The sequence below is a fragment of the Streptomyces lunalinharesii genome (genome assembly GCF_039532155.1).
GTDB lineage: Bacteria > Actinomycetota > Actinomycetes > Streptomycetales > Streptomycetaceae > Streptomyces > Streptomyces lunalinharesii.
The window spans coordinates 114,155-171,825 of sequence record NZ_BAAARK010000003.1; the positions used below are offsets into that span (position 1 = coordinate 114,155).

At 73.8% G+C, this 57,671-nt stretch carries 45 protein-coding genes and 1 riboswitch (2 of these 46 running past the window's edge); of the genes, 21 read left to right on the top strand and 24 right to left on the bottom strand.

The window, feature by feature from the left end:
• The 5 genes from ABD385_RS06495 to ABD385_RS06515 form a co-directional block, all read right to left on the bottom strand.
• Nucleotides 1-2,481: the 5' portion of an ABC transporter permease gene (locus tag ABD385_RS06495; RefSeq protein ID WP_344574023.1), read on the bottom strand. Its footprint begins 93 nt before the window's first position; only the first 2,481 of its 2,574 coding nucleotides appear in the window; the start codon lies at nt 2,479-2,481; its stop codon lies off the left edge, out of view.
• Between the two features lie 112 nt (nt 2,482-2,593).
• Complete coding sequence (locus ABD385_RS06500) at nt 2,594-3,382, bottom strand: ABC transporter ATP-binding protein (protein ID WP_344574024.1); 789 nt, start codon at nt 3,380-3,382, stop codon at nt 2,594-2,596.
• A gap of 210 nt (nt 3,383-3,592) precedes the next feature.
• Nucleotides 3,593-4,303, bottom strand: a complete 711-nt coding sequence (locus ABD385_RS06505) for an XRE family transcriptional regulator (protein WP_344574025.1) — start codon at nt 4,301-4,303, stop codon at nt 3,593-3,595.
• A 466-nt stretch (nt 4,304-4,769) separates the two neighbouring features.
• The gene (locus ABD385_RS06510) at nt 4,770-5,450 is read right to left on the bottom strand and encodes a response regulator (RefSeq protein WP_344574026.1); all 681 of its coding nucleotides are present in this window, start codon (nt 5,448-5,450) and stop codon (nt 4,770-4,772) included.
• Nucleotides 5,447-7,105, bottom strand: coding sequence for a sensor histidine kinase (locus ABD385_RS06515; RefSeq protein WP_344574027.1), 1,659 nt, complete (start codon nt 7,103-7,105; stop codon nt 5,447-5,449). The genes ABD385_RS06510 and ABD385_RS06515 overlap by 4 nt, the downstream gene beginning before the upstream one ends.
• A 152-nt stretch (nt 7,106-7,257) precedes the next feature.
• On the opposite strand from ABD385_RS06515, the gene ABD385_RS06520 reads away from it, so the two are divergent.
• Nucleotides 7,258-8,658 (top strand): cation:dicarboxylate symporter family transporter, encoded by a 1,401-nt coding sequence (locus ABD385_RS06520; RefSeq protein WP_344574028.1) that lies wholly within the window; start codon nt 7,258-7,260, stop codon nt 8,656-8,658.
• 119 nt (nt 8,659-8,777) lie between these two features.
• Here ABD385_RS06520 and glgB read toward each other — a convergent pair whose 3' ends face one another.
• The 9 genes from glgB to glgX form a co-directional block, all read right to left on the bottom strand.
• Entirely contained in the window at nt 8,778-11,096 is a 2,319-nt protein-coding gene (gene glgB, locus ABD385_RS06525) for a 1,4-alpha-glucan branching enzyme (RefSeq protein ID WP_425585357.1), read from the bottom strand.
• Nucleotides 11,097-11,202: 106 nt separating this feature from the next.
• A complete protein-coding gene (locus tag ABD385_RS06530; RefSeq protein ID WP_344574029.1) occupies nt 11,203-12,660 on the bottom strand; it encodes a maltokinase N-terminal cap-like domain-containing protein in 1,458 nt (485 codons plus the stop codon).
• A gap of 372 nt (nt 12,661-13,032) precedes the next feature.
• Nucleotides 13,033-14,760, bottom strand: a complete 1,728-nt coding sequence (gene treS, locus ABD385_RS06535) for a maltose alpha-D-glucosyltransferase (protein ID WP_344574030.1) — start codon at nt 14,758-14,760, stop codon at nt 13,033-13,035.
• Entirely contained in the window at nt 14,757-16,748 is a 1,992-nt protein-coding gene (locus ABD385_RS06540; RefSeq protein WP_344574031.1) for an alpha-1,4-glucan--maltose-1-phosphate maltosyltransferase, read from the bottom strand. Before ABD385_RS06540 ends, treS begins: the two co-directional genes overlap by 4 nt.
• Nucleotides 16,749-17,500: 752 nt before the next feature.
• Nucleotides 17,501-19,135 carry a M4 family metallopeptidase gene (locus ABD385_RS06545; protein ID WP_344574032.1) on the bottom strand — a complete coding sequence of 545 codons (1,635 nt, stop codon included), beginning with the start codon at nt 19,133-19,135 and terminating at the stop codon, nt 17,501-17,503.
• A 296-nt stretch (nt 19,136-19,431) separates the two neighbouring features.
• On the bottom strand, nt 19,432-21,696 hold the full coding sequence (locus ABD385_RS06550; protein ID WP_344574033.1) for a M4 family metallopeptidase: 2,265 nt from the start codon (nt 21,694-21,696) through the stop codon (nt 19,432-19,434).
• Between the two features lie 436 nt (nt 21,697-22,132).
• Nucleotides 22,133-24,043: an ABC transporter ATP-binding protein gene (locus tag ABD385_RS06555; protein WP_344574034.1), complete on the bottom strand. Its 1,911-nt coding sequence runs from the start codon at nt 24,041-24,043 to the stop codon at nt 22,133-22,135.
• A complete protein-coding gene (locus tag ABD385_RS06560; protein WP_344574035.1) occupies nt 24,040-25,893 on the bottom strand; it encodes an ABC transporter ATP-binding protein in 1,854 nt (617 codons plus the stop codon). The genes ABD385_RS06555 and ABD385_RS06560 overlap by 4 nt, the downstream gene beginning before the upstream one ends.
• A gap of 147 nt (nt 25,894-26,040) precedes the next feature.
• Nucleotides 26,041-28,305: a glycogen debranching protein GlgX gene (gene glgX / locus ABD385_RS06565; RefSeq protein ID WP_344574036.1), complete on the bottom strand. Its 2,265-nt coding sequence runs from the start codon at nt 28,303-28,305 to the stop codon at nt 26,041-26,043.
• A 323-nt stretch (nt 28,306-28,628) separates the two neighbouring features.
• Between glgX and ABD385_RS06570 the strand changes: the two genes are divergently transcribed.
• From ABD385_RS06570 to ABD385_RS06600, 7 genes are all read left to right on the top strand, one after another.
• Entirely contained in the window at nt 28,629-29,930 is a 1,302-nt protein-coding gene (locus ABD385_RS06570) for a L,D-transpeptidase (RefSeq protein ID WP_344574037.1), read from the top strand.
• Nucleotides 29,931-30,144: 214 nt separating this feature from the next.
• The gene (locus tag ABD385_RS06575; RefSeq protein ID WP_344574290.1) at nt 30,145-31,356 is read left to right on the top strand and encodes a L,D-transpeptidase; all 1,212 of its coding nucleotides are present in this window, start codon (nt 30,145-30,147) and stop codon (nt 31,354-31,356) included.
• A 72-nt stretch (nt 31,357-31,428) separates the two neighbouring features.
• On the top strand, nt 31,429-32,196 hold the full coding sequence (locus tag ABD385_RS06580) for an enoyl-CoA hydratase/isomerase family protein (protein WP_344574038.1): 768 nt from the start codon (nt 31,429-31,431) through the stop codon (nt 32,194-32,196).
• A 296-nt stretch (nt 32,197-32,492) separates the two neighbouring features.
• Nucleotides 32,493-33,020 carry an ATP-binding protein gene (locus ABD385_RS06585; RefSeq protein WP_344574039.1) on the top strand — a complete coding sequence of 176 codons (528 nt, stop codon included), beginning with the start codon at nt 32,493-32,495 and terminating at the stop codon, nt 33,018-33,020.
• Nucleotides 33,021-33,329: 309 nt separating this feature from the next.
• Nucleotides 33,330-33,752, top strand: coding sequence for a hypothetical protein (locus ABD385_RS06590; protein ID WP_344574040.1), 423 nt, complete (start codon nt 33,330-33,332; stop codon nt 33,750-33,752).
• A 66-nt stretch (nt 33,753-33,818) separates the two neighbouring features.
• Nucleotides 33,819-34,607, top strand: a complete 789-nt coding sequence (locus ABD385_RS06595) for a DsbA family protein (protein ID WP_344574041.1) — start codon at nt 33,819-33,821, stop codon at nt 34,605-34,607.
• A complete protein-coding gene (locus ABD385_RS06600) occupies nt 34,604-35,515 on the top strand; it encodes a cytochrome c biogenesis CcdA family protein (protein ID WP_344574042.1) in 912 nt (303 codons plus the stop codon). Before ABD385_RS06595 ends, ABD385_RS06600 begins: the two co-directional genes overlap by 4 nt.
• On the opposite strand, the gene ABD385_RS06605 is transcribed toward ABD385_RS06600, so the two are convergent.
• From ABD385_RS06605 to ABD385_RS06620, 4 genes are all read right to left on the bottom strand, one after another.
• Nucleotides 35,512-35,880 carry a hypothetical protein gene (locus ABD385_RS06605; RefSeq protein WP_344574043.1) on the bottom strand — a complete coding sequence of 123 codons (369 nt, stop codon included), beginning with the start codon at nt 35,878-35,880 and terminating at the stop codon, nt 35,512-35,514. The two genes, ABD385_RS06600 and ABD385_RS06605, sit on opposite strands and share 4 nt — an antisense overlap.
• A gap of 174 nt (nt 35,881-36,054) precedes the next feature.
• Nucleotides 36,055-36,885 (bottom strand): ammonia-dependent NAD(+) synthetase, encoded by an 831-nt coding sequence (nadE, locus tag ABD385_RS06610; protein WP_344574044.1) that lies wholly within the window; start codon nt 36,883-36,885, stop codon nt 36,055-36,057.
• A gap of 99 nt (nt 36,886-36,984) precedes the next feature.
• Nucleotides 36,985-37,539 (bottom strand): GH25 family lysozyme, encoded by a 555-nt coding sequence (locus ABD385_RS06615; protein WP_344574045.1) that lies wholly within the window; start codon nt 37,537-37,539, stop codon nt 36,985-36,987.
• Nucleotides 37,540-37,757: 218 nt separating this feature from the next.
• On the bottom strand, nt 37,758-39,068 hold the full coding sequence (locus tag ABD385_RS06620; protein ID WP_344574046.1) for a glycosyltransferase: 1,311 nt from the start codon (nt 39,066-39,068) through the stop codon (nt 37,758-37,760).
• 246 nt (nt 39,069-39,314) lie between these two features.
• On the opposite strand from ABD385_RS06620, the gene ABD385_RS06625 reads away from it, so the two are divergent.
• Together ABD385_RS06625 and ABD385_RS06630 are read left to right on the top strand one after the other, a co-directional pair.
• Nucleotides 39,315-40,049 carry a response regulator transcription factor gene (locus ABD385_RS06625; RefSeq protein WP_344574047.1) on the top strand — a complete coding sequence of 245 codons (735 nt, stop codon included), beginning with the start codon at nt 39,315-39,317 and terminating at the stop codon, nt 40,047-40,049.
• Nucleotides 40,050-41,555 carry a sensor histidine kinase gene (locus ABD385_RS06630; RefSeq protein WP_344574048.1) on the top strand — a complete coding sequence of 502 codons (1,506 nt, stop codon included), beginning with the start codon at nt 40,050-40,052 and terminating at the stop codon, nt 41,553-41,555.
• Between the two features lie 37 nt (nt 41,556-41,592).
• Here ABD385_RS06630 and ABD385_RS06635 read toward each other — a convergent pair whose 3' ends face one another.
• Both ABD385_RS06635 and ABD385_RS06640 read right to left on the bottom strand, forming a co-directional pair.
• Entirely contained in the window at nt 41,593-42,555 is a 963-nt protein-coding gene (locus ABD385_RS06635; protein WP_344574049.1) for a M56 family metallopeptidase, read from the bottom strand.
• On the bottom strand, nt 42,552-42,971 hold the full coding sequence (locus ABD385_RS06640; protein WP_344574050.1) for a BlaI/MecI/CopY family transcriptional regulator: 420 nt from the start codon (nt 42,969-42,971) through the stop codon (nt 42,552-42,554). The genes ABD385_RS06635 and ABD385_RS06640 overlap by 4 nt, the downstream gene beginning before the upstream one ends.
• A 126-nt stretch (nt 42,972-43,097) precedes the next feature.
• On the opposite strand from ABD385_RS06640, the gene ABD385_RS06645 reads away from it, so the two are divergent.
• The 6 genes from ABD385_RS06645 to ABD385_RS06670 all read left to right on the top strand — a co-directional run bounded on the left by ABD385_RS06645 (nt 43,098) and on the right by ABD385_RS06670 (nt 47,474).
• Nucleotides 43,098-43,814, top strand: coding sequence for a DedA family protein (locus tag ABD385_RS06645; protein ID WP_344574291.1), 717 nt, complete (start codon nt 43,098-43,100; stop codon nt 43,812-43,814).
• A gap of 106 nt (nt 43,815-43,920) precedes the next feature.
• On the top strand, nt 43,921-44,577 hold the full coding sequence (locus ABD385_RS06650; protein ID WP_344574051.1) for a phosphatase PAP2 family protein: 657 nt from the start codon (nt 43,921-43,923) through the stop codon (nt 44,575-44,577).
• Complete coding sequence (locus ABD385_RS06655; protein WP_344574052.1) at nt 44,574-45,311, top strand: phosphatase PAP2 family protein; 738 nt, start codon at nt 44,574-44,576, stop codon at nt 45,309-45,311. The genes ABD385_RS06650 and ABD385_RS06655 overlap by 4 nt, the downstream gene beginning before the upstream one ends.
• 136 nt (nt 45,312-45,447) lie before the next feature.
• Entirely contained in the window at nt 45,448-45,744 is a 297-nt protein-coding gene (locus ABD385_RS06660; protein ID WP_344574053.1) for a hypothetical protein, read from the top strand.
• A 57-nt stretch (nt 45,745-45,801) separates the two neighbouring features.
• Nucleotides 45,802-46,449 carry a class I SAM-dependent methyltransferase gene (locus tag ABD385_RS06665; RefSeq protein WP_344574055.1) on the top strand — a complete coding sequence of 216 codons (648 nt, stop codon included), beginning with the start codon at nt 45,802-45,804 and terminating at the stop codon, nt 46,447-46,449.
• Nucleotides 46,446-47,474, top strand: coding sequence for an HNH endonuclease (locus ABD385_RS06670; RefSeq protein ID WP_344574056.1), 1,029 nt, complete (start codon nt 46,446-46,448; stop codon nt 47,472-47,474). The genes ABD385_RS06665 and ABD385_RS06670 overlap by 4 nt, the downstream gene beginning before the upstream one ends.
• A gap of 87 nt (nt 47,475-47,561) precedes the next feature.
• On the opposite strand, the gene ABD385_RS06675 is transcribed toward ABD385_RS06670, so the two are convergent.
• From ABD385_RS06675 to gcvT, 4 genes are all read right to left on the bottom strand, one after another.
• Entirely contained in the window at nt 47,562-48,944 is a 1,383-nt protein-coding gene (locus ABD385_RS06675; RefSeq protein ID WP_344574057.1) for an L-serine ammonia-lyase, read from the bottom strand.
• Between the two features lie 308 nt (nt 48,945-49,252).
• The gene (gene glyA, locus ABD385_RS06680) at nt 49,253-50,512 is read right to left on the bottom strand and encodes a serine hydroxymethyltransferase (protein WP_344574059.1); all 1,260 of its coding nucleotides are present in this window, start codon (nt 50,510-50,512) and stop codon (nt 49,253-49,255) included.
• Nucleotides 50,513-50,611: 99 nt separating this feature from the next.
• Nucleotides 50,612-50,989, bottom strand: coding sequence for a glycine cleavage system protein GcvH (gene gcvH, locus ABD385_RS06685; protein WP_344574060.1), 378 nt, complete (start codon nt 50,987-50,989; stop codon nt 50,612-50,614).
• 151 nt (nt 50,990-51,140) lie between these two features.
• The gene (gene gcvT / locus ABD385_RS06690; protein WP_344574061.1) at nt 51,141-52,268 is read right to left on the bottom strand and encodes a glycine cleavage system aminomethyltransferase GcvT; all 1,128 of its coding nucleotides are present in this window, start codon (nt 52,266-52,268) and stop codon (nt 51,141-51,143) included.
• Between the two features lie 153 nt (nt 52,269-52,421).
• A riboswitch (glycine riboswitch) is annotated at nt 52,422-52,517 on the bottom strand.
• Between the two features lie 290 nt (nt 52,518-52,807).
• On the opposite strand from gcvT, the gene ABD385_RS06695 reads away from it, so the two are divergent.
• From ABD385_RS06695 to ABD385_RS06715, 5 genes are all read left to right on the top strand, one after another.
• On the top strand, nt 52,808-53,521 hold the full coding sequence (locus ABD385_RS06695) for an AAA family ATPase (RefSeq protein ID WP_344574292.1): 714 nt from the start codon (nt 52,808-52,810) through the stop codon (nt 53,519-53,521).
• 167 nt (nt 53,522-53,688) lie between these two features.
• On the top strand, nt 53,689-54,534 hold the full coding sequence (locus tag ABD385_RS06700) for an enhanced serine sensitivity protein SseB C-terminal domain-containing protein (RefSeq protein WP_344574062.1): 846 nt from the start codon (nt 53,689-53,691) through the stop codon (nt 54,532-54,534).
• 53 nt (nt 54,535-54,587) lie between these two features.
• On the top strand, nt 54,588-55,379 hold the full coding sequence (locus ABD385_RS06705) for an enhanced serine sensitivity protein SseB C-terminal domain-containing protein (RefSeq protein WP_344574063.1): 792 nt from the start codon (nt 54,588-54,590) through the stop codon (nt 55,377-55,379).
• Between the two features lie 408 nt (nt 55,380-55,787).
• On the top strand, nt 55,788-56,786 hold the full coding sequence (locus ABD385_RS06710; RefSeq protein ID WP_344574064.1) for an ABC transporter permease: 999 nt from the start codon (nt 55,788-55,790) through the stop codon (nt 56,784-56,786).
• A gap of 80 nt (nt 56,787-56,866) precedes the next feature.
• Nucleotides 56,867-57,671 carry the start of an ABC transporter substrate-binding protein gene (locus ABD385_RS06715; RefSeq protein ID WP_344574065.1) on the top strand. Its footprint extends 944 nt past the window's final position, so 805 of the gene's 1,749 nt are visible here — the first part of the coding sequence; the start codon lies at nt 56,867-56,869; its stop codon lies beyond the right edge, outside the window.

The following is a 57,671-nucleotide window of genomic DNA, read 5'->3' on the forward strand; positions in this document are numbered from 1 at the left end:
CAGGAACAGGCCGAGCCGGCCCCAGGGCAGCAGCATCTCGTAGTTCGGGAAGGACGAGCCGACCAGGCTGCCGCCGGCCCACGCCAGGAAGACGCCCAGGACCATGCCGAGGACCGCGCCGAAGAGCGAGATCACCACCGACTCCAGCCGGACCATCTGCTTGATGCCGCTGCGGGCCAGCCCGATGGCGCGCAGCATCCCGATCTCCCGGGTGCGCTCGAAGACCGACATGGCCAGGGTGTTCACCACGCCGACCACCGCGATGATCACGGCCATCCCGAGCAGCCCGTAGACCATGTTCACGATGGTGTCGATCTGCCCGGCGGTCTCCTTGCGCAGGTCGTCGCGGTCCTGGATCTTCAGCAGCGGGCTGTCGCCGAGCGCCTTGCGGATCTCCTTGACCAGCGCGGGGGACGTGCCGTTCGCCGTCTTCACCAGGAGTCGGTCGTTGCGGAGCCGGTCCAGGTGCGGGTCGACCACGGAGGTGGGCGCGAAGGACGCGCCGAGGACCTCGTTGTCGGCGTAGACGGCGCCGACCTTCAGTTCGGCCTTCTTCTTGTCGTAGAACTCGACCTTCACGGTGTCGCCGGCGTGCCAGCCGTGGTCCTTGGCGCCGCTCTCCGACACGGCGATCCCGCCGGCCTTGACCGCGTCCAACGACCCCTGGACAACGGTCAGTTTGGTGACCTTGCCGATCTGGTCCATGTCGGTGCCGCGCAGGAAACCGAACCCGCTGTCCGGTCCGGGGCCGGCGGCGGTGGAGAAGCCCGTGCCGCGGAGCGGAGCCATGGCCGCGACGCCGGGTATCTCGGCCACCTTCGCCGACAGCTTCGGGTCCAGGCCGACGTAGGTGGTGGTCTGGACCTGGTAGTCGGCGGTCAGCCCGCTCCCGGCCATCTTGTCCATCGCCGCCTGGGCGGAGTGCCCCGCCACCGTCATTCCGGTGATCAGGGTCAGGCCGATCATCAGCGCCGAGCCGGTCGCCGCCGTCCGCCGCGGATTGCGCAGCGCGTTCTCCTTGGCGAGCTTGCCGCTCACGCCGAAGAACCGGGAGGTGACCAGGCCGGCCAGCGAGACCAGCGGCCGGGACAGCAGCGGGGCCAGGATGATCGCGCCGGTCAGGGTCAGCATCGACCCGACCATGGCGATCGGCAGGTCGTCGCCGGAGGTGAGGGTGGAGACCCACAGCATCACCGCGACGCCGGCGCCGCCGACCAGCGCACCGAGGACGTTGCGCAGGACCAGGCTGCGCGGGGTCGGCGGCGCCTCGACGGTGCTCAGCGCCTCCACCGGAGCGATCCGCGCCGCCTTGCGGGACGGCAGCCAGGCGGCCAGGACGGTCACCAGCACGCCCACGGCCAAGGAGGCGAGCACCGTGGTCGGGCTGATCACCACGGGGCCGTCCGGGAAGCCCGCGCCGTTCGCGTCCAGCGCGGCCCGCAGCCCCACCGCGATCCCGGCGCCCAGCGCGAAGCCGACGACGGAGGAGACCAGCCCCAGCAGCGCGGCCTCGACGAGCACCGAACGCACCACCTGCCGGCGGGAGGCGCCCACCGCGCGCAGCAGCGCGATCTCGCGGCTGCGCTGGGAGATCAGCATGGTGAAGGTGTTGGCGATGATGAAGACGCCGACGAACAGCGCGATCCCGGCGAAGGTCAACAGGGTCTTGCTGAGCGCGCTGTTCTGCTCGGCGATCCGCCGGGCCTGCTCGGCCGCCAGCGCGCTCCCGCTCTTCGCCTCCGCACGCTCGGCGGGCAGCAGCGCGCGGACCTTGGCGGTCAGCGCCTGCTGATCGGTGCCGGGCGCGGCCGCGACCACCAACTCGTCGAACTGGCCCGGGTGCAGGTACAGCTTCTGCGCGGTGGCGGTGTCGAACAGCGCCAGGCTGCCGCCCGCGGTCACCGCCGGATCGTCGGTCGCCACGATGCCGACCAGCTTCTTCGTCAGCACCGGGCCGTCGGTGGCGAACCGCACGGTGTCGCCGACGTGCACCCCCGCGGCCTTCGCGGTGGTCTCGGCCAGCGCGATCTCGCCGCCGGAGGCCGGGCCGCGGCCCTGCGCCAGCGGATAGCGGCGGTCCTTGCCGTCCGCGTCCGGCTGGTAGTTGACGGCGAGGTTCTGCCAACCGTTGCCGATCGGCTCACCGTCCCGGCCGGCCAGCGTGGCCTCGCCGGTGACGTCGGAGCGCACCCACGTCACGCCCGGCAGGGCGCGGATCCGGTCGGCCAACCGCTGGTCGAGGGCGGTGGCCCGCTTGCCGTCCTTGGCCGGCTCCGGGCCGGCGCCGGGGGGTGACGTGGCCTGGACGGAGACGGCCACGTCCTTGAGGTTCTTGGCCGAGGCGTTCTTGATCGCCTCGCCGACGCTGTCGCTGAAGATCAGGGTGCCGGCGACGAAGGCGACGCCGAGCAGCACCGCGAGTGCGGTCATCAAGAGGCGGGCTTTGTGCGCGAGGACGTTGCGCAAGGCGGTGGTGAACATGATGGTGTGTCAGTCCTGGGTACGGGGCCGGTACGGGGCCGGGGCCGGGGCTCGGATGCGGGGCGGTCGCCGATCGACGCGGCGGCCGGCGGTGGGTGGGTCCGGCCGGCGGCTAGCTGGTCCGGCCGGCGGCCTCGAAGCGCCGCATCCGGTCCAGCACGGTGTCCGCGGTCGGGCCGGCCAGTTCGTCCACGATCCGGCCGTCCGCGAGGAAGACCACCCGGTCCGCGAAGGCGGCGGCGACCGGGTCGTGGGTGACCATCACCACCGTCTGGTCCATCGCCCGCACCGACTCCCGCAGGAAGCCCAACACCTCGGCGCCCGAGCGGGAGTCGAGGTTCCCGGTCGGCTCGTCCGCGAAGATGATCTCCGGCTGGGCGGCCAACGCCCGTGCCACCGCGACCCGTTGCTGCTGCCCTCCAGAGAGCTGCGCCGGCCGGTGCGAGAGTCGACCCGACAGGCCGACCGTCTCCACCACCCGGCCGACCCACTCCCGGTCCACGCGGCGGCCGGCTATGTCCATCGGCAGCGTGATGTTCTCCTGCGCGGTCAGCGTGGGCAGCAGGTTGAACGCCTGGAAGATGAAGCCGATCTTGTCGCGGCGCAGCCGGGTCAGCTGCTTGTCGTTGAGCGCGGCCAGTTCCACGTCGCCGATCCGCGCCGAGCCGGAGGTGACCGAGTCCAGTCCGGCCATGCAGTGCATCAGGGTGGACTTGCCCGAGCCGGACGGGCCCATGATCGCGGTGAAGCGGGCCCGGCCGAACTCCACGTCGACGGAGTCCAGCGCGACCACCCGGGTCTCGCCCTGGCCGTAGACCTTGCTCAGGCCCGTGGCGCGGGCGGCGACGGACGCGGTGGTGCTGGAGGGGAAGGCGGGGTGGGGGACGGCGGTGTGCGGCACCACAACTCCTGGGGCGACGGAAAGGACGGCGGACAGCGTGAAATCGCTCCGTCCATCCTCGACGCGGGAGACCGGCCCGGTCTTCGCCCGCAGGGACCGAAAGCCGGACCGGCCGGAAGTGCCACGCCCACCGCCCGCGTCATCCTCTGGACGGACGGCCGTCCGCCCGCAGGCCGACGTGAACGCGTCAGGGTCGGGTCCGGGCGGGCGTCAGGACGTCGGCTCGCCGACCCGCCGCCAGAACTCCGCCACGATGCTGTCGAGGAAGTCCCGGCCCGCCTTGCCGGCCTCGTCCGACGCGTCCCCGCCGGTCCAGCTGAGCGACGCCGTCATCGTCGCGTGGTACTCCTCGTGCAGTTCCTGGAGCGTCTGCTGCAACCGCTCCTTGGGCAGCGGCGCGAGCTTGCCGACCGGACGGACGTAGCCCTGCCAGCGCGTGGTGGCCGCACTGGTCAGCAGCTCCGTCAGCCGCTCCTCCTGGCCGGTGAAGCGGATCAGCGCCGGCAGCGGCAGCCGCAACTCCGCCGCCAGCGCCGCCGCCTGCCGGTCGGTGCCGCTCCACCGGCCGCCGGCCTCCAACCGCTCGTAGCCCGCCTGGTCCATGCCGACCCGCAGCGCGAGGTCGGCCGCGGCCAGGCCGAGCGCCAGCCGGAATTCGCGCAGCGTGCCGGGGGTGCCCAGGAGTTCGGCGGGCGCGCACCACAGGGCGCCGGCCAGCGCGGTCAGCTCGGCCTCGGTGGGGGCGCTTTCCCCCAATTCCCAGGACGCCACGACGGCCGGCTCCAGCCGCATTCCGTAGGCGGCCCAGATTCCGTAGGCGACATGCGCGTGGGTCATGCCCAGGGCCTCGCGCAGCCGGCGGGCGGCGGCAGCGTTGAAAGGGGGCCTGCGTGCATCCCCGTCGTGCGTGTCCACCGGCACACGGTAAGTGACGTGGTGGCTTCGCACCTATCGTACGGATGTCCAAGTTTGCTGGTTGGAGGAAGATACGGAGGTGTCGGTCACCCCCGGCCAGCTTTCGGCGCTTTCTCGCCAATCGGCGCCCGATCATGCCGCTGGTCAGGCACTTTGCTCCAACGAAGCGGTTCCCCGCGGCACCGCGCGGCGGGCCGCAGCCGGCCTGCCGTTTGGAGATAAGGATGGGCAATCGGACTGCCGGTGTCGAGTGCCGGATCGGAAATCCGGGGAGTTCGCCCGAAGCCGCCCGCACCGGAATTCCCCGGAAAAGCGAATTCGCCGCCCCCCGCCCGGAAGCCGCTCCGAGGAGAACTGCGCGAGGAACGGGCCGGCGGAATTCCGCCGCGCCACGGCGACGGGGACGCTGCCGCCGGATCTCCGCGGCGTCGCCGGAGAGCCGTCGGAAGCGCCCCGGCGGGCGCGCCGCCGGCTACCGCCCCGACCAGCGGTACCGCAGCTCCGGCCGGCCCACCTGCCCGTACTGCGGGGCCCGGGCGGCGCGGCCGCCGGTCACCAGGTGTTCCAGGTACCGGCGGGCCGTGATCCGGGAGATGCCCACGTCCGTGGCGGCCTCGGTCGCGGTGAGGCCGTCGGCGGCGGCCCGCAGCACCTCGGTCACCGCCCGCAGGGTCGCCGGGGTCAGCCCCTTGGGCAGTGCGGCCGGCTGCGGGGCGCGCAGCGCCGCCAGCGCCCGGTCCACCTCGTCCTGGCCGCTGGCCTCCCCGCTGGTGGCCCGGAACTCGGCGTAGCGCAGCAGCCGGTCCCGCAGGGTGGCGAAGGTGAACGGCTTCAGCACGTACTGCACGACGCCCAGGGAGACGCCCTCGCGGACCATCGCCAGGTCGCGGGCGGAGGTGACCGCGATGATGTCCGCGCTCTGCCCGGCCGCGCGCAGCGTCCGCAGCAGTTGCAGGCCGTGGCCGTCCGGCAGGAAGAGGTCCAACAGCACCAGGTCGACCGCGTGCTGGTCGAGGTGGCGGCGGGCGCCGGCCCCCGAGTGCACGGTGCCGGACACCGCGAAGCCCGGCACCCGCCCCACGTACAGGGCGTGCGCGGCCGCGGCGACCGGATCGTCCTCGACGACCAGCACCCGGATGGCCTCGGCGCTCATCGGACCCCCGTCCCTTCCGCCGCCCGCAGCGGCAACCGCACGGTGAACCGCGCACCGCCCTCCGGCCCCCGGGCGAGCCCGACCGTACCGCCGTGCCGGTGCACCGCCTGCCGCACGAGCGCCAGGCCCAGCCCCCGGGCCCCGCCGCCGGCGTGCTCCTTGGTGCTCCAGCCGCGCCGGAAGACCTCCTCGGTGGTGTCCGCGGCGACCCCCGGCCCGTTGTCCGTGACGCACAGCAGCAGTTCGCCGCCGTCGGCCCGCGCGGTGACCCGCACCTGGGGCGGGGCGTCGTGCTCCTGCGGCGGCGCGGCGGCGTCCAGGGCGTTGTCGATGAGGTTGCCCAGCACCGTCACCAGGTCGCGGGCGGGCAGGTCCGGCGGGATCACCCCGTCGTCGATCCGGCTGTCCTCGGTCAACACCAGCTCCACGCCGTGCTCGTTGGCCTGCGCGGCCTTGCCCAGCAGCAGGGCGGCCAGCACCGGCTCGGCGACCGCGCCCACCACCCGGTCGGTCAGCGCCTGCGCCAGCTCCAACTCGGCGGTGGCGAACTCCACCGCCTCCTCGGCCCGGCCCAGTTCGATCAGCGAGACCACCGCGTGCAGCCGGTTGGCCGCCTCGTGCGCCTGCGAGCGCAACGCCTCGGCGAAGCCCCGTACGGAGTCCAACTCACCCGACAGCGCCTGGAGTTCGGTGTGATCGCGCAGGGTGACGACGCTGCCGCGGTGCTGACCTCCGGAGATCGGCGAGGAGTTGACGACCAGCACCCGCTCGCCGGTCAGGTGCAGTTCGTCGACCCGGGGGCCGGCCGCCAGCAGCGCCCCGGTCAGCGGCTCCGGCAGCCCCAACCCGTCCACCGGCCGCCCCACCGCGTCCCCGGTCAGGCCCAGCAGCTCCCGCCCGCCGTCGTTGATCAGCGCGACCCGGCCGGCCCCGTCCAGCATCAGCAGCCCCTCGCGGACGGCGTGCAGCGCCGCCTCGTGGTAGTCGTACATCCGGGCCAGCTCGGCGGTGTTCATCCCGTGCGTGTGCCGGCGCAGCCGGGCGTTGAGCACGTACGTGCCCAGGCCGCCCAGCGCCAGCGCCGCCGCGGCCACCCCCACCAGCGCCAGGACCTGGTCCCGCAGCTGCTCGCTGATCGTGGCGATGGTGATGCCGGAACTCACCAGCGCGGTGATCGTGCCGCCCCGCTCGGGGTCGCGGACCGGGGCGACGACCCGCACGGACGGGCCGAGCACCCCCATGTGCGTCTCCGGGAAGACCTCGCCGCGCAGCGCCGGGCCGATGTGGCCGAGGTACTTCCCGCCGATCGCGGACGGCTCCGGGTGCGTCCAGCGCGTCCCGTCCGGCGCCATCACCACGACGAAGTCCACCCCGGCGTCCCGCCGCAGCCGCTCGCTGTACGGCTGGAGGGCGGCGGTCGGGTCCTTCGTGCGGGCCGCGGCCACCACGGCCGGGGAGTCGGCGACGGCGGTGGCCGCGGCGGTGGCCTGCCGGCGCGCGGTCTCCTCCGCCTGCCGTTCGGCACTCACGTACGCGAAGACCGCGCAGCCCAGGACCACGACCGCCACCAGGACCACCTGCATGGCGAAGAGCTGCCCGGCGAGACTGCGGGGGCCGCGCAGCCGCCGCGGCGGACGGGAACGGGGGAGGCGCATGCAGAACAGTCTGCACGGTCACTTTTACGTGAACGAAATGTACGCAAGGGTGACGGGCGCCACAGCGCCGTGCATAGTCGCCGGGACCTGTTGTGCGCCGTGAGCCGCTTCACCGGCGCAGAACCGTGGCCCCCGTCAGAAAGGTGGCAGCCGTGGCTGCACAGACCCCGTCGTCCCGGGGCACCGCCGAGGACGCTCCGCCGGCCAAGCGGGACCGGACGCACTTCCTCTACCTCGCCGTGATCGGTGCGGTCCTGCTCGGCATCGTCGTGGGCTTCGCCGCGCCCGGCGTCGCCGTCGAGCTCAAACCGCTCGGCACCGGGTTCGTCAACCTCATCAAGATGATGATCTCGCCGGTGATCTTCTGCACGATCGTGCTGGGCGTCGGCTCGGTCCGCAAGGCGGCCAAGGTCGGTGCGGTCGGCGGGCTGGCGCTCGGCTATTTCATGGTGATGTCCACGGTGGCGCTGGCCATCGGCCTGCTCGTCGGCAACCTCCTGGACCCCGGCGCCGGCCTGCACCTGACCGACGCGCTGCGGCACGCCGGCCAGGCCCAGACCGCCGGCGGCCACGAGTCCACCACCGACTTCCTCCTCGGCATCATCCCGACCACCCTGGTCTCCGCGTTCACCCAGGGCGAGGTCCTCCAGACGCTGCTGGTGGCCCTGTTGGTGGGCTTCGGGCTCCAGGCGCTCGGCCCGGCGGGCGAGCCGGTGCTGCGCGGCATCGGCCACGTGCAGAAGCTGGTCTTCCGGGTGCTGTCGATGATCATGTGGGCGGCGCCGGTGGGGGCCTTCGGCGCGATGGCCGCGGTCGTCGGCGCCACCGGGCTCGCCGCCCTGAAGTCGCTGGCCGTCATCATGGTCGGCTTCTACCTGACCTGCCTGCTCTTCGTCGTGGTCGTGCTCGGCGCGCTGCTCCGGCTGGTCGCCGGGGTGAACGTGCTGGCGCTGCTGAAGTACCTCGGCCGGGAGTTCCTGCTGATCCTGTCGACCTCCTCCTCGGAGTCGGCGCTGCCGCGGCTGATCGCGAAGATGGAGCACCTCGGCGTCAGCCGCCCGGTCGTCGGCATCACCGTCCCGACCGGCTACAGCTTCAACCTCGACGGCACCGCCATCTACCTGACCATGGCCTCGCTGTTCGTCGCCGAGGCGATGGACAAGCCGCTCTCCCTGGGCCAGCAGGTCTCGCTCCTCGTCTTCATGATCATCGCGTCGAAGGGGGCGGCCGGGGTCACCGGCGCGGGCCTGGCGACGCTGGCCGGCGGCCTCCAGTCGCACCGGCCCGAACTCGTCGACGGCGTCGGCCTGATCGTCGGCATCGACCGCTTCATGAGCGAGGCCCGGGCGATGACCAACTTCGCCGGCAACGCGGTGGCCACCGTCCTGATCGGCACCTGGACCAAGGAGATCGACAAGGCCCGGGTCACCGAAGTGCTGGCCGGCCGGCTGCCGTTCGACGAACGGACGCTGACCGCCGACGGCCACGGCGCCCCGACCGACGCCGGGGTCCCGGCACCGGCCGACGGCGGCAAGGCACCCGCTGCGGTCTGACGCTCCGCCGGCCGCCGCCGGCCGAGCGCCTCGGGGGCGCAGGAGGGGAGAAGGGGCGGGCGCCCGTGGCGCCCGCCCCTTCCGCGTACCGCCCGCCCGACCTGGCCCGCCCCGCCCCGCTAGGCGGGCACCAGCCAGACGGTGGCCAGCGGGGGCAGCACCACCGCGATCGAGGTGCGACGGCCGTTGCAGGCGACCGGCTCGGTCTTCAACGGATCGGGGTTGGTGACGCCGCCGCCGCCGAAGCGCGGATCGTCGGTGTTGAGGACCTCGCGCCAGACCGGTACGTCACCGGGCACCCCCAGCCGGTAGGCGTGCCGCACGACGGGCGAGAAGTTGCTGAGCGCGATCAGCGGGCTGCCGTCGGCGGCGTACCGCAGGAAGGAGAAGACGTTGTCCTCGCTGGCGTCGCCGTCGATCCAGTCGAAGCCGGCCGGATCGGTGTCGCGCTCCCACAGTGCGGGGGTCGCCGCGTAGCGGTGGTTCAGCTCCCGGACGAGGTCCCGCACGCCCCGGTGGTCCGGCTCCGCCTCGTAGGACGGGTCCAGCAGCCACCAGTCCGGGCCGTGCTGCTCCGCCCACTCCGCGCCCTGGGCGAACTCCTGCCCCATGAAGAGCAGTTGCTTGCCCGGATGGGCCCACATGAAGCCCAGGTACGCCCGGTGGGTGGCGCGCCGCTGCCACCAGTCGCCGGGCATCTTCGAGACCAGCGCCTGCTTGCCGTGCACCACCTCGTCGTGCGAGATCGGCAGCACGTAGTTCTCCGAATAGGCGTAGACCATGGAGAACGTCATCTCGCCGTGGTGGTACTTGCGGTGCACCGGCTCCTTCTCGACGTAGCCGAGCGAATCGTGCATCCAGCCCATGTTCCACTTCAGCCCGAAGCCCAGCCCGCCGAAGCCGCCCGGCCCGACGTGGTGCGTGGCGCGGGTGACGCCGTCCCAGGCGGTGGACTCCTCGGCGATCGTGACGACGCCGGGACAGCGGCGGTAGACCGTCGCGTTCATCTCCTGGAGGAAGGCCACCGCGTCGAGGTTCTCCCGACCGCCGTGGACGTTCGGCGTCCAGCCGCCCTCCTGGCGCGAGTAGTCGAGGTAGAGCATCGAGGCCACCGCGTCCACCCGCAGCCCGTCGATGTGGAACTCCTCGCACCAGTACACCGCGTTGGCGACCAGGAAGTTCCGCACCTCGGTCCGGCCGTAGTCGAACTCCAGCGTCCCCCAGTCCGGGTGGGCGGCCCGCGCCGGGTCCCCCGGCTCGTACAGCGGCCGTCCGTCGAACTCCGCCAGCGCCCACGCATCCCGCGGGAAGTGCGCCGGCACCCAGTCCATCAGCACCCCGATCCCGGCCCGGTGCAGGGCGTCGACGAGGAACTTGAAGTCGTCCGGGGTGCCCATCCGGGCGGTGGGCGCGTAGAAGCCGGTCACCTGGTAGCCCCAGGAGCCGCCGAAGGGGTGCTCGGCCACCGGCATGAACTCGACGTGGGTGAACCCCAGGTCCTTGACGTACGCGGGCAGTTGCGCAGCCAGCTGACGGTACGTCAGGCCAGGGCGCCAGGACGCCAGGTGCACCTCGTAGACGGAGAACGGCGCGGAGTGCACGGGGTGTTCGCCGCGCCGGGCCATCCAGTCGGCGTCCTGCCACGCGTGGTGCGAGGCGTGCACCACCGAGGCGGTGGCCGGCGGGCACTCGGTGCGCCGGGCCATCGGGTCGGCCCGGACCGTGTGCGACCCGTCCGGCCGGGTGATCTCGAACTTGTACAGCTCGCCCTCGCCCAGGCCCGGCAGGAACAGCTCCCACACCCCGGACGAGCCCAACGACCGCATCGGGGAGCCGGTGCCGTCCCAGTGGTTGAAGTTCCCCACCACCCGCACGCCCCGGGCGTTGGGCGCCCACACGGTGAACCGGGTGCCGCTCACCCCCTGGTGCGTCATGACCCGCGCCCCGAGCGCCTGCCACAGCTGCTCGTGCCGGCCCTCGGCGAACAGGTGCAGGTCCAGCTCGCCGACGGCGGGCAGGAAGCGGTAGGCGTCCGGCACGGTCACGGCGTCGTCGTCGTACTCGACCAGCAGCGCGTACGCGGGAACCTTGCCGAGCGGCAGCACGCCCGCGAACAGCCCGTCCCCCTCGGAGTGCAGGGGCGCCCGCAGCCCCGGCGCCACCACGCTGACGGCCCGGGCGAACGGCCGCAGGGTCCGCACCAGCAGCCCGCCGGCCACCGGGCGGGCACCGAGCAGGGCGTGCGGATCATGGTGCGCCCCGGCGAGCAGCCGCCCGCGGTCCTCGGCGGCGAGCGGCGCGGCCCGACCCGTGCCGGCCGGGGGCGTGCCGGCCAGGGTCGGGCGGGTCGTGGCCGGTCGGGTCGGTCGGGCCGGGCCGGGCGGGGCGGCACCCAAAGCGGGCTCGGGGGCGGCGGAACGGGGGCGGCGGGCGGTCACAGGAGGGCCTCCTCGGGGCGGGGGTCGATCGGTCGGTTCCGGCGGACGCGGTGCGACGGACGGCGGAGCGGGCGGGGCCGGCGCCCACCGCCCCGCGGGCACGGGCTCAGCCGGACCCCGGGTCCCCGCAGGACGCCAGCCGCCGGATCGCCGCCATCGGCACCGCCAGCCAGTCCGGCCGGTGCCGGGCCTCGTACAGCACCTCGTAGACGGCCTTGTCGGTCTCGTAGGCCCGCATCAGTTCCGGCGCCGAGCGCGGGTCCAGGCCGCCCGCCTCGGCGTAGCCCAGGCAGTACGCGGCACGGGTGCGGCGGGCCCACTCCAGCGCCCACGGGTCGCTGCCGGCCGGGCCGCTGCGCGCCGCGTAGTCGAACGAGCGGAGCATCGCGGCGACGTCGCGGACCGCCGGCTGCGGACGGCGCCGCTCGGCCAGCGGCCGGGCCGGCTCGCCCTCGAAGTCGATCAGCGCCCAGCGGCCCCCCTCCACGGACCGCAGCGTCTGCCCCAGGTGCAGGTCGCCGTGGATGCGCTGGGCGGCCCAGCTGCGGCCGTCGTGGCCGATCGCGGCGAGCGCGTCGAACGCGGTCCGCAGCCGCCCCCGGTAGGGCTGGAGCACCGGCACCGCGCGGGCGGTGGCCTCCAGGCGCTCGTTCATCTGGGCGGCGATCGCGTCCAGCTGCGGGCGGCGCAGCTCGGTGGTGGGCAGCGCCTGGGCGAGCGCGGTGTGCACCTCGGCGGTGGCGTGGCCGAGGGCGCGTGCCGAACGGGTGAAGTCGGCGCGCACCGCGAGCGCGTTCAGGGCCAGCTGCCAGCCGTCGCCGGAGCCGGCCAGGAAGGGCTGGAGGACGCCCAGCGTCGTCGCCTCGCCCGTCTCGTCGGGGGTCGCGACCTCGAACCACGCGGCGGGCGCCGGTACCCGGGCGCACTGGGCGCCGGCCAGCGCCCGCGGCAGCTCCAGATCCGGGTTGACCCCGGGCTCGATCCGCCGGAAGACCTTCAGGATGAACGTATCTCCATAGACGATCGAGGAGTTGGACTGCTCCACCGCGATCGGCCGGGCGGGCAGTCCGGAGGGGACGTCGACGTCCGGTTCGCGGCAGAAGCGCAGCGCCCCGATCCGGCCGGGCACCCGCAGCCGCTCCAGCAGCAGCCCGCACAACCGGTTGTCCAGCAGCGCGTCGTAGACGGTGCGGCCGCGCAAGGGGCCGCCGGTCGGGCGGCCGACCACCGCGGGCGCCAGGTGGGGCGGCGGCGCGGGGTGGGTGCCCAGCAGCAACTGGTAGCAGTCGCCGCCGGCCGGGGTGCGGCTGGGCGGCGCGCTCTGCTGGGCGCGGACCAGCAACTGGAGCAGGCCCGGCGCGCTGCCCGTGCCGGTGCACGGCAGCAGTTCGGTGGCCGCGACCAGCGTGAAGCCGGTGAGCAGCCGTCCCTTGCCGGCGAACCAGCGCTGGCGCGGCACCCACTCGGCCAGCAGGGGCGCCAGTGAGGAGAGCAGATCGGGTGCGGCGACCAGCGAGCGGTCAGGGGTGTGGCGGGTGGCACGGGTCGAGGCGGTGTCCGACATGGCGTCGCGTCCTTTCCCCGGGCACACGACAGACTGGGCAAAGTGTCCCGGAATGCGGCCTTTACGAGGCGGCCGTGCGGAACGTGTCGGGCGAGATCGTCCGTACGGCGTGGCGTTTTCGGCGTTTCTCGGCGTTCGCTTCGCTGTGCGGCGGTGCCTCCCCGGGCTCTGACGAGCAGGGGGACCCCCACCCGGGTCGGGGGCCGGCGTGGGCCCTCCGGACCGCCCGGCCCGTGAGGTAGTAGGGAGGTTGCCCGAGCGAAAGGTCGAAAAACGCCCGTACGCGCCGGAGGGTCGCGTACGGGCGGGATTTCCCGGGGTCCGGTGGCGGCACGGTCGCGGTGTCCCGTGGGCCGGCCGCGCCGGACGGCCCTAACCGGCGTGGTGCGCGGTCCTGCGCAGCCGGAACCAGTAGAAGCCGTGGCCCGCCAGGGTCAGCAGGTACGGCAGCGTGCCGATCGCGGGGAAGCGGACGCCACCGATGAGTTCCACCGGATGGCGGCCGCTGAACGCCTGGAGGTCCAACTCGGTGGGTTGCGCGAACCGCGAGAAGTTGTTCACGCACAGCACCAGGTCGTCGTCGGCTTCGCCCTTGCCCGGGGATTCCCGGAGGTAGGCGAGCACCGCGGGGTTGGACGACGGCAGCTCGGTGTAGCTGCCGAGTCCGAAGGCCGGGTTCTGCTTGCGGATCTCGATCATCCGGCGGGTCCAGTGCAGCAGCGACGAGGGCGAGCTCATCGCGGCCTCGACGTTGGTGACCTGGTAGCCGTAGACCGGGTCCATGATGGTCGGCAGGAACAGTCGGCCGGGGTCGCACGAGGAGAAGCCGGCGTTGCGGTCCGGGGTCCACTGCATCGGGGTGCGCACGGCGTCCCGGTCGCCGAGCCAGATGTTGTCGCCCATCCCGATCTCGTCGCCGTAGTAGAGGATCGGCGAGCCGGGCAGCGACAGCAGCAGCGCGGTGAACAGCTCGATCTGGTTGCGGTCGTTGTCCAGCAGCGGGGCCAGCCGGCGGCGGATGCCGATGTTGGCGCGCATCCGCGGGTCCTTGGCGTACTCCGCGTACATGTAGTCGCGCTCTTCGTCCGTGACCATTTCGAGGGTCAGCTCGTCGTGGTTGCGCAGGAAGATGCCCCACTGGCAGCCGGACGGGATCTGCGGCGTCTTGGCGAGGATCTCCGAGACCGGGTAGCGCGACTCCCGGCGGACCGCCATGAAGATGCGCGGCATGACCGGGAAGTGGAAGGCCATGTGGCACTCGTCGCCGCCGACCGCGTAGTCGCCGAAGTAGTCGACCACGTCCTCCGGCCACTGGTTGGCCTCGGCCAGCAGCACGGTGTCCGGGTACTGCGCGTCGATCTCGGCGCGCACCCGCTTCAGGAAGGCGTGCGAGGCCGGCAGGTTCTCGCAGTTGGTGCCCTCCTCGGCGTAGAGGTAGGGCACCGCGTCCAGCCGGAAGCCGTCGATGCCCAGGTCGAGCCAGAAGCGCAGGGCGGAGACCATCTCCTCCTGGACCGCCGGGTTCTCGTAGTTGAGGTCCGGCTGGTGGGAGAAGAAGCGGTGCCAGTAGTACTGCTTGCGGACCGGGTCGAAGGTCCAGTTGGAGACCTCGGTGTCGACGAAGATGATCCGGGCGTCGGCGTACTGCTTGTCGTCGTCCGCCCAGACGTAGTAGTCGCCGTACGGGCCGTCCGGATCGGTGCGGGACTCCTGGAACCACGGGTGCTGGTCGCTGGTGTGGTTCATCACCATGTCGATGATGACCCGCATGCCGCGCTGGTGGGCGGCGTCCACGAACTCCACGAAGTCGGCCAGGTCACCGAACTCGGGGAGCACCGCGGTGTAGTCCGCGACGTCGTAGCCGCCGTCCCGCAGCGGGGATTTGAAGAACGGCGGCAACCAGAGGCAGTCCACCCCCAGCCACTGCAGGTAGTCGAGCTTGGCCGTGATGCCCTTGAGGTCCCCGATGCCGTCACCGTTGCTGTCCTGGAAGGAACGGACCAGCACCTCGTAGAAGACCGCCCGTTTGAACCAGTCGGGGTCGCGGTCCTTCGCCGGGGTGTCTTCGAACGTGTCGGGAACGGGCTCATTGACGATCAATTGGGTGACCCTCCGATCGGTGAGGACGGTCGCAGTGACAGCACGTGAGCCGGCGCGAGTGAGCTGCCCGGCTCCAGGCGCACATAGTTGTCCCTGCCCCAGTGGTAGGTGTCGCCGGTGAGCTCGTCGCGCACCGGGAAGGACTCGTGCCGGCCGAGGCCGAGTTCCGGCATGTCCAACGACACCGTCGCCTCGTGGGTGTGGTGCGGGTCGAGGTTGACCACCGTGAGCACCGCGTCGTTGCCCGCGCGCTTGGAGTAGGCGAGGACGGCGTCGTTGTCGACGCGGTGGAAGTGCAGGTTGCGCAGCTGTTGCAGGGCCGGATGGCGGCGGCGGATGCGGTTGAGGGCGGTGATCAGCGGGGCGATGGACCGCCCCTCGCGGGCCGCGGCCTCCCAGTCGCGCGGCCGCAGCTGGTACTTCTCGGAGTCCAGGTATTCCTCGCTGCCGGGCCGCACCGCGGTGGCCTCGCACAGCTCGTAGCCCGCGTACAGGCCCCAGCTGGGGGAGAGGGTGGCGGCCAGGACGGCGCGGGACTCGAAGGCCGGGCGGCCGCCCTCCTGGAGGTGCGCGTGCAGGATGTCGGGCGTGTTCACGAAGAAGTTGGGCCGCAGGTAGGCGGCGCCCTCGCCGGTCAGCTCGGTGAGGTACTCGGTCAGCTCCTGCTTGGTGTTGCGCCAGGTGAAGTACGTGTACGACTGCTGGAACCCGATCTGGGCGAGGGTGTGCAGCATCGCCGGACGGGTGAACGCCTCCGCCAGGAAGAGCACGTCCGGATCGGTGCGGTTGATGTCGCTGAGGACCTTCTCCCAGAACGCCACCGGCTTGGTGTGCGGGTTGTCCACCCGGAAGATCCGGATGCCCTTGGCCATCCAGAAGCGCAACAGGCGCTCGGTCTCCCGGACCAGCCCGCGGAAGTCGGCGTCGAAGGCCACGGGGTAGATGTCCTGGTACTTCTTCGGCGGGTTCTCCGCGTAGGCGACGGAGCCGTCGGCGCGGTGGTGGAACCACTGCGGGTGCAGGGTGACCCAGGGGTGGTCCGGGGAGCACTGCAGGGCGAAGTCCAGCGCCACCTCCATCCGCAGGTCGCGGGCGGTCCGCACGAAGTGGTCGAAGTCCTCGAAGGTGCCCAGGTCCGGGTGGAGCGCGTCGTGGCCGCCGGCCGGCGACCCGATGGCCCAGGGGGAGCCGACGTCGCGGGCCCTGGCGGAGAGCGCGTTGTTGGGGCCCTTGCGGTGGCTGGTGCCGATCGGGTGGACCGGCGGGAGGTAGACCACGTCGAAGCCCATCGCGGCGACCGCGGGCAGCCGCTCGGCGGCGGTGCGCAGGGTGCCGCTGACGAGCGTGCCGTCCGGGCCGGTCGTGGCGCCCTCGGAGCGCGGGAAGAGTTCGTACCAGGAGCCGTACAGGGCCCGGCGGCGCTCGACGACCAGCGGCATCGGGCGGGAGACGGTGAGCAGTTCGCGCAGCGGGTGGCGCTCCAGCGCCTCGGTGACCTGCGGGGCGAGTGCGGTGGCCAGGCGGGTGGCGGCCGGCAGGGTGGCGTCGCGCAGTGCGTCGACGGCGGTCAGCACCGCCTCCCGGCCGTCGCTCTTGGGGACCTCGGTGGCGGCCCGCTCGTGCAGCGCGGCGCCCTCGGTGAGGACCAGCTCGGTGTCGATCCCGGCCGGGATCTTGACCGCCGCGTGCCGGCGCCAGGTGGCGACCGGGTCGGACCACGCCTCCACGGTGAACGTCCAGCGCCCCTCGACGTCGGGGGTGACCTCGCAGACCCACCGATCGGTGCCCGGTGCCCGCTCCCGCATCGGGGTCCACGGGCCGCAGCGGCCCGCCGGGTTGCGCAGCACCACGTTCGCGGCGACCGCGTCGTGGCCTTCTCGGAAGACCGTGGCGGAGACCTCGAAGGTTTCGTCCACCGCGGCCTTGGCCGGGCGGCGACCGCAATCGATCTGCGGGCGGATGTCCAGTACAGGGATGCGACCGATCATGGGCTCACCTGGGTTTGTGGTGCTTTGAGGGGTTTTGTCCTTTCTATCCGCTCCACGGTGAGGGGGCGGGGTGCGGGCATGGGCGCTCCTGTCCGCTTTCACTCTGCTGGCGGATGGCACGGCGGGCCGGATCGGGTCCCGCCGGCCGGTTGCGCGCGACGCCGCCGTCGGTGAGCCTTCCCGCGCGCGGTCGGGCCGCATGCCGCGGGAAGGTGAACCACCGACGCGTAACCGCGCACGCCGTGTGCTCCGGTGGACGAGGGCCGCCGCTCCGGTGGGCGGCTGCGGCTTGGTGCTGACACGGTCGACGTTCGCCTCCTCAACTCGGTGTGATCACAGCGGAGTTGCGGTGTGCGGAAGTCCGTTGCCGCGCCGGGGCCCGTCGGCGCCACCATCGCAGCCTCTCGCCGAGCGGGTATCCGTACAAGAGCGCCTGAGGGGGTGGAATTGGCCATATCGGCGGACCGGGCGGTACGGGGCGACGGCCGCCGGTCAGTGGCGCGCGGCGGGCGGCCCGCCGTCGGCGCGCGGGACCGGTCGACCGGTGACCGCGGCCGACCGGGGGCGGGGGTGCCGCCGGGCGGCGGGTGGCCGGTGCGGTGGGCGGTCCGGGGCGTGGGGCGCCGGGTGGGCGGTGGGTCCGCGGGGGAGGGAGCCGGCCGGGCGGGACTGGCCGAAAAAAGCCGGCGTGGCCGGGGGAGCGTTCCCCCGGCCACGCCGGTGCGGTGCGGCCAACCGGCCGCGGTGGTGCGTTACTTGACGTTCACGCCGGCCCAGGCCGACTCGACGCCCTTGACCTCGGCGCTGTCCGCGCCGTAGAGGTCGGTGGCCGCCTTGACGGTCGCCTCGCGGGCCGCCTTGTAGTCGGTGGTCGAGGTCATGTACGCGGTCAGCGCCTTGAACCAGATCTTCTCGGCCTTGTCGCGGCCGATGCCGGTGACCTTGGAGCCGTCCGCGGTCGGGCTGTCGTAGTGGTCGCCGTTGGCGTCCTTGGCGCCGCTGCCCTCGGACAGCAGGTAGAAGAAGTGGTTGGCGATGCCGGAGGAGTAGTGGACGTCGACGTTGCCGGCGTCGGCGCTCCAGTTGTCCAGGGACTGGCCGTCCTTGGAGGGCTTGTCCATGTAGCGCAGCGGCTTGCCGTCGCCGTTGATGTCGATCTTCTTGCCGATGAAGTAGCTGCCCGGCTCCTCGGGGTTCTTGGCGTAGAACGCGACCGAGGCGCCGAAGATGTCCGACGTGGCCTCGTTCAGGCCGCCGGACTCACCGCTGTACTCCAGGCCGGCGGTGGCCGAGGTGACGCCGTGCGACATCTCGTGGCCCGCGACGTCGAGGGCGGTCAGCGGCTTGTTGTTGCCCTGGCCGTCGCCGTACGTCATGCAGAAGCAGCTGTCGTCCCAGAACGCGTTGACGTAGCTCTGGCCGTAGTGGACGCGGGACGTGGCGCCCTTGCCGTCGCCCTTGATGCCGCTGCGGCCGTGCACGTTCTTGTAGTAGTCCCAGGTCTCCTGGGCGCCGTAGGCGGCGTCGACGGCGGCGGTCTGCGGGTTGCTCGGCTTGCCGTCGCCCCACGTGTCGGTGGAGTTGGTGAACAGCTTGCCGTCGCCGCTCTCGCTGCCGCCCAGGTCGAACGTCGAGTGGCCGCCGCGGGTGTCGTCGGTCAGCTCGTAGCCGTTGGCGCCCTTCTTGGTCGTGAGGTCGACCTTGCCGGCGTACTCGCTGTTGCCGACGCCGTTCTCGATGCCCTGGTACTGGTAGAGCTTCTTGCCGGTGTTGGCGTCGGTGATGACGTGCAGCTGGTTGGGCGTGCCGTCCTTCTGGACGCCGCCGACCACGGTCTCGTAGGCCAGCACCGGGGTGCCCTTGGCGGCCCAGACCACCTTGCGGGGTGCCGGCGCGTCGACCTTCTTGGCGCCGATGGTCTTGGTCGCGGTCGACTCGGCGGCCAGCGCGGCGGCCTTCGGGGCGATCTTCGCGGTGGTGGAGGCGACGGCGACCTTCGCCGTGGTGGCCTTGCTGACGCCCTTCACGGCGCCGCCCTTGGCGGTGTGCACGACCAGGTCGCCGCCGAGCACGGGCAGGCCGGCGTAGGTGCGGTCGTAGCGGGTGTGCACGGTGCCGTCGGTGTCCTTGATGACGTCCTTGACGACCAGCTTCTCCTGCGCGCCCAGGCCCAGTGACGTGGCGGTCTGCGCCGTGGCGGCCTGCGCGTCGTGCACCAGCTCCGCGTGGTGCGAGGTGCTGAGCGCGAGCGCCGCGCCGCCGTGGGGGGCGGCGGGGGCGGGGGCGGCGCCGGCGGTACCGGCGGCGGTGATGCCGGCGACGAGCAGGGCCGCGGCGGCGGCGACCGAACCGGTCACACGGGTCTTACGGGATATGTGGGGGGTCACGCGTGCTCCTTCAACTTTGCCAAGTGGTGGGGGTGCAAAGCGATGCGGGTGTGACATGCGTCGGGAAGACTGCCATTCGAACGCGTGCATGTCAGGGGGGTGTTCGGAGGTTGGCCGAAATTCGTCCGTACAGAGGGGCTCGATGTCCGGATAACGGAGCGGGGCGCCGCTCCCGGAGATCCGGGGGCGACGCCCAACTCGACTGCGTGAGAGATCAGTTGTACCGATCGGCGGGATTTGTCCGGCGGGCTGCCCGCTCTGTCACCTCAAGGTGACGGGCATATTGCCGGTTGCTGTCAGAACGTCAGCTTCCAGCCGTTGAGGGTGCCCGCGTCGCCCGCGTAGACGTCCTGGACGCGCAGCTTCCAGGTGCCGTTCGCGGCCTTCGTCGAGGCGTTGACGGTGTACGTGGCCTTCACGTCGGCCGCCGAGTCCCCGAGGTTGGCGCTCTTCAGGCGGTACGCGGTGCCGTCCGGGGCCAGCAGGTCGATGACCAGGTCACCGCGCCAGCTGTGGGTGATGTCCACCGTCACCTTGAGGCCGCTGGGGGCGTTGCCGCTGCGGCTGACCGGGATCGGCGAGGTGATCGCCGCACCGCCGTCCGGGATGGCGACCTTGGTGTTGTTCTCGAAGACGCTGCCGCCGCCGACCGCGTTGACGGTCCAGGTGAAGGACGTGGTCCCGGTCTTCTTGGCCGCGTCGGTGACCGTCACGGTGACCGTGGTGCTGCCGGCGGTGGTCGGCGTCCCGGAGATCAGGCCGGTGCCGGCGTCCAGGGACAGCCCGGCGGGCAGCCCGGTGGCCGCGTAGGACAGCGCGCCGGTGGTGCCGCTGCTGGCCTTGAGCTGGAGGCTGGCCGCCTGGCCGACGGTGCTGGTCTGGTTGCCCGGGTTGGTGACCGAGACCCCGCCGTCGGAGACCCGGGAGCCGACGTTCACCGCCGCCCAGGTGTTGGCGACCGTGTTGTACGTGGCGCTGCCCTGGCCGAACAGGTCGGCGGCGGCCTGGAGGGTGGCGGTGCGGGCGCCGGCGTAGTTGGTGTTGGCGCTCATGTACTGGCTGAGCGCCTTGAACCAGACCTTCTCGGCGTTGGCCCGGCCGATGCCCGGCACCGGCTGGTTGTCGTAGGTCGGGCTGTCGTAGTGGACGCCGCCGATGTCCTTGGCGCCGCTGCCCTCGGAGAGCAGGTAGAAGAAGTGGTTGGCGACGCCGGAGGAGTAGTGCACGTCCTTGTTGCCGACGGTGCTCGACCAGTAGTCGGCGGAGGCGCCGTCCTTGGAGGGCTTGTCCATGTAGCGCAGCGGGGTGCCGTCGCCGTTGATGTTGATCTTCTCGCCGATGAGGTAGTCACCGGGGTCGGCCGGGTTGTTGGCGTAGAACTCCACGGCGGTGCCGAAGATGTCCGAGGTGGCCTCGTTGAGGCCGCCGGACTCGCCGCTGTAGGTGAGGTTGGCGGTGGCGGCGGTGACGCCGTGCGACATCTCGTGGCCGGCCACGTCCAGGGCGGTCAGCGGGTCGGCGTTGTTGGCGCCGTCGCCGTAGGTCATGCAGAAGCAGCCGTCGTCCCAGAAGGCGTTGACGTAGCTGTTGCCGTAGTGCACACGGGAGTAGGCGCCGACGCCGTCCCCGCGGATGCCGGTGCGGCCGTGCACGTTCTTGTAGTAGTCCCAGGTCTCCTGGGCGCCGTAGGCGGCGTCCACGGCGGCGGTCTGCGCGTTGCCGGTGGTGCCGTCGCCCCAGGTGTCGTCGGCGTCGGTGAACAGCGAACCGGTGCCGGACGAACCGTGGTTGAGGTTGTACGTCTTGTGGCCGCCGCGGGTGCCGTCGGTCATCGTGAAGTTCGGCGCCGAGCCGGAGGTCCCGATGGTGACCTTGCCGCTGTACTCGCTGTTGCCGATGCCGTTCTCGATGCCCTGGTACTGGAAGATCTTCGCGCCGGTGGTGGCGTCCGTGATGACGTGCAACTGGTTGGGCGTGCCGTCGTCCTGGAGGCCGCCGACCACCGTCTCCCAGGCCAGCCGAGGGGTGCCGTCGGCGGCCCAGACGACCTTGCGCGGCGCCTGGTCGGCCGCGGTCTTCGTGGAGCCGAGCGACTTCGCCGCGGTGACCGCCTTGCCCGCGGCGGTGGCCGGGGCGACCTTGGCGGTGGTGGAGGGCACCGCGAGGGCCTTCTTGAGGGCCTTGGTGGTGCTCTTGACCGCGCCGGTCTTCGCGGTGTGCACGACGAGGTCGCCGCCGAGCACCGGCAGGCCCTCGTAGGTGCGCTCGTAGCGGGTGTGCACGCTGCCGTCGACGTCCTTCTCGACGTCCTTGACGACCAGCTTCTCCTTGGCGCCGAGTTGGAGCCGCCGGGCGGTGGCGGCGGTGGTGCCGTTCGCCGTGCGGAGCAGTTCGGCCCGCTGGGAGGGGGAGAGCTTGGCGGGCAGCGCACCGGCGGCGGGGACCGCCTGCGGGCCCGGGCGGGCGGCGGGAGTGCCCTGCGGGCTGGCCGCCGCGCCGGTACCGGCCTGGACGCCGACGGCCAGCAGCGCGGTGACCGCGACCAGCGCGCCGGTCGCCACGGCGCGGCGCTGCGGGGTGGATCTATGGGGGGTGCTTCTCACACTGACTCCTTCTGCGGGGCCGCGACATGAGGGGGGCGGCCGAGCGGGACCGGGCGGCGAAGCGGCCGTCCGGGCAGAGCGAGGCAGAACTCGTGGAGCGTGTGTGGGGGGTGCGGTGCTGGTGGAGCCGGGTCGCTGCCGTCCGGAGCGGTGCCGTGGGGGTCCGGGTGGCGGCTGCCGGGAAGAGTGCCACCACTCACGAGTGGTTGTCAGGTGCCCATCAACTAATTGGCCGGAAAACGTCCGTTGGGCGAAATCCACGTCCGGAAAACGGACGGACGGATGGATGGACAGGCGGATGGGCGGGCGGACGGGCGGACGGATGGCCGGGCGGTCGGATCGGCCGGTCGAGGGTGATCCGGGGCGCACCGGTGCCGCCGGCGCGGCCGACGGGTCAGGCCACGCTCTCCCGCCAGGCCCGGTGCAGCGCCGCGTACCGGCCGTGGCCGGCGGCCAGCGCGGCCGGGGCGCCGTCCTCCACGATCCGGCCGTCCGCCATCACCAGCACCCGGTCGGCGGACTCCACCGTGGACAGCCGGTGCGCGATCACCAGCGCCGTCCGGCCGTGCAGCACCGCGCCCATGGCCCGCTGCACCGCCCGCTCGCCGGGGATGTCCAACGAACTGGTCGCCTCGTCCAGCAGGAGCACCGCCGGATCGGCCAGCAACGCCCGGGCGAACCCGACGAGTTGGCGCTGGCCGGCGGAGAGCCGGCCGCCGCGCTTGCGGACGTCGGTGTCGTAGCCGTCCGGCAGGGCGCCGACGAAGTCGTGGGCGCCGATCGCCCGCGCGGCCGCCTCGACCTCCGCGCGCTCGGCGTCCGGGCGGCCCAGGGCGATGTTGTCGGCGACCGTGCCGGAGAACAGGAACGCCTCCTGGGTGACCATCACCACCGCGCGGCGCAGCTCGGCGCCGGACAGCTCGCGCAGATCGACCCCGTCCACCTCCACCCGGCCCTGGGTGGGGTCGTGGAAGCGGGCCAGCAACCGGGCGAGGGTGGACTTGCCGGCGCCGGTCGCGCCGACCACCGCGACGGTGCTGCCGGCCGCCAGCGTGAGGTCGAACCGCGGCAGCACCTCGCCGCCCGTGCGGTACCCGAAGGACACGCCGCGGAAGGCCACTTCGCGGCCGGGCCGGGCCGGGGGCGCGGGCGGCAGCGCACGGGGCCGCGCCGGCTCGGGCACCGACGGCCGCTGGGCCAGCAACCCGGCGATCTTCTCCAGCGAGGCGGCCGCCGACTCGTAGGCATTCAGGAACACGCCCAGCCGGTCGATGGGGTCGTAGAGCCGGCGCAGGTAGAGCGTCGCGGCGGCCAGCACGCCCAGGGCGAGCGCGTCGGTGGCGACGCGGTAGGCGCCCCACAGGACGAGGGCGGCGATCGCGACGTTGGCCGTCATGCGGGAGCCGACGACGAAGCGCGCCATCGCCAGGATCGCGTCGCCGTTGAACCGCCGGTGGCGGGCGTTGAGGTCGGCGAAGGCCGCGTCGTTGGCCGGCTCGCGGCGGAACGCCTGCACCGGCCGGATCCCGCCCAGCGTCTCGGCGAACCGCACGATGACCGCGGCGATGGCACTGGACTTGGCGCGGTAGGCCCGGTGCGAACGCCGCTGGAAAGCCCGGACGAGGAGCGCCAGCGGCACCGCGGAGAGCAGCGCCGCGACGCCCAGGCCCAGGTCCAGCCAGAGCAGCAGCGCGCTGATGTAGAGCGTCGACAGGACGACCGTGACCAGCTCCTGGAGGCCCTCCTCCAGGAGTTCGCGCAGCGCCTCCACGTCGGTGGTGGCGCGGGATATCAACCGGCCGGAGGTGTAGCGCTCGTGGAAGTCCAGGCCGAGGTCCTGGGCGTGCCGGAAGATCCGGCCGCGCAGGTCCAGCAGCACGTCCTGGCCGGCCCGCGCGGACAGCCGGACGAAGACCCACTGGAGGGCGCCGGCGACCGCCGCGGACAGCGCCGCCGCCACCGCCAGGACCACCAACGGACCGTGGTCGCCCGCCCGGAGGGCCGGCACCACCCGGTCCAGGGCGTAGGCGACCAACAGCGGGCTGGCCTGCGTGGCGGCCTGTTGGAGCAGCAGGGCGACGGTGGCGGCCCACACCCGGCCGCGGTGCGGGGCGAGCAGCGAACCCAGCAGGGTGCGCGAGGCGCCCTTGGGGGTGGGCAGCAGGTCCGCTTCGAAGGCGTCCGGGGCACCGTCCGGCGGGGCCGGCTGCCGGCCGTCCGACGCGGCCGGCGCGGCCGGGGGGCCGGTGCCGCGGCCCTCGCCTCCGGGGCCGTCGACCGGCCGGCCGGTCTCCGTCGTCGTCATCGCCCGTCCTCCCCCTCGTGCCGCTCGGTGGCGCGCGCCGGGCCGCCGGACATCAGCGCCGCGTACTGCGCGTTCTCCCGCAGGAGTTGGTGGTGGGTGCCGACGGCGACGATCCGGCCGCCGGACAGCAGCGCCACCCGGTCGGCCAGCAGCACCGTGGACGGCCGGTGCGCCACCACCAGCGCGGTGGTGGTCGCCAGCACCTCCCGCAGCGCCGCCTCCACCCGGGCCTCGGTGTGCACGTCGAGAGCGGAGAGCGGGTCGTCCAGGATCAGGAAGCGCGGCCGGCCGACCACCGCGCGGGCCAGCGCCAACCGCTGCCGCTGCCCGCCCGACAGCGTCATCCCCTGCTCGCCGACCCCGGTGGCGGCGCCCTGCGGGAGGGCGGCCACGAACTCCTCGGCCTGCGCCACCCGCAGGGCCCGCCGCAGCGCCGCGGCGCGCTCCGCCGCCGGTCCGTCCGCCCCGCCCATCAGGACGTTCTCCGCCACCGTCGTGGAGAACAGGGTCGGCTCCTCGAAGGCCACCGCGACCAGCGTCCGCGCCTCCTCGCGGGTGAGCGTCGCCAGGTCCCGCCCGTCCAGGGTGATCCGGCCCGCTGTCGGGTCGTACAGCCGCGGCACCAGCGCCGTCAGGGTGGTCTTGCCGCTGCCGGTCGCCCCGACCAGCGCCATCGTCTCCCCGGGGCGGACGTGCAGGTCGACGCCGCGCAGCGTCGGCGGGGAGCTGGGGGGCGCGTCGGGGTAGCGGAACTCCACCCCTTCGAAGACCAGCCCCCCGCCGGGCCGTTCGCCGTCCGCCCGCCGGCCGCGGCGGTCGGCGCCGCCCTCGGACACCGGCGGCTCGTCCAGCACCTCGAAGTACCGGTCGGCCGCGGTCGCCGCCGCACTGCTCATCGCCAGCAGGAAGCCGATCGAGTCGACCGGCCAGCGCAGCGCCAGCGCCGTCGACAGGAACGCGACGAGGGTGCCGGTGGAGAGCTGCCCGTCGGCCACCTGGACGGTGCCGAGCACCAGCGCGGCGCCCAGCGCCAGCTCCGGCAGGACGGTGTTGACGCCCCAGATGACGGCCAGCAGACGGGCCTTGCGCAGCTCGGTGGCGCGGACCGCGCCGGCCAGCTCGCCGAACGCCCGGGCCTGGTTGCGGTGCCGCCCGAACCCCTTGACGATCCGGATGCCGAGCAGCGACTCCTCGACCACCGTGGTCAGGTCGCCGACCTGGTCCTGGGCCCGGCGGGCGGCCTGCCCGTACCGGGCCTGGAAGACCGAGCACACCACCATCAGCGGCAGCACCGGCGCCAGCAGCACCAGCCCGAGCGCCCACTGCTGGACCAGCAGGAGCACTCCGCCCACCACGATCGTCGCGCCGTTGACCAGCAGGAACGTCATCGGGAAGACCAGGAACAGGCGTAACAGCTGGAGGTCGGTGGTGGCCCGGGAGAGCAACTGGCCCGTCGCCCAGCGCTCGTGGAAGGCGACCGGCAGCCGCTGCACGTGGCGGTAGAGCGCCTCCCGCATCGCCGCCTCCACCGCGGCCGTCGGCCGGGAGACCAGCCACCGCCGCAGCCCGAAGAGCAGCGCCTCGGCGACCCCGAGCAGCAGCAGGTACCCGCCGCCCCGCCACACCCCGTCGGTGTCCCTGTGCGACACCGGCCCGTCCACCAGCCACTTGAGCACCAGCGGGATGACCACCGAGAGGCAGGACGCCACCACCGCCACCCCGGCGGCGACGAACAGCCGCACCCGCACCGGGCGGACGAAGGGCCACAGGCGGAGCAGCGAGCGCACCGCGGAGCGCCGTACCGCTCCGGTCCGCTCGTCGGGCGAGTTCGAACGCGTGGTCGTGGCCATCACCGCGAGCGTACGACCGGCCACTGACACCGCTCACGTGGTTTTCGCCGCGGCGTCCGGAACGGGGTCGGGGCGGGGCCGGTTCCCGCCCCTTGGCCCAAGGGGCGCTGCCCGGGCGTCAGTTGGTGCGGGTCCGACCGGTGGTGCTCACCCCGGGACCGCCCGGAACAGCAGCACGGCCCGTCCCGGCACGGTGAGTTCGCCGCCGGCCGCGCACGTCGCCCGGCCCGGCGGCGGTTCGGCCGCCCCGTCCGGCGGCGGTTCGGCCGAGGTGTCCACCAGCAGCTCGTAGGCGCCGGCCCACGGCAGGCCGGGCAGGACCACCGTCCGGGGCGCGGCGTCGGCGTGCAGTACGGCGAGGAAGCTGTCGTCGGTGACCCGGACGCCGCGGGCGTCGCGCTGCGGGATGTCGTTGCCGGAGAGGTACATGGTCAACGTGGCGCCGGGCGCGTACCAGTCCGCCTCGGTCATCTCGGCGCCGTCCGCGCCGAACCACGCCAGGTCGCGCAGCCCGCCGCGGTGCTGCGGACGGCCCGAGAAGAACGCCCGGCGGCGCAGCACCGGGTGGGTGCGGCGCAGCGCGATCAACCGGGCGGTGAGCGCGGCCAGGGCGCGCCAGTGGGGGTCGGCCAGCAGCGACCAGTCCACCCAGCCGGTCGGGTTGTCCTGGCAGTAGGCGTTGTTGTTGCCGTGCTGGGTGCGGCCCATCTCGTCGCCGGCCACCAGCATCGGCACGCCGGTGGACAGCAACAAGGTGGTCAGCAGGTTGCGGAGCTGGCGGCGGCGCAGCGCGGTGACGTCCCCGTCGTCGGTCTCGCCCTCGGCGCCGCAGTTGGCGGACCGGTTGTCGTGGGTGCCGTCCCGGTTGTCCTCGCCGTTCGCCTCGTTGTGCTTGTGCTCGTAACTGACCAGGTCGCGCAGGGTGAACCCGTCGTGCGCCGTGATGAAGTTGACCGAGGCGTACGGCCGCCGGCCGCCCCAGGCGTAGAGGTCGCTGGACCCGGAGAGCCGGTAGCCCAGGTCCCGGACGTCCGCGGTGGCGCCGCGCCAGAAGTCCCGGACGGTGTCCCGGTAGCGGTCGTTCCACTCCGTCCACAGCGGGGGGAAGGCGCCGACCTGGTAGCCGCCGGAGCCGACGTCCCACGGCTCGGCGATCAGCTTGACCCGGCGCAGCACCGGGTCCTGGGCGATCACCGCGAGGAACGGGGAGAGCATGTCGACGTCGTGCATGGAGCGGGCCAGCGCGGCCGCCAGGTCGAAGCGGAAGCCGTCCACGCCCATCTCGGTGACCCAGTAGCGCAGCGAGTCGGTGATCAGCCGCAGGACGTGCGGCTGGACGACGTGCAGGGTGTTGCCGCAGCCGGTGTAGTCGGCGTAGCGGCGCGGGTCCCCCTGGAGGCGGTAGTAGCCGCGGTTGTCGATGCCGCGCAGGGAGAGGGTCGGGCCCCGTTCGCCGGCCTCCGCGGTGTGGTTGTAGACGACGTCGAGGATCACCTCGATGCCGGCGTCGTGCAGCGCCCGCACCATCCGCTTGAACTCGCCGACCTGCTGGCCGCGGGTCCCGGTGGCGGCGTAGCCGGCGTGCGGGGCGAAGTAGCCGAGGGAGTTGTAGCCCCAGTAGTTGCGCAGCCCCCGGCGCACCAGGTGGTCCTCGTGCGCGAACTGGTGGACCGGCAGCAGCTCGACGGCGGTCACCCCCAGCCGGGTCAGGTGCGCCAGCGCGGCCGGGTGGGCGAGCCCGGCGTAGGTGCCGCGCAACCGCTCCGGGACGCCCGGGTGGCGCATGGTGAACCCGCGCACGTGCAGCTCGTACAGGACGGAGTCCGGCCACGGCGTCTTCGGGCGCCGGTCGTCCCGCCACTCGTCCGGCCCGTCGTCGTCCTCGCCGACCACCACGCCCTTGGGGACGTACGGCGCCGAGTCGCGGTCGTCCCGCACGGTGTCGGCGACCTGCTGCTCGGGCCAGTCCCGGACGTGCCCGTACAACGGGGCGGGCAGTGCCGGGCCGCCCGGGCCGGTCTCGATCCGGCTGCCGAAGTCCCCGTCCACGGCCCGGGCGTACGGGTCCAGCAGCAGCTTCGCCGGGTTCCAGCGGGCGCCGGTCCAGGGGTCCCAGCGGCCGTGCACCCGGTAGCCGTAGCGCTGCCCGGGGTGCACGCCGGGCAGGAAGCCGTGCCAGATCTCGTGGGTCAGCTCGGTGAGGGGGTGGCGCATCTCCTGCCCCTCGTCGTCGAAGAGGCACAGCTCGACGGCCTCGGCGCCGCCCGCCCACAGGGCGAAGTTGGTGCCCGCCGCCCCGTCCGGTCCGGTGCGGTAGCGGGCCCCCAGGGGCGTCGGGGTGCCGGGGCGGACGTCCGCGGGCGGGGCGAGCGGTTCGTCCGCCACCGCCTCCTGCTCGGGTGCGCTGGACACGTGCCGGCCTCCTGCGGCTCAAGGGCTCGTCGGACGGCGGCGTCCGGGCCCGGGGGAACCTCCCCGCGCGAGCCGGGGGAGCGTCCCGGCCGGGTCCGGGGCCGTCGCCCGCGGTGCGGTGCATGAGGGTGCACCGTTGTTCTGCCCGCAACCGGGCGTTGCCTCACGCTTTCCGTCGTCGCGGACTCCCGTTGCCGCACAGCGGCGCGGGCGGGCCCGGCGTGCGCCCCGCGCGCCCGCCCGGCCCACGGGAAGGCGCAGCCATGACATTCCGTTTCGCGGCATACCGCCCAACTTGCGAATCATCCGTCACAATCCGGCGTATGACCGGCCATCACCAGCACCGACCAGGGGACGACACCGGCGGCCGCACCGCGGACCGCGCACCGGCGGCCGGCCGCGCGCCCCGCGGCACAGGGACGCCCCCGCCGTCCCGCCTCCGCCGCGCCGCCCGCACCCTGCTGGTCGCGCTCACCGGCGTGGCGGCGCTGGCCGGCTGCGGCGAGGGGGACGTCCTCTTCGGTGGCGGGCCGCCCCGTCCCGAGGAGGTGATCCGGATCCTCCCGGGCGACGGCGCGCGCGGCGTACGGGCCAACGGGCGACTGGAGGTCCGGGTCCCGGACGGCACGCTGGAGCGGGTCGAGGTCAGCCGCACCGGCAGCGCCGGCCGGCAGCCGGTCGCCGGCCGGATCTCCCGGGACGGCACGATCTGGCGGCCGATGACCGACTCCCTCGAACTCGCCTCCCAGTACACCGTCGACGCGGTCGCCCGCGACGACACCGGCCGCCGCACCACCCGGCACACCACCTTCAAGACCTTCTCGCCCCCGCACCGGGTCATCGGCTACTACTCCCCGGAGAGCGGCACCACGGTCGGCACCGGCCTGATCTTCTCGCTGGTCTTCAACCGGCCGGTCCTGGACCGCGCGGCCGTGGAGCGCGCCGTCACCGTCAGCGCCCGCCCCGCCGTCGAGATCGCGCCGCACTGGTTCGGCCACCGCAGGCTGGACTTCAGGCCTCGCGAGCGCTGGCGGCCGGGCACCCGCCTCACCGTCGACCTGCGCCTGCGCGAGGTGCGCACCGGACCCGGCGCCTACGGGATCCAGTACAAGACCCTCCACTACCAGGTGGGCCGCGACCAGGTCAGCACCGTCGACGCGGCCCGGCACACGCTGACCGTCCGCCGCGACGGCCGGGTGGTGGCCACCCTCCCGGTCACCGCCGGCAACGCCGAGAACCCCACCTACAACGGGACGATGGTGATCCTGGAGCGGCACGCGGTGACCCGGATGGACGGCGACACCGTCGGCTTCGGCACCGAGTACGACATCCCGGACGTGCCGCACGCCATGCGGCTGACCCGGTCCGGCACCTTCCTGCACGGCAACTACTGGGCGCGGCCCGAGGTCTTCGGCGGCCTCAACACCAGCCACGGCTGCGTCGGACTGCAGGACGTCCGCGGCGGCGGCCCGGACACCCCCGCCGGCTGGCTCTACCGGAACTCGATCGTCGGCGACACGGTGGAGGTCCGCAACTCCCCGGACCGCACCGTCGCCCCCGACAACGGCCTGGGCGGCTGGAACCTGCCGTGGGCGGCCTGGCGGGCGGGCAGCGCGCGGCACTGAACCGGCCCGCGCCCGCGCGCCCGCGCCGCGCCCTCCGGCGCTCGTACGCATGCCCGCGCGGCCACCCGCAGACCGCGACTAAACCGTTGTCCCCAGGGGGAGTTCACTGTCGGTGCCGTGTGGTTGTCTAGCGGCACGCACCCGGCCCACGGCGTCCGGGGCGGAGCCGGCGGGGCGTGCGAGGGGGAAGGGGCCAGTCGTGAACGACCGATCCATGGTGGGGGAGCCGGAGTACCGGCGGCGGGCGCGCCGCACGGGCGCGCCGCTCGCCCTCGTGCTCGCACCGCTGCTGCTGTTGCTCGCGGCCTGCGGGGGCGGCGGCGCGGCGCCCTCCGGGCGGACCGGGGAGGACACCGCCGCCTCACGGGCCGCCGTGGTGATAGCCCCCCGGGACGGCACCCGCGACGTGGCCACGAGCGGCGCGCTGCGGGTGACCGCACAGCAGGGCAGGCTGCGCTCCGTGCAGGTCACCGACGCCAAGGGCAACGCGGTCGACGGGAAGATATCCGGCGACGGCGCCCAGTGGCAGCCCGCCGGCCACCTCGGCGCCTCGACGCGGTACACCGTCGACGCGGTGGCGGTGGACGCCCGGGGCCGACAGGCCGCCGAGCACGCCACGTTCACCACGCTCGTCCCGAAGAACACCTTCCTCGGCCAGTTCACCCCGGAGAACGGCCAGCGGGTCGGCGTGGGAATGCCGGTCTCGATCCGCTTCACCCGCGGCATCACCGACCCCCGGGCCGTGGAGCGGGCCGTCACCGTCACGGCGCGGCCCGCCGTCCCGATCGCCGGCCACTGGTTCGGCAACGACCGCCTCGACTTCCGCCCGGAGAAGTACTGGGCGCCCGGCACCAAGGTCACCCTCCGGCTCGACCTCGACGGCGTCGAGGGCCGCCCCGGCGTCTACGGCACCCAGGCCAAGGAGGTCTCGTTCACCGTCGGCCGCAGCCAGGTGAGCACCGTCGACGCCCGGACGAAGCAGATGACCGTGGTCCGCGACGGCAGGACCCTGCGGACCGTCCCGATCACCGCCGGCGCCCCGGGCACCGAGACCTACAACGGCCAGATGGTGATCAGCGAGAAGCACCCGGTGACGCGGATGAACGGCCAGACCGTCGGCTACGGCGGCGAGTACGACATCAAGGACGTCCCGCACGCCATGCGGTTGAGCACCTCCGGCACCTTCATCCACGGCAACTACTGGTCGGGCCGGGCGGCGTTCGGCACCCGCAACGCCAGCCACGGCTGCGTCGGCCTCTACGACCAGCGCGGCGGCGGCGACCCCGACACCCCGGCGGCCTGGTTCTACCGGAACTCCCTCATCGGCGACGTGGTCATCGTCAAGAACTCCCACGACCACACCATCCAGCCGGACAACGGCTTCGGCGACTGGAACCTCTCCTGGGCGAAGTGGCGGTCGCGGTGAGCTCGCGGTCCGGGCGGTGGGGCGGCCGGAGGCGGGGCGGCGCGCGACGTTAACGCGTACTAACCTGCCGGCATGACTGTGCATCTCGAGGTCGCCGACGGCGTCGGCACCATCCGCCTGGACCGCCCGCCGATGAACGCCCTGGACGTCGCCACCCAGGACCGGCTCCGTGAACTCGCCGAGGAGGCCGGTCGCCGGGACGACGTCCGCGCCGTCGTGCTCTGGGGCGGCGAGAAGGTGTTCGCGGCCGGGGCGGACATCAAGGAAATGCAGGACATGGACCACGCCGCCATGGTGCTGCGGTCCAAGGAGCTGCAGGACGCCTTCACGGCGGTGGCCCGGATCCCCAAGCCGGTGGTCGCCGCGGTCACCGGCTACGCCCTCGGGGGCGGCTGCGAACTCGCGCTCTGCGCCGACTTCCGGATCGCCGCCGAGAACGCCAAGTTGGGCCAGCCCGAGATCCTGCTCGGCCTCATCCCGGGCGCCGGCGGCACCCAGCGCCTGGCCCGCCTGGTGGGTCCGTCCAAGGCCAAGGACCTGATCTTCACCGGCCGGCACGTCAAGGCCGCGGAGGCGTTGGCCATCGGCCTGGTGGACCGGGTGGTGCCCGCCGACGAGGTCTACGCGCAGGCGCACGCCTGGGCGGCGCGGCTGGCGGCCGGGCCGGCGCTGGCGCTGCGGGCCGCGAAGGAGTCCGTCGACGCCGGCCTGGAAGCCGACATCGACACCGGGCTGACGATCGAACGCACCTGGTTCGCCGGGCTGTTCGCCACCGAGGACCGGGAGATCGGCATGCGCAGCTTCGTCGAGGAGGGTCCGGGCAAGGCCCGGTTCCGTTGAGCCGCGACCAAGTCCGTCTGAGGTCAGTGGTGTTGACGGGATGCCTGGGGTTTGGCTGGTACGCCATGCCTCGTGTGGGCGAATTGCGGAAAACTTAATTACGCCTTAAAGGGGCCGGGTTGGCGGCGTCCGGTGGTCCGTCGCCCGTTCGAGGTGTTTGCAGGTCAGCGCCGTCCGGTCGCCTCCCGGCTGCCGTTGGCATATGTCGCGCGGGGGGTGTGGAGCCACTGATTCCGGACAACGGATTCCCTAGGTTCCGCCCCCCGATGCGGTAAGGGGCGGCCATTATGGGGGGCATGGCGGGCCTCGAAGGAATGGAGCAGCCGCGGCCGCGGAGCGAAGCGGCTGCCGCGCACGGGGAGTGCCCCGGTGTGGACGGGGAGGCGACCCCGGCCCCGGTCGGTCCGGCGCCGGCCGCCCCCGACCTGGTCGGCGATCCGACCCTGGGCGAGGTCAGACTCCCCTCGCGCCCCCAGTCCGCGCGGACCGCGCGCCGGTTGACCGCCGCCATCCTCCTCAAGCAGTGGACGCTCTCGCCGCAGCTCGCCGAGCACGCGGTGCTCCTCGTCTCCGAACTGGTCGGCAACGCGGTGCGGCACACCGGGGCCCGCACCTTCGGGCTGCGGATACTGCGCCGGCGCGGCTGGATCCGGGTGGAGGTGCGCGACCCCTCGCGCGGACTGCCCTGTCTGATGCCGGTCCAGGCGATGGACGTCAGCGGCCGGGGGCTCTTCCTCGTCGACAAGCTCTCGGACCGCTGGGGTGTGGATCTGCTGCCGCGCGGCAAGACGACCTGGTTCGAGGTCCGGGTCAACGACCGCTGACCCGGGAAACGGGACTGGGGCCCGCCCGCGGGATGCCGCGGGGTGAGCCCCAGTACCCGGCCGTCTGCGGGCGGAAGGGGTAGCCCGCGCGGCCGGCGGCGACCGGCCCGCCGTGGCGGGGGCGCCGCGGACGACTATGGCAGGCCGGACCACCGACGGCCAAAGCCGACACATCGGTCATAAGGGGGCGTCTTGGGATCAAATTCGACGCGTTCTCGGGTGAGCTATGCCACCGCCGTCGCCCGGCGCCGGCGATCCGTAGGATAAGAGGTTCCCGACGACACGGACCGACAGCGAGGGGGAGGGACCATGCACCGGCTGCGCCGCTCGGCGACGCTGACCCTGCTGCTCCTCCTCGCGGTCGCCTTCGGGCCGCTGCTGTGCCGGATCGGCGGCGACCAGGCATGGCTCGCCGGACGCGCGGCCGCCGCCGCCGAGATCTGGCGGACCGGCCCCACGGGCCCCGCCGCGGCGTCCGCCGCGCGCCCCGCCGCCACCGCGCCCCTCGCGGTGGCCGACGCCGTCAAGAACTGCTCCGGGCGGCACGCCCCGAGCCAGGGCGAGGCCGCCCCGCTGCCCGCCCCGCACCGCGCCGAGCTGCTCGCCCCGGACGCCACCGCCTCAGGGCCGCTCGCCACCGACCTGCCCCACCGGTTCGCCCTGGCCCGCCCGCCCACCGGCGCCGCATCCGCCACGGACCACACCGCACTCCTGCCCGTACTGCGGATATAGGACGCCCGGCCGGCACCCCGCCGCCCGCCCGTCCGCACACCCCTCCCGTACGACAGGAGCTTTCGCATGCCCACGTCCGCCTCACCCACCCGCAAGATCGCCGCCATCGGCGCGGTCCTCGCCCTCGTCGTGGCGGTGATCGCCATCGGCGTCGCGGTCGGCAAGGCCGTCGAGAACGGCCGGGACACCGCCGCCTCGCCCACCGCCCCCGGAGCCGCCTCCGTCGCGCCCCAGGAGGACGCCGGACAGCAGAAGCTGTACGACGACCTCGCGGCCCGCACCAGCCGGCGCACCGCCGGCGACCCGCTCGCCGTCGGCAAGCCGGACGCCCCCGTCGTCCTCGTCGAGTACGCCGACTACCAGTGCTCGTTCTGCGGCAAGTTCACCCGGGAGACCCAGCCCGCGCTGGTCAAGAAGTTCGTCGACGCCGGCACCCTGCGCATCGAGTTCCGCAACTTCCCGGTCTTCGGCGCCGACTCCGAGCGCGCCGCCCGCGCCTCCTGGGCCGCCGGCCGGCAGGGGAAGTTCTGGCAGCTGCACGACGAGCTCTACGCCGAGACCCGCAAGGGCGACGCGCTCGCCGAGGACAAGCTGGTCGAGCTGGCCCGCACCGCCGGCGTCCCGGACCTGGCGAAGTTCCGGGACGACCTCGGCGGCCCCGCGGCCGCCGCGGCGCTGAAGAAGGACCAGGACGAGGGCTACCAGCTCGGCGTGCAGTCCACCCCGTCCTTCCTGGTCAACGGTCGGCCGATCGCCGGAGCGCAGGAGACCCAGGTCTTCGAGCAGGCGATCGAGCAGGCCGCCGCGCAGGCCGGCAAGTCCGGGAAGCACGGCGGTGCGGGGGCCGGGAAGTGACCACCGACATCGGCTACCTCGCCGCGTTCCTGGGCGGCGCACTGGCGCTGGTCAGCCCGTGCAGCGCCCTGCTGCTCCCGGCGTTCTTCGCGTACTCGCTGGCCAGCCCCGGCCGGCTGCTGGCCCGCACCGGGGTGTTCTACCTGGGGCTGGCCACCACACTGGTGCCGCTGGGCGCGGCCAGCACGGCCGCCAGCCGACTCTTCAACGGCCACCGCGACCTGCTGGTCGCGGTCGGCGGCTGGGTGGTCATCGCGCTGGGACTGGCCCAGATCCTCGGCCTCGGCTTCGCCTCCCGACGGGCCCAGGCGGCGGCCGCCCGGATCACCCCGCGCACCGCCCTGTCCACCTTCCTGCTCGGCTGCGTCTACGGTCTGGCCGGCTTCTGCGCCGGGCCGATCCTCGGGGCGGTGCTGACCGTGACGGCGATCAGCGGCTCCCCGCTCTACGGCGCCTCGATGCTCGCGGTCTACGCGCTGGGCATGGCGCTGCCGCTGTTCCTGCTGGCCCTGCTCTGGGACCGCTTCCGGCTCGGCACCCGGGGCTGGCTGCGCGGCCGCGAGCTGACCCTGGGCCGGCTGCGGCTGCACACCACGTCGCTGATCTCCGGCCTGTTCTTCCTCGGCATCGGCGTGCTGTTCCTGAGCTTCAACGGGACCAGCGCGCTGCCGGGGATCCTGGACGCGGACACCGAGGCGGACCTGGAGGGCTGGGCCGCCCGGCTGGGCAACGGCGTACCGGACGGGGTGCTGCTCGCCCTGGCGGCGCTGGTCGTCGCCGCGGTCCTCGGTCGGATCGCCTTGCGGCCGGAACGCAAGCGGGACGGCGCCGAGGACCGCGTCGAGGACCGCGGCGACGCCGGGCCCGAAGGCGCGGAGATCCCTCAGAAGCGCCCTGGGCGCCGCTAAGCGCTCAGTCGCCGGTGCCAGCCCGGGTGCGGCCGGGGGCGCGGGCGGGCGTGCGGGCGGACGTGCGGATGCTGCGCGTCCGCCCGGCGCCGGCGGTCGTTGCACAGCAGGCACTTGCCGTAACCCGCCGGCAGCGGGTCCTCCGGGTCGCCGTGGAGCGGGTCCACGGCGCCGTTGGGGTGCAGCGCGCACCCCGTCGGGCCGGTGGCCGGGGCCCCGAGCGAACTGGCGGCGGTCAGCGCCCGGCGCAGGACGTCGACGAGTTGGTCGGCGTCGCGCCGGGACGGCGCCGCGCGCAGGGCGGAGGCGAGGTCGGAGGCGGTGGTCAGCGCGGTCTGGAGTTCGTGCAGGCGTGCGTCACCCATGCCGTGGAGAGTAAGCGGCCCCACTGACAGTTGATCTTCCGATCGCACTTCGTGGCTTCCCATGGCGGCATGCATGCCCGCTGCGGCCCACGGTTTAGCACCGGGCCGGTGACCGCTCCCTGGCCGGCGCATGACCGGACGGTGCGGGGCGCGGCCGACCGCGCCCCGCCCGGCTCAGGGCGCGAGCGGCAGGGCGCGCTTGTGGGCGGTGAGGCGGTACCGCCGCACGATCGCCTCGAAGGCGGCGTCCTCGACCGGCCGGCCCTCCAGGAAGTCGTCGATCTGGTCGTAGGAGACGCCGAGCGCGTCCTCGTCGGGCTTGCCCGGGTCGAGGGTCTCCAGGTCGGCGGTCGGGACCTTGTGGACCAGCTCGGCCGGGGCGCCCAGGGCCTCGGCGACGGCCCGCACCCGGCGCTTGGTGAGCCCGGTCAGCGGGACCACGTCGGCCGCGCCGTCACCGAACTTGGTGAAGAAGCCGGAGACCGCCTCGGCCGCGTGGTCGGTGCCCACGACCAGGCCGTTCTCCGCGCCGGCCACCGCGTACTGGGCGATCATGCGCTGCCGGGCCTTGATGTTGCCGTGCACGAAGTCCTGGTGGTGCGCGTCGCGGAAGGCGACGCCACCGGCCACGGCGGCGGCCAGCGCCGCGTCGCTGGCCGGCCGGACATCGACGGTCAGCAGCCGGTCGGCCCGGAGGAACTCCAGCGCCCGCTGCGCGTCCTTCTCGTCGGCCTGCTCGCCGTAGGGCAGTCGCATCGCGAAGAACGTCGCGTCGTGCCCCTCGGTGCGGGCCCGCTCCACCGCGAGCTGGCAGAGCCGGCCCGCGGTGGTGGAGTCGACCCCGCCGCTGATGCCCAGCACCAACGAGCGCAGGCCCGTGGAGGTCAGCTGCGTTGTGAGGAAGGACACCCGGCGCTCGATCTCCCGTGCGGCGTCGAACTCCGCCGGCACCTGGAGTTCGTGGGCTATCTCCTGCTGCAGGGCCTTGGCCGCCGGGTCCGTCACGGGTGTTCCTCCACGCTCTTCGTCACGCACTGTTCGTCAGCCGCGCGATCGTGTCACGCGGAGTGTCGGCCAGGCGTATCCGGTCACTGCCGGAGAAGTTTATGCCGGATGCGCCCACTTCTTGAGCTCGGCCTTGCTGCCGAAGGACGCGACGTCCTTGTCCAGGGGCGAGTCGGTGTACTGGTGGATGCGCCAGTTCGCCTTGATCCGCGGATGCCCGGCGGAGACGTAGTCGGCGATCCACAGTCCGTCCGCGGCGTACGAGGTGTGGTCGCGGTTCAACCAGAAGTCGCGGTTGCAGTAGAGCAGCACGCGGTGGGTGGGACGGAGCTTCTTGACCTCCAGCAGGAACTGGTCCTTCTGGGCGTTGCTGGCGTACGTGCCGGAGCCGGTGGTCTCCCAGTCGGCGGCCAGCACGTCGCCCTGGACCGAGGCGCACTTCTCCACGAAATAGCGGGCCTGGGCGGCGATGTTGCCCGGCCACAGGAAGTGGTAGAAGCCGACCACGGCACCCGCTTCCCGGGCCCGCGCCGCTTGGGCGGATTGGTGCGGATTGACGTAGGAACGGCCTTCGGTGGCCTTGATGAAGACGAAGTCCAGATCCTTGGCGGAATATCCGGTGTTGTAGGAGCTGACATCGACACCGTGCAGCATGAGCGGCCCCCTGTCCGTCGGAATTGCGGAATGCGAAGCGTCATCTGCTCGAAGTGGCAGTCGCCCCCTCAGCAGTTCAGCATGTTCACGTCCGGAGACGCCAGATCGCCGCGCCGAAGTTCCGCAGGGCGCCCGCGAGTTGAGTAACGCACGGCACCGATGGGGCGGGAGGTGCGCGAGGGGTGGGAGTCCGGTGCCACGGCGGGCGTCCGGCCGTTTCAGGCCCGCGCGTCCCTCCCGGGCCGCGCGCGCAGCCGCAGCCCGATGCCACCGAGCACCCGGCGCACGGCCCGGGACCGGCGGGTGGCCCGCAACTCCTCGAAGAGCACCTGGTAGCGCTCGGCGACCGGCCCCGGGCCGTGCCGGCGGGCGCTCTCCAGCGCCGCAGCCCCCAGTGCCCGCCGGCGCTCCGGGTCCTCGACCAGGTCCAGCAGCGCCCCGGCCAGCGCCCGCCCGTCGTCGCACGGCACCAGCACCCCGCCCCCGCCGCCCTGGAGCAGCTCCGTGGGGCCCGCCGGCCGGCCGGTGCCGACGACCGGGACGCCGCGCAGCATCGCCTCGACCAGGGCCGGGCCGGACGCCTCGGCGTCCGAGGCCGAGGCGGCGATCGACGCCCCGGCGAACTCCGTGCCGTCCGGTGACCGCGGCCCGGCCAGCGCGGCCCGGTCGGCCAGCCCGAGGCCGTCGATCAGGCTCCGCAGCCGGGCGCGCTCGGGGCCCTCGCCGTGGATCCGCAGCCGCCAGTCGGGGTGCTTGGCGCAGACCGCGGAGAACGCCTCGACCAGCAGGTCGAAGCGCTCGTCGGGGGCCAGCCGGCCGGCCGCGACGATGGTCCTCGGGGCGGTGTCGCCGGCGTCGTCGGCGTCAGCGGCGTCCGCATCGGCCCCGGGCGCAGGTGCCGAGGCGGCGGTGGCCTCGGTGCGGGCGCCGGTCGCCGGCGGGCCGGGCGGCGCCGCGGGCGGCGGGACGACGGCCGGTGCCGCCAGCACCCGCACGCCGGGCAACGGCAGCCGGGTCCGCCAGTGCGCCGCCGCGTCGACGGTGGTCACCAGGGCGTCCAACGCCCGGTAGGAGCCGACGAGTTCGGCCCGCAGCAGGTCCTCGTACGCGTCGTGGCGGGGCGCCTCCTGGGCGATCCGGAGGGCACGGCGGGGGCCGAAGCGGGCCAGGTAGACGTTGATCCCGGGGCGGGTTCCGATCAGCACGTCGGCGTCGGTGCCGCGCAGGAACTCCGCGGCCCGCAGGTCGACCAGCCGGCTGTACTGGTGGTGGCGCCGGTCGGCGGTCGGGAAGTCCAGCGCCGGCTCGCCGAACAGCGGGTGCGCCATGTCGTCGCTGCCCACCCGGGTGTCCACCAGCGGCACCAGCCGCAGTCGGGGGTCCACCGCGCACCGCGGGACCTCGCGGTGCCGCAGCATCGACACCAGTTCGACGTCGTGCCGGTCGGCGAGCGCGGCGGCCAGGGCGAGGGCGGCGCGCAGAGGGGCGCCGACGGCGTAGGCGTTGTGCAACAGGAGCGTGATCTTCATGCGGTGTCTTCCGGGTGGTGCGCCCACGGGTACCCGGACGGCGCCCGGCGCCGGGCCGTCCGTACTGCCGGCCGGGCCGGTTCCGCGGCCGGTCTCCGCGGGCGGCCCGTCCGGCACCGGCCACCGTGGCGGGAGCGGGTAAGCCGAGGACGTGGCCCGGGTGAGAGACCGGTAAGAAAGGGCCCCGCGGGCCGCCCGCCCGGGGGGACCGCAGCCGTCCGCGGGGGTCCTTGGCAGACTTGCCGGGTGACTCACTGCGTGCTGCTCGCCGAGGACGACCGCCCCATCCGCACCGCGCTGGAACGCGCCCTGACCCTGGAGGGGTACCGCGTCACCGCCGTCGCCGACGGCATCCAGGCGCTGGCCGCCGCCCACCGCGAGCGCCCCGACGTGATCCTGCTCGACGTGATGATGCCGGGGATCGACGGGCTCCAGGTCTGCCAGGTGCTGCGCGCCGAACAGGACCGCACTCCGATCCTGATGCTGACCGCCCGGGTCGAGACGGCGGACCGGATCGCCGGGCTGGACGCCGGCGCCGACGACTACGTGGTCAAGCCGTTCGAGGTCGAGGAGGTCTTCGCCCGCCTGCGGGCGCTGCTGCGGCGCACCGCGCCGCCGGCCGGGGACGGCACCGGGGCCGGGGACGGCGGAGAGGGCCACGACCCGCGGGCGGCGGACAGCGGGCTCGTCGAGGCGGCCGACCTGCGGATCGACGGCCCCTCGCGGCGGGCCTGGCGCGGGACGCGCGAACTGGAGCTGACCCGCACCGAGTTCGAACTCCTGGAACTGCTGGCCCGCAACGCCGGCATCGTCCTGGACCACTCCACGATCTACGACCGGATATGGGGCTACGACTTCGGCCCGGGCTCGAAGAACCTCGCGGTGTACGTCGGCTACCTGCGGCGGAAGGTCGACGTGCCGGGCAGCCGTCCGCTGATCCACACGGTGCGTGGCGTCGGCTACGTCCTCCGGGAGGACTGAGTGTCCGGGCGCCGCGGCCCCCTCGTCCGGCCGCCGGCGGTCCGCCGGGCCGCGCGGTGGTCGGCGGCCTGGTTGCGCGCCCGCAAACCGGCCAGCCTGCGCACCTCCTTCGCGCTGGCCTTCGCCGCCGGCGCCGCCGCGGTGACCGTCCTGGTCGGCTTCCTCAGCTACGACTCGGCGGCCCGGCTGGTGCGGTTGGACGAGAAGTCGGTCTTCACCGAGGTCGTCCGCGACCTGCGGGCCCAGGTGCGGGAGCGCCCGTACGTCCCCGCCGACTACACCGCCGACGCCGCCGCCGACTCCGGTGGGCCGCGCGACGAACTGGCCGGTGCCAGCCGCACCGACGTCCAGGTCCTGTCCGCCGGCGGGCGGATCGTCGAGGTCGGGCACCCCGCGCTGCCGGCCGGGGACCGCGAGCGGCGGGTGGCCGCCCGGCCGGGCGCGGGGGACCACGAGGAACAGGTGGTCGTCCTCGGCGACGCGGAGTACCACGTCGCCACCGTGGCGCTCGGCGGCGGGCGCGGCGCCGTCCAGGTCGCCCGCAAGCTCAGCGGCACCGAGGACCTGCTCTCCGCGCTCCAGCAGCGCACCGTGCTGCTGGCCGCCGGGGTGATCGCGCTGGCCGGGGCGGTCGGCTGGTGGCTGGCCCGCCGGATCACCGGGCGGCTGGTCCGGCTGACCGCGGTCGCCGAGAGCGTCGCCGAGCGCGGTCGGGTGGATGTCGACGTGCCGGTCGAGGGCCGGGACGAGGTCGGCCGGCTCGGCCGGGCCTTCGACGACATGCTCGGGCGGCTGACCACCGCGGTCCACGACCAGCAGCGGCTCGTCCAGGACGCCGGGCACGAACTGCGCACCCCGTTGACCTCGCTGCGCACCAACATCTCGCTGCTCAAGCGGTTCGACGAGCTGCCGGCACCGGCCCGCGAGGAGCTGCTCGCCGACCTGGCCGGCGAGGCCAGGGAACTGACCGACCTGGTCAACGAACTGGTCGCGCTGGCGGCCGGGCAGCGCGACGACGATCCGGCGTCCGACGTCCACCTGGCCGAGGTCGCCGACCGCGCGGCCGCCTCGGCCCGCCGTCGCACCGGCCGGCCGATCACCGTCCGCACCGAGCGCCCGGCGGTCGTGCAGGCTCGTCCGGCGGCCCTGCACCGGGCGCTCAGCAACCTGCTGGAGAACGCCGCCAAGTTCGACGCCGAGGGCACCGCGCCCATCGACATCGTGGTCACCGGGGCCCGCATCGAGGTCCTGGACCGCGGCCCGGGCATCGCCGACAGCGACCTGCCCTACGTCTTCGACCGCTTCTACCGCGCGCCGGCCGCCCGGGGCCTGCCTGGTTCGGGGCTCGGCCTGGCCATCGTCCGGGAGATCGCGGTGGCGCACGGCGGCGGCGCCTTCGCCGCCGTCCGCCCCGGCGGCGGCGCCCGGCTCGGCTTCACGGTGGGCGCGGCCGGCCCGGGAGCGGCGTCCGACGGGGCGGTCGGGGGCGCCGGCGGCCCGAGGTGAGGCCCGGCCGCCCGGAATCGGGGCGTCCCGGCCCCCGCTAGCGGCCCGGTTGCTCGCCCTGGGCCGTTTCCACGGTCTGGTGCAGGTCGGCCGCCGCGTCCACCGCGCCCGCGGCGGAGAAGGCGACGCAGGCCAGCAGGGCGGCGGCTATCAGCCGGCGGCCGACGGGCAGCAGCCGGCCGCGCGGGCGGTCGGCCGGCCGGTCGGGGCGCAGCAGGGCGGCGACCCGCCGCGGCACCGGGCCGCTGGTCGCGGCCAGTGCGGTACCCGGGCGCGGGGCGGCCGCGGCGTGCGTCCGGGCGGCCAGCGCGGCGCGGCCGATGGCCCGGGCGGTGACCTGCCGGTCGCCCACCCGGGCGGCGGCGGACTCGTCGGCCCAACGCTCCAGGGCGTACGCCAGCGGCGCGTGCAGCCCGCGGAGCAGCGGATGGCAGGCCCCGGCCAGCGCGGCGGTCAACAGGAAGAGGTGGTGACGGCCGACGAGGTGGGCCCGCTCGTGGGCGAACAGGGCCTCCCGCTCGGCCGGCGGCAGCGCCCGCAGCATCCCCGCGGTGACCACCACCCGCCCCGGGCGGCCCGGCAGGGCGTAGGCGTCGGGCTCCGCGTCCGGCAGGACGCAGAGGTCGCCGGCGAGGCCGTGGGCGTCCGCGGTGCGCCGGGCGGCGCGCAGCTCGGCGCGGTGCCGCAGGGCGCGGCGGGCGACCGCGACCGCGCAGCAGGCCAGCAGCGCGCCGGCGACCGGGGCGGCCGGTACGGTCACGGCCGCGTCGGTGCCCGGCAGGGCCCGCTCCAGGTGGCCGAGGGCCGCGACCGGTGGCAGCCGCAGCGCCCCGGCGACCGCGAGCAGCCCCAGCGCCGCGGCCGTGCATGCGGCCAGCGCGGCGGCGCAGCAGGCCAGCAGCCAGGCCGCGGCGCGCGGCGGCAACGACTCGGCGAGCCGACGGGCGGTCGGCACCGCCAGCAGCGGCATCACCAGCGGGAGCCAGACGGCGACGATCATGGGGTGGTCCCGGAGCCGGGCAGCGGGCCGCCTGCGGGGCCCGGCGCGTCCGCCTCGTCCAGCAGCGAGCGGAGCAGCTGCTCGTCCTCGCTGGTCAGCTCGGAGACGAAGCGGGCGAGCGCGGTGGTGCGGTCGTCCTGCTTGTCCAGCTCGCTGCGCATCCGCCGGGCGGTCAGGCCGGCGGAGTCGTGTATCGGTGAGTAGGTGAAGCCGCGGCCGGCCCGGGAGCGGGAGACCGCGCCCTTGTCGTGCAGCCGGCTGAGGATGGTGGTCACCGTCGTCCGGGCGAGCCGGCCGTCCAGCTCGCCCTGCACCTCGGCGGGGGTCAGTGGTCCCGCCGCGGCCCACAGGGCCGCCAGCACGCTCGCCTCCAGCTCGCCGGCGGGGCGGCGGGCCGCGGGTGAAGTCTCCGACATGGAACGCCCTCCACCATTCCTTCGTCTACAGTGCCGTAGACCGTCTACTGGTCTGTAGACGGTGGGAGTCGGCCGCTCGGCGGACACCCGCAACCCATTATGGGAGGGGCCACCGACATGGCCGTAATGGCCGCGGCACTGCACGCCAGCACCGTCACCGAGGCGGTCAACGTCCTCGACGCCGGTTCGCTGCTCGCCGCCTTCGGCGCACTCGGCGTCGCCGTCGTCCTGTTCGCCGAGACCGGCCTGCTGGTCGGCTTCTTCCTGCCCGGCGACTCCCTGCTGTTCACCGCCGGGCTGCTGTGCGCGCCCGGCGTCGGCGGCGCCGTCCACCTCGCCCTGCCGCAGGTGCTGACCGCCGCGGTCGTCGGCACCCTCATCGGCTCGCAGACCGGCTACTGGATCGGTCGCCGCGGCGGCCGGGCACTGCTCTCACGGGGCCGCTCCCGCAAACTCCAGGAGGGCGCCGCCCGCGCCGAGGAGTACCTGGCGCGCTACGGCCACGCCAAGGCGATCGTCCTGGCCCGCTTCGTGCCGATCGTCCGCACCGTGCTCAACCCGCTGGCCGGCGCGCTGAACGTGCCCGCCCGCACCTTCGCCCTCTGGCAGGTCGTCGGTGGCCTGATCTGGGCGATCGGCCTCACCCTTGCGGGGTACGCCCTGGGCTCCTCGGTGCCCAACGTCGACCGCTACCTCCTCCCGGTCGTCGCCCTCGTGGTCCTGGTGTCGCTGTCCCCGATCGCCGTGGAGGTGCTGCGCAGCCGCAAGCAGCGCGGCGCCGACGGGCCGGCCGCCGAGCCCACCGATGCGCCGGATCACGCCACCGCGCCACCGGCACCCTGAACGACCCGGCACACTTGCTGGAGCGCACCGCGGCCGGCGCACCACCAGGGCCGCCCCCGGCACCCAGCCCGCGCACCACGCACCGAACCGCCAAGGAGAAAGCCCAGTGACCGACCTCGCCTTCGGCGGAGCCTCGATCGACGGCGGCCTGTACACCTCTGTGACGGGCTTCGCCCAGCAGATGCCGCACTTCCTCAACGTCCTGGTCTCCTACTGGACCGACCTCGGACTGAGCGTCTTCGCACTGCTGATGCTGGTCGGCTGGTGGCGCGCCCGGGCGCGGCTCGGCGGCAGCTCCCGCCGCCGGCTCGCCCGCAGTGAGGGACGCCACACGCCCGCCGTCCAAATGGCCATGGCACTGGCGGTCCCCGTCATCGTGGTCCTGGCCTACGTGGCCAACGACGTCGTCAAGAGCTTCTTCCACGAACAGCGCCCCTGCCAGACGCTGCACGTCGTCACCGTCGAGCCGTGCCCGGGCCTCGGCGACTGGTCCTTCCCCAGCAACCACTCGGTGATCGCCGCCTCCGCGGCCATCGCGCTGCTCCTGCTGGACCGCCGGCTGGGAGCCCTCGCCGTCCCCGCCGCGCTCCTGATGGGCGCCTCGCGGGTCTGGGTCGGCGCCCACTACCCGCACGACGTCCTGGTCGGCCTGATCGTCGGCACCCTGGTCGCCGCGCTCCTGATGCCGCTCGCCCGGCGCGCCGCCCCGTTGGTCGAACGGGTCCGGGAGACCCCGCTGCGCCCGTTGGTCGCCGCCCGGTGACGCCCCCGGGGGCGCCGCCTGAGCCGGCCGACGGCGCGCGCCGCGGCCCGCGCCTGGGCGCGCCCCCGCTCCGCCTGCTCGGCGCCGCGGCCCTCGGCGCCGCCCTCTTCGCCGTCGTCGCCGTCGTCGTGGCCGTCCGCGACGGCGCCCCGCTCGCCCCCGAACGGGCCGCCCTGCACTGGGCCACCGCCCACCGCGGCGAACCGCTGCGCTCCCTGGCCACCGCCCTGACCGCCACCGGCACCGGCGTCGTGCCCTATCTGATGGCGCTCCTCGCCGGCCTGCTGGCCGGCCGCCGGGCCGCCGGCCGGATCCGCGCGGCGACGGCCGCGGTGCTCGTCCTCGCCGCCTGCCAGGCGCTCCGCTACGGCCTCATGGAACTCTTCGCCCGGCCCCGCCCGCCGGTCGCCGACTGGGCCGCCCGGGCCACCGGCCACTCCTTCCCCTCCGGCCACGCCACCACCTCCGCGCTGGCCGCCGGGCTCCTCGCCTGGGGCGTGCTGCACCACACCCGCCCCGGTGCCGGCCGCGGGTGGTGCGCACTGCTCGCCCTCTGGGCCGTCGGCGTCGGCCTCACCCGCGTCTACCTGGGCGTCCACTGGGCCGGCGACGTGCTGGCCGGCTGGCTGCTGGCCGCCACCCTGCTCGCCCTCGCCCTGCTCCTGGACCCCCTGGCCGTGCCGCCCGCGGACCGCCCCGGAAGCTCCCCGCAGGGCTTGGCCATGAATCGCTGACGAACGCCCCAGGTCTTCCCCAAGGCCGCATGGACCCCCGCCGCGGCGAGCACCACTGTCGTGGGCACCGGTGACCGCGCCCGCCGTCACCGGTCCGCCTCCGCACCCGTAACCGCGCAGCACCAGGGGGACTGCCATGCACCAGTCGACGAGCGCCCCGCCCGCCGCCCGCCCGGCCACCCGGACCGCCGCCCACGACCGCTGCCCCGCCGCCGCGGCCGCCGACCCCACCCCGTGTGACGGCCCGCCCGACGCCGCCACCCTCGTCGACCGCGAAGGCCGGGAAGTGGCCGGCTGCATCCAACACTGCGCCCGCCTCCTGCCCGGCCTCGACGGCGCCCGCGTCCACCCCTTCGTCCCCACCCCCCGGGCCCTGGACATCTACTTCCGGGCCAGCGAACTCCCGCCGTTCGCCTGGGAGATCGGGCGGTAGCGGGCATCGCCCACCGCCGTCGGCGCCGTGTCGGTGGCGGGCCGTACGCTGACCGGCATGACCAAGCACGAGGGGGCGGGCGCCACCCCGCGTTCGGCGGGGGACGGCGTCCAGCGCTATTACGCCGAGTTCGCCGACGCGCTCGCCGAACGGTACGAGAGCGTCACGTTCGAGGAGGTCCACGCCGAGGTCCTGCACCTGCTGCCCGCCCCGCCGGCGCGCGCCGCCGACATCGGCTCCGGCACCGGGAGGGACGCCGCCGCGCTGGCCCGCCGCGGATACGACGTGGTGGCCGTGGAGCCGGTGGCGGCGCTGCGCGAGGTGGCCGGGCGGCTGCACGCCGACGCCCCGGTCGCCTGGCGGACGGGCGCGCTCCCCGCCCTGGAATCCCTGGCGGGCGGCCTCGACCTGATCCTGCTCTCGGCCGTCTGGATGCACCTCGACGCGGACCAGCGGCCCTGGGCCATGCGCCGGCTGGCGGAACTCCTCGCACCGGCCGGCCGGTTGGTCCTCTCGCTGCGCAACGGCCCGCCGCCCGCCGACCGCCGGATGTACGACGTCCCCGGTGACGAGACCGCCGCACTGGCCGAGCGCTGCGGCCTGCGGGTCCGCCACCTCTCGGGCGGTGGCGCCGACCGCCTGGGCCGCGCGGACGTCCACTGGAGCCACCTCGTCGTGGAGAAGCCTGAAGCGGCGGCGGGATGACGGCGATCGAGCAGGCGCAGGAGTTCTTCGCGGCCGATCCCTCGCCGCGCGCGTCCTGGCGGATGGCGGTGCTGATGGGCCGCAACTCCCGCACGTACAAGTTCGCCCTCGGACACGCGCTGCTCCAGCTGGCGGGGCAGGGGCACGCGGAGGTGTCCCTGGCGGACCTCGCGGTGCCGTACGCGCTGAGCCTGGCCGAGCGCGCCACCGACGCCCCGCAGGCACCGGACGGCTCGGCCGGCGGAGCGACGGACTTCCTGACCGTCCTCGGCCGCGCGGGCGCCACGTCGCTCCGGCTGGGACACCCCACCGAGGAGCTGCTGGCCGCTGCGGTCCGCTCCCTGCCCGTCATGGTGATGCAGAAGTTCCACAACCTCGGCGGCGAGGCGCTCGGGCACCGCTTCTACGAGCTGGGCCCCGGGACGGGCGGCCGCCGAACGGTGCGGTTCACCGACGCACTCCGCAGCGTCGCGGGGTCGGAGCAGGCCCCCGGGCTCGGCACCGAACTCGGCGCGCGCTGGCGCATCGTCGAGAACGCCTTCGACACCGGCATCGGCCGGAGCCTGATCGCCGACGGCCTGAGCGTCGACGGCACCACCCTGTACCTCACCGACCGCAGGCGCCGCCGGCCCATCGCCCACCTCACCCCCGCGGTCATCGGGTTCCAGCACCACCGCTGCCTGCTCTGCGACGACGTGATCGTCCCGGGCGCCGCGGTCCAGGTAGACCACGTCTTCCCGCGCTCGCTGATGACGCGGTACGGCGCGGTCCGCCCCTGGCCGGGCCCCGATCTGGACCTGCTGTGGAACCTCGCCCCGGCCCACGAGGCGTGCAACGGCGCCAAGAGCGACCGGCTGCCGAAGGACGCGGAGCTGATGCGGCTGGCCCGCCGCAACACCGCGATCATGAGCTCCCCGCACCCGCTCCGCCGGACGCTGGAACTCCAGATGCGGACGACGCACGGCGACGCCCGCGCGGGCGGCTGGCCCGCGTTCCTCCGCGCGGTGCGCGCCCTGGTGACCTGAGTCGCCCCACCGACACCGACACCTCCACCGACGCCCCGGGCCCGCGCGGCATGCGTCGCGCGGGCCCGGGGCGTCGTGGAGCGGGGGTCAGCACTCGATGATGTTCACCGCGAGGCCGCCGCGGGCGGTCTCCTTGTACTTGACGGACATGTCGGCGCCGGTCTCCTTCATGGTCTTGATGACCTTGTCGAGGGAGACGTGGTGGCGGCCGTCGCCGCGCAGCGACATCCGGGCGGCGGTGACGGCCTTCACGGCGGCCATGCCGTTGCGCTCGATGCACGGGATCTGGACGAGGCCGCCGACCGGGTCGCAGGTCAGGCCGAGGTTGTGCTCCATGCCGATCTCGGCGGCGTTCTCGACCTGCTCGGGGCTGCCGCCGAGCACCTCGGCCAGGCCGCCGGCGGCCATCGAGCAGGCGGAGCCGACCTCGCCCTGGCAGCCGACCTCGGCGCCGGAGATCGAGGCGTTCTCCTTGAAGAGCATGCCGATGGCGCCGGCCGCGAGCAGGAAGCGGACCACCCCGTCCTCGTCGGCGCCCGGGACGAAGTTGACGTAGTAGTGCAGCACAGCGGGGATGATGCCGGCCGCGCCGTTGGTCGGGGCGGTCACCACCCGGCCGCCGGCGGCGTTCTCCTCGTTGACGGCCATGGCGTAGAGGGTGACCCACTCCATGGCGCGGGCCGCCGCGTCGCCCTCGGAGCGCAGCGCGCGGGCGGCGTTGGCGGCGCGGCGGCGGACCTTCAGGCCGCCGGGGAGGATGCCCTCGCGGGACATGCCGCGGGTGGTGCAGGCCTCCATGACCCGCCAGATCTCCAGCAGGCCGGCGCGGATCTCCTCCTCGGTGCGCCAGGACTTCTCGTTCTCCAGCATGAGCGCGGAGATGGACAGGCCGGTCTCGCGGGAGAGCCGCAGCAGTTCGTCGCCGGTGCGGAAGGGGTGCGTCAGGACGGTGTCGTCGAGCTTGATCCGGTCCTCGCCGACCGCGTCCTCGTCGACGACGAAGCCGCCGCCGACCGAGTAGTACGTCTTCTCCAGCAGGGGCGCGCCGGCCTCGTCGTAGGCGAAGAGCGTCATGCCGTTGGCGTGGTACGGCAGCGAGCGGCGGCGGTGCAGGATCAGCTGGTTGGGCTCGTCGAAGTCGATCTCGTGCGCGGTGCCTATCTCGGCGCCGAGCAGGCGCAGCCGGCCGCTGGTGCGGATGCGCGCCACCTCGTCGTCGGCGGACTCGACGTTGACGGTGCGGGGGGAGTGGCCCTCCAAGCCGAGGAGCACGGCCTTGGGCGTGCCGTGGCCGTGGCCGGTGGCGCCCAGCGAGCCGAACAGCTCGGCGCGCACCGAGACCGTCTGGGCGAGCAGACCGTCCTTCTTGAGCCGGCGGGCGAACATCCGGGCGGCCCTCATGGGCCCGACCGTGTGCGAGCTGGAGGGGCCGATGCCGATGGAGAAGAGGTCGAAGACGGAGATGGCCACGGGGGCTGACTCCCTTGTCTGCTCGTGGTGGACGGTGGAGCACATCGGGGCAGGATGGGGTGTTTCCGGCCCGACTCTTGAGCGTAACCCGCTCGCGGGGGATTGCCGCCGGCCGGGGAGGGGCGGGCGGGCGAAGGAGAGGTGAAGCCGGACGGCGCGGCGCCGGTGGGCGGGGGAGGGCGTCCGGGAAGGAAGGGAAGGGCGGTGCGCCGGGGGAGGCCCGGCGGTGGGCCCGGTGGGCGGCGGCGGGCCCAGGACCGGCCCGCCGCCTGGTCACCGGGGGCCGTGGCGCCCCGGTGACCGGCCCGTCACAGCGACGGGTACAGCGGGAACTTCTCGGCCAGGGCCGTGACCCGGGCCTTGAGGGCCTCGCGGTCGTAGGTGGGCTTGAGCGCCTCGGCGATGATGTCGGCGACCTCGCGGAAGTCCTCGGCCGCGAAGCCGCGGGTGGCCAGGGCCGGGGTGCCGATCCGCAGGCCGGAGGTGACCATCGGGGGCCGCGGGTCGTTCGGGATGGCGTTGCGGTTGACGGTGATGCCGACCTCGTGGAGGCGGTCCTCGGCCTGCTGGCCGTCGAGCGCCGAGTCGCGCAGGTCGACCAGGACGAGGTGGACGTCGGTGCCGCCGGAGAGCACCGAGACGCCGTGCTCCTTGACGTCGTCCTGGATCAGGCGCTCGGCCAGAATCCGGGCGCCGTCGAGGGTGCGCTGCTGGCGCTCCTTGAACTCCTCCGACGCGGCGACCTTGAAGGACACCGCCTTGGCGGCGATCACGTGCTCCAGCGGGCCGCCCTGCTGACCGGGGAAGACCGCGGAGTTGATCTTCTTGGCCAGCTCGGCGGTGGACAGGATCACGCCGCCGCGGGGGCCGCCCAGCGTCTTGTGCGTGGTGGTGGTCACCACGTGGGCGTGCGGCACCGGGGAGGGGTGCAGCCCGGCGGCCACCAGGCCGGCGAAGTGCGCCATGTCGACCATCAGGTACGCGCCGACCTCGTCCGCGATCCGGCGGAAGGCGGCGAAGTCGAGCTGGCGCGGGTAGGCGGACCAGCCGGCGACGATCAGCTTGGGCCGGTGCTCCTTGGCGAGGCGCTCGACCTCCTCCATGTCGACCAGGTTGGTCTTCTCGTCGACGTGGTAGGGCACCACGTTGTAGAGCTTGCCGGAGAAGTTGATCTTCATGCCGTGGGTCAGGTGCCCGCCGTGGGCGAGGTTCAGACCCAGGATCGTGTCGCCCGGCTTGATCAGCGCGAACATCGCGGCGGCGTTGGCCTGCGCGCCGGAGTGCGGCTGGACGTTGGCCGCCTCGGCGCCGAAGAGCGCCTTGATCCGGTCGATGGCGATCTGCTCGACGACGTCGACGTGCTCGCAGCCGCCGTAGTAGCGGCGGCCCGGGTAGCCCTCGGCGTACTTGTTGGTCAGGACCGAGCCCTGGGCCTCCATGACGGCGACCGGAGCGAAGTTCTCCGACGCGATCATTTCGAGGGTGGACTGCTGACGGTGCAGCTCGGCGTCGACGGCGGCGGCGACGTCGGGGTCGAGCTCATGGAGGGAGCTGTTCAGAAGCGACATGGGACTTCCTGGAGAGAGGGGGAGCGGGCGGGGCGCCGCGGCCCGGCCCGTGCGGTGGCGGGGCCGGGGCCAGGGCACTCCCAGCGTGAGCTGGGGGAGTCAGCCGGCGGTGAAGGCGGTGTACGCGTCGGCCGTGAGCAGGTCCTCCGGCTCACCGGTGATCTTCACCTTGAACAGCCAACCACCCTCGAACGGGGCGGAGTTCACCAGCGACGGGTCGGCGACGACGTCCTCGTTGACCGCGGTGATCTCGCCGTCCACGGGCGAGTAGAGGTCGCTGACCGACTTGGTCGACTCCAGCTCACCGCAGGACTCGCCGGCGGTGACGGTGGCCCCGACCTCGGGGAGCTGCACGAAGACGACGTCGCCGAGGGCGTTGGCCGCGTGCTCGGTGATGCCGACCGTCGAGACGCCACCCTCGGCGTCCGACAGCCACTCGTGCTCCTTGCTGTAGCGCAGCTGCTGGGGGTTGTCCATGGCTCGATTCTCCTGTACGCGGGGGTGTGGTGGTGAATGGGGGCGCCTCCCGGACGAACTCCGGGGGGCGCGTCTCGCCCAGTGAGACGCGGGTGGCGGACGCGACGGCCCGGGTCCACGGCGGGCACCGCGGACCGACCGGCGCCGGTGCCTACTTCTGCCGCTTGTAGAAGGGCAGCGCGACGACCTCGTACGGCTCGTGCGTGCCGCGGATGTCCACCCGGACGCCCTCGGTGCCCGGCGCGGCGAGCCCGGCGTCGACGTAGGCGATGGCGATCGGCTTGCCCAGCGTCGGGGACGGCGCCCCGGAGGTGACCTCGCCGATCACCGTGCCGTCGGCCGCCACGACCGGGTAGCCGGCGCGCGGCACCCGGCGCCCCTCGGCGACCAGGCCGACCAGCTTGCGCGGCGGGGCCTGCTCGGCGCGCTCGGCGGCCGTCGCCAGCGCCGCGCGGCCGACGAAGTCGCCCTCCTTCTCGAACTTCACGACCCGGCCCAGGCCCGCGTCGAACGGGGTGAGCGCGGTCGTCAGCTCGTGCCCGTACAGCGGCATCCCCGCCTCCAGGCGCAGGGTGTCGCGGCAGGACAGGCCGCACGGGACCAGGCCGACGTCCCGGCCCGCCGCGGTCAGCGCCTCCCACACGGCGACCGCGTCCGCCGGGCGGACGAACAGCTCGAAGCCGTCCTCACCGGTGTAGCCGGTCCGGGCGATCAGCGCCTCGACGCCGGCGACCGTCCCGGGCAGCCCCGCGTAGTACTTCAGCCCGTCCAGGTCGGCATCGGTGAGCTTCTTGAGGATGCCGGGGGACTCCGGGCCCTGCACCGCGATCAGCGCGTAGGCGTTCCGGTCGTCGCGGACCGCGGCGTCGAAGCCGGCCTGCCGTGCCGCCAGCGCGTCCAGCACCACCTGGGCGTTGGAGGCGTTGGCGACGACCATGAACTCCCGCTCGGCGAGGCGGTAGACGATCAGGTCGTCGAGGATGCCGCCGTCGGGGGCGCAGATCATGGTGTAGCGGGCCCGCCCGACCTTGAGGGCGCCGATGTTGCCGACCAGCGCGTGGTCGAGCAGCGCACCGGCCTGGGGACCGGTGACGGTGATCTCGCCCATGTGGGAGAGGTCGAAGAGACCGGCGCGGGTGCGCACCGCGACGTGCTCCTCGCGTTCGCTGCTGTAGCGCAGCGGCATGTCCCAGCCGGCGAAGTCGGTCATGGTCGCGCCGAGCGCGCGGTGCGTGGCATCCAGCGCGGTGCGGCGGGGGGCGTCAGTGGCATCAGTCATCGTGCTGGGCTCCCAGGCATGGGTGACAAGACGGTCTCCCCATCTGTCATCGGAACCTGAGAGGTTCACCGGGAGTCCGCGGACGGACCCGGTTTGCACCTTGGGTGGAGCCGCCCCCCTTCAGCCGGGCCGCGACTCGCTTTTCAGATCTGCCTCGCCCGCGCGGTATAGGGGCCTGAGAGATTCAAGGGAGGACTTGCTCCTTCGGCGCCCCGCCGTGGCGGCCGGGGACTCTCCCGCGCGGATTCAAGCGGCCGGTATGCAATTGGCTGGCTGTGCACGAGTGACCAGTGGTGGGCCCGTGGCGGCCACATCATTGCACGGGATCGCCGGATGCAGGAGTCCCAGCCGTCGCTCCGCGGCCGGTCGCCCGCCCCGCGCACGGCCCGCGGGCGCCGCCACCGGGCCGCCCGACGGCACCTCCGGCCCGTCAATTCCGGTGCCCCGATGGGCAATCGCCTTGCTGCGCATTACCTTTTCTTGACACTCTGCGGGAAGGCCGGGCCCGGACATCCGGCCCGATCCGACGGGGAGGGGCGATCACGGTGCACAGCGAAGCGGCGTACGCGACGACGGCGGGGGCCGCCGTGCCGGAGCCCGGCCCGGCGCCGACCGCGCCCCGGGCGACGCGCCGCCCCGCCGCCCGCCCGGCCGCCCGGCCGCGGATCACCGACCTGCGCGGCGCCGACCGCACGCCGCGCACCGCGCTCCGCTTCCCGCCCGGCGACCTGATCGTCGTCTCCGGCCTGCCGGGCAGCGGCAAGAGCACCCTGATGGGCCGGGTCGTGCCGCGGCGCGACGGCCGCGGCACCCGGGTGCACCGCGTGGACTCCCAGGACGCCCGGGAGCGCTGGCAGCGCGGCCGGCTGCGCCGCCTGCCCTACACCCTCTACCGCCCGCTGGTCCGGGTGGCGCACTATCTGGTGCTGCGCCGCGCGCTGCGCTCCGGCGCGAGCGTGGTGGTGCACGACTGCGGGACGTTGGCGTGGGTGCGGCGCTGGCTCTCCCGGGCGGCGCTGCGCGACGGCCGACGGGTGCACCTGATGCTGCTCGACGTGGAGCCCGAGGCTGCGCTGACCGGCCAACGGGCGCGCGGCCGGCGGGTCTCGCGGTACGCCTTCGCCCGGCACCGCAGGGCGGTGCGCCGGTTGGTCGCCCGGGCCGAGGCGGCCCGGCTCCCGTCGGGGTTCGGCTCCGCGGTGCTGCTGGACCGGGCCGCCGCCGGGGCGTTGGAGCGCGTCACCTTCGGCTGAGCCGGCGCCGGAGCGCCCGCGTCCGGTTCGGCTCCGGCGCACCTCGGGGCCGCCGCCGGCTTCGGCGCGCGGTGCTTTCCCGGTTAGGGTCTGATCCACCGGGCGGGTCGGCGGGTCCGCCCCCAGGGTCAGGGGCCGGGGAGCGCGGCCAGTAATGGGTGGGTGAGATGAACTATCCGGACAATTACCCGCAGCACGGCGGTCCGGTGCCGGGGTGCGTCCCGGACGCGGGGATACCGCAGTTGGCCTGGCCGGCCAACGAGCTGGAGCAGGTGCTGGCCGCGTCGGTCGGACACCCCGAGGCCGGGGGACGGATCGTCGAGGTGCTGGGCCGCAGCCGGGTGTGGGTGCCGCTGCCAGAGGGCGGCGGCCCGGACAGCGCGGGTCCCGGGGCGGGCGGCCTCGACCTGCCGACCGTCGAGATCGGCGGCGTCGCGTACGTCCCGGTCTTCAGCTCCGAGCAGGAGTTCCTGAAGGCCGTCGGCGCGCACCTGTCGTACACCGTCGCGCCGGCCCGGGAGTTCGCCCGCGGGCTGCCGCCGCTGCTGGGCGTCGCGGTCAATCCGGGCGGCACGGTCGGCGTGCCGCTGCCGCCGCCCGCCGTGGCCGAATTGTGTCGGTCCGGACGGTCGGACCTGGACGGTCCGCCGGTCGGTGGCGCCCGGGTCCGGCTCTTCGAACCGGACTGGCAGGACGAGCCGGTGGACTTCCTCGCCGCCGCCGGCCTGGCGTTCTCCGCCGCCGGGTGCGTGCTGTCCGCCCGGCGCGCACTGGCCAGCGTCGAGGGCGACACGCCGGCGCTCTTCGTCGGAGTGCAGCTCGACGTCGCCCCCGAGCGGCTGCACGACGGCAGCGCCCGCGACGAGGTCCTCCACGCGTTGGGGCAGGCGCTGGGTCAGGTGCCGGTCCCCTGGCCGGTCCAGCTGGTGCTGCTCGACATCGCCCAGGGCGATCCGGTCGCCGACTGGATGCTGGAGCGCGTGCGGCCCTTCTACACCCGGGGCCACTCGTAAGCTGGGGGAACGACGGGCGGGCGCAGGCCCTGCCGGCAGAAGGGACGGACCACGTGAGCGCGGGTGCGCATCAGGGAGCGGCGGCGGCCGACCAGGTCGAGCAGATGCTGCGGCAGGTCTCGCCCGGGCGCTACGACGCCTACGAGGCGTTGCTGGGGGCCCTCGCGCACGGGCAGGTCTGGATGCTCCTGTGGCACGGCCGGGCCGGTCAACCCGACGCGCAGTACGGCAACATGGAGGTCGACGGGCTGGGCTACGCGCCCTGCGTGACCTCCGCCGCCGAGCTCGCCGCCTCCGGCTGGACCCGCGACCACGAACTCGTCAGCGGCCCCGAGATCGCCGCCTCGCTCTTCCCGGACCGCTGGGGCCTGTGGCTGAATCCGCACGCTCCCGGCGGCGGGGTCGGCGTCCCCTGGCTCGACCTGCGCCGGATCGCCGCCGGCCTCGACCGCCTGCCGGCCGGGCCGCTGCGGATCTCCGAACCGGTCATCGACATCCCGCAGTTCTACGCCCTGCTCGCGCAGAACGCCCACCGGACGCCCCCGGTGCGCGCGTTGCGCCGCGCATGGGTGCAACCCGCCCTCGGTGCCCCTTATCTGGCGATCGGGCTGGACCTGTACGACACCGGGCAGCCGTCGGTGGACGCCGCCCGGATGATGATCCAGCAGTCGATGGGCGCGGTGCCGGACGGACTGCCGGTCTCCACGGTCGCCATGAACGACGAGTACGACCCGGTGGGGATGTGGATGCGGGCCTGCGCCCGCCCGTTCTTCGACCGCGACGGCTACGCCCAGCCGCCCGCGCCCGGACCCACCTACGGGTACGGCTACCCCCGCCCCTACTGACGCCGGCGGGCGCCCGCACGGCCCCGCCCGCCGCCGGCCTTGCGCCGGATTCCCCTCATCTGCACGCCGGTTGACGCCCCTCCCGAGCGCCCGGCGCACCGCTCAGTCGGCCCTGCTGTTCGTATAACGGAAAGCCGCGGAGCACATCACAGTTGCGCATCCATTCACCGTCAGGGCTGGTGACTGATCGCGACTCGGATGAAGACTCCCGGCATCGAGGACCTCGGTCCTTTGTACGAACGTCGTTCCCCGCCGTTGTCCTGCGCACCTTTGATCCGTCCGCAGTGCCGACTCCCGCGAGACCCGGAGGAGATGGCGGCAGGGGAACACCAGTGAGGTTACCGACCAGGCCGCTACCGCGGCGGGCACAGGCCGTCCACCGTCGGCCGGGAGGGGTTCTGAAGCACCGTGACCGCACCGATTGAGACCACCGGGGCGGCTGCTGAGGCGCAGCCGGAAGCGGTGCTGGAGGGCGTGGAGAGCAAGCGCATCGAGGGCCGCTCGCTGGGCCAGATCGCGTGGCTGCGCTTTCGTCGCGACAAGGTCGCGATGGCGGGTGCCATCGTTGTCATCCTGCTCATCCTGATCGCCGCGCTGTCCCGTCCGTTGCAGCACCTGTTCGGCCTGGACCCGAACCAGCCGCACCAAGACCTGATCGACCCCAACACCACCCTGCCCAAGGGCGACTTCGGCGGGATGAGTGCCGACCACCTCCTGGGCGTGGACCCCAAGTTCGGCCGCGACCTGCTCTCCCGGATCCTCGAAGGCTCCTGGGTGTCGCTGCTCGTGGCGTTCGGCGCGACGCTGCTGTCGGTGGCCATCGGCACTGTCATGGGCGTGGTCGCCGGCTTCTACCGCGGGCGGGTGGACGCCTTCATCAGCCGGATGATGGACGTCTTCCTGGCCTTCCCGCTGCTGCTGTTCGCCATCGCGATCTCCGCGTCGTTGCAGGGCGGTGCGTTCGGACTGGACGGCCTGCCGCTGCACATCTCGGTCCTGATCTTCGTGATCGGCTTCTTCAACTGGCCCTACATGGGCCGGATCGTGCGGGCCCAAACCCTGTCGCTGCGGGAGCGGGAGTTCGTGTCCGCCGCCCGTGGACTGGGCGCCCGCGGGCCGTTCATCCTCTTCCGGGAACTCCTGCCCAACCTTGTGGGACCGATCATCGTCTACTCGACGCTGCTGATCCCCTCCAACATCCTCTTCGAGGCGGCGCTGAGCTTCCTGGGCGTCGGCATCCAGCCACCCCAGTCGTCCTGGGGCGGCACGCTCACCCAGGCGGTCAAGTACTACGAGGTCGATCCCCAGTACATGATCGTCCCCGGCCTCGCGATCTTCGTCACCGTGCTGGCGTTCAACCTGCTCGGTGACGGTCTGAGGGACGCGCTGGACCCGCGCAGCCGCTGAGCGGCCGCCCGTCCGGACACCTCACCTTCTAGCCGTTTCGATCTGACGTTTCACGACGAACGAAGGGGTCACCGAGCATCATGCGAAGGTCACTTCCGGTCGCGACTGTCGCGGCCATCACCAGTGCGGGCCTTTTGCTGGCCGGCTGCGGCGGAAAGGCTTCCTCCGACAGTTCGGCCGGGGCCAACGCCGCCACCAAGGGCGTCGTCAACGCCTCGGACGAGAAGGGGGGCACCCTCACCTACGCGATGAGCGACGCCCCCGAGTCGTTCGACCCGGGCAACACGTACTACGCCTTCGTCTACAACTTCAGCCGCCTCTACGCGCGTCCGCTGACCACCTTCAAGCCCGGTGCCGGCACCAAGGGCGAGGAGCTGGCCCCGGACCTCGCCGAGTCCATGGGCAAGCCCAGCGACGGCGGCAAGACCTGGACGTACAAGCTGCGCAAGGGCGTGAAGTTCGAGGACGGGACCCCCGTCACCTCGCAGGACGTCAAGTACGCGGTGGAGCGCAGCAACTTCGCCCGCGACACCCTCTCCCTGGGCCCGAACTACTTCCAGCAGTTCCTCCAGGACAACGACGGCGGCTACAAGGGCCCGTACAAGGACAAGGGCAAGGAAGGGCTCAAGTCCGTAGAGACGCCCGACGCCCAGACGATCGTCTTCCACCTGAACAAGCCGTTCGCCGAGTTCGACTACCTGGTCAGCGCCCCGCAGACGGCTCCGGTGCCGCAGGCGAAGGACAAGGGCGCGGACTACACCAAGCACGTGATGTCCACCGGCTCGTACAAGTTCGAGAACTACCAGGAGGGCAAGCAGCTCACCCTGGTCCGCAACCCGCAGTGGTCGGCCGCGACCGACCCGCTGCGCAAGCAGCTGCCGGACA

Bases quoted from the DNA above. Each gene is read 5' to 3' on its own strand.
- glyA (WP_344574059.1), bottom strand. From the start codon at position 50,512: ATGTCGCTTCTGAACAGCTCCCTCCATGAGCTCGACCCCGACGTCGCC.
- gcvH (WP_344574060.1), bottom strand. From the start codon at position 50,989: ATGGACAACCCCCAGCAGCTGCGCTACAGCAAGGAGCACGAGTGGCTG.
- ABD385_RS06510 (WP_344574026.1), bottom strand. From the start codon at position 5,450: ATGAGCGCCGAGGCCATCCGGGTGCTGGTCGTCGAGGACGATCCGGTC.
- ABD385_RS06590 (WP_344574040.1), top strand. From the start codon at position 33,330: ATGCACCGGCTGCGCCGCTCGGCGACGCTGACCCTGCTGCTCCTCCTC.
- ABD385_RS06515 (WP_344574027.1), bottom strand. From the start codon at position 7,105: ATGCGCCTCCCCCGTTCCCGTCCGCCGCGGCGGCTGCGCGGCCCCCGC.
- ABD385_RS06660 (WP_344574053.1), top strand. From the start codon at position 45,448: ATGCACCAGTCGACGAGCGCCCCGCCCGCCGCCCGCCCGGCCACCCGG.
- ABD385_RS06575 (WP_344574290.1), top strand. From the start codon at position 30,145: ATGGTGGGGGAGCCGGAGTACCGGCGGCGGGCGCGCCGCACGGGCGCG.
- ABD385_RS06605 (WP_344574043.1), bottom strand. From the start codon at position 35,880: ATGGGTGACGCACGCCTGCACGAACTCCAGACCGCGCTGACCACCGCC.
- ABD385_RS06700 (WP_344574062.1), top strand. From the start codon at position 53,689: ATGAACTATCCGGACAATTACCCGCAGCACGGCGGTCCGGTGCCGGGG.
- ABD385_RS06615 (WP_344574045.1), bottom strand. From the start codon at position 37,539: ATGCTGCACGGTGTCGATGTCAGCTCCTACAACACCGGATATTCCGCC.
- ABD385_RS06530 (WP_344574029.1), bottom strand. From the start codon at position 12,660: ATGTCGGACACCGCCTCGACCCGTGCCACCCGCCACACCCCTGACCGC.
- ABD385_RS06570 (WP_344574037.1), top strand. From the start codon at position 28,629: ATGACCGGCCATCACCAGCACCGACCAGGGGACGACACCGGCGGCCGC.
- ABD385_RS06620 (WP_344574046.1), bottom strand. From the start codon at position 39,068: ATGAAGATCACGCTCCTGTTGCACAACGCCTACGCCGTCGGCGCCCCT.
- ABD385_RS06580 (WP_344574038.1), top strand. From the start codon at position 31,429: ATGACTGTGCATCTCGAGGTCGCCGACGGCGTCGGCACCATCCGCCTG.
- ABD385_RS06665 (WP_344574055.1), top strand. From the start codon at position 45,802: ATGACCAAGCACGAGGGGGCGGGCGCCACCCCGCGTTCGGCGGGGGAC.
- ABD385_RS06540 (WP_344574031.1), bottom strand. From the start codon at position 16,748: ATGATCGGTCGCATCCCTGTACTGGACATCCGCCCGCAGATCGATTGC.
- gcvT (WP_344574061.1), bottom strand. From the start codon at position 52,268: ATGACTGATGCCACTGACGCCCCCCGCCGCACCGCGCTGGATGCCACG.
- ABD385_RS06595 (WP_344574041.1), top strand. From the start codon at position 33,819: ATGCCCACGTCCGCCTCACCCACCCGCAAGATCGCCGCCATCGGCGCG.
- ABD385_RS06640 (WP_344574050.1), bottom strand. From the start codon at position 42,971: ATGTCGGAGACTTCACCCGCGGCCCGCCGCCCCGCCGGCGAGCTGGAG.
- ABD385_RS06555 (WP_344574034.1), bottom strand. From the start codon at position 24,043: ATGACGACGACGGAGACCGGCCGGCCGGTCGACGGCCCCGGAGGCGAG.
- ABD385_RS06645 (WP_344574291.1), top strand. From the start codon at position 43,098: ATGGCCGCGGCACTGCACGCCAGCACCGTCACCGAGGCGGTCAACGTC.
- ABD385_RS06635 (WP_344574049.1), bottom strand. From the start codon at position 42,555: ATGATCGTCGCCGTCTGGCTCCCGCTGGTGATGCCGCTGCTGGCGGTG.
- ABD385_RS06560 (WP_344574035.1), bottom strand. From the start codon at position 25,893: ATGGCCACGACCACGCGTTCGAACTCGCCCGACGAGCGGACCGGAGCG.
- ABD385_RS06670 (WP_344574056.1), top strand. From the start codon at position 46,446: ATGACGGCGATCGAGCAGGCGCAGGAGTTCTTCGCGGCCGATCCCTCG.
- ABD385_RS06585 (WP_344574039.1), top strand. From the start codon at position 32,493: ATGGCGGGCCTCGAAGGAATGGAGCAGCCGCGGCCGCGGAGCGAAGCG.